Here is a 54640-nt window from a genome sequence, read left to right as displayed (position 1 = left end):
GCGCGCTGCTATGTGATCCAGAAAAACGAGGGGCGGATGATCACGGATTGTGATGTCGATCATGGGGCCTCCGGTGCGCCGGTCTTCGTCATGAAACATGGCAGGCCGCAGATCGTGGGGGTGGTCTCGGCCAAGGCGCGGCTTGAGGGGCAGCCGGTTGCGGTGGTGGCCGATGCCAGCCTGATGCGCCATATGCTGACCGATCTGCGCCAGCCGGGCGGGCAGCGGGCGAAGATGGTGGGGGGCGCGAAGTTCCTCTCGGTGCCGCCATCCGTTTCGCCTTAGGCTTCCGCACCAATGCGGGCTGTGGCCGAGTGGCAAAAATCTGAAATCCTTCGGGGCAGGAAGGCTTGAAACGGCGTTTGGCCCTTCCCAGATTGAGTGTGTCGGGATGCCGCAACAGGGTCCCGCACCCATTTCATCGCCCATGCCCGGACGGGGTGGGCAACCATCGCTCTGAGAGGATGATACCCATGCGTAGCTTTGATCTTTCGCCGCTTTACCGTGCCACTGTCGGTTTTGACCGGATGGCCGACCTGATGGATAGCGTGATGTCGAAAGACGTCTCCCAAACCAGCTATCCCCCCTACAATATCGAAAAAACCGCCGAGAATGCCTATCGCATTACCATCGCTGTCGCGGGGTTCGCCGCAGACGAGCTGACCGTCGAGATGCGCGACGGGGCGCTGATCGTCTCGGGCCGCAAATCCGAGGAAGCCGGACAGAAGACCTATCTGCATCGTGGTATCGCCACCCGCGCTTTCGAGCGTCGTTTCGGGCTGGCCGATCATGTCCGTGTGACCGGTGCCAGCAATGAGGATGGCATGCTGCATATCGATCTGGTGCATGAGGTTCCCGAGGCTCTCAAGCCCCGCCGGATCGAGATTACCAATACCGGTGCGGGCCGTGTCGCGCGCGATATGCGCGATGTGATCGACAATGCGCAATAAGCCATCCGTATGACGAAGCCGGAGGCGCGGGACATCCCGCGCCTTTTTCTATGCCGTTTCCTATGTCTTGGCCTGCTATACCTTAGCCTGTGTCGGCTGTTCTCAGGGCCGTTCAGGGGCGGGGCGCGCGGCGTTCGACGGCCACGGTTTTCAGGATCGCATGACATTCCGTGTCGGGCCGCAGATCCAGAGCCTGCCGCGAGCGCGCGGTGATCTTGGCCAGCAGCGTCTCGTCGCCACAGCGGATCTGGACCCAGAACCGGTCTTCGGCCTTTGATGTCGGGGTGATTTTCTGCACCTGTCCCGACAGGATATTCAACGCCGAAAGCCCCTCGGGGCGTTGGCGCGACAGGATGACATCACTGGCCTGAATGCGCAGCCGCAGCGTCTGGCCCACGGGATGCGGCTTGGTCAGAAAAAGCGTGCCCCCCGCGCCCTGCACGCGGGTCATGCCATCGGGGTCCTGTCCGGCAACCTGCACATGGATCACCGCGCCCGCCCCGTCCTGCCCGAATAGCGGGGCCAGATCCGGCTCGGCCAGCAGGGTCTGCAGCGGTCCCGAAGCGCGGGTTCTGCCGGCCTCGATCACCACCAGCGTATCGGCCAGCCGCGCGATCTCGGACACGGAATGGCTGACATAGACAATCGGCAGGCCGGTATCGCGCAGATTCTCCAGAAAGGGCAGGATCTCGGCACGGCGGGGGGCATCAAGCGCCGCCAGCGGTTCGTCCATCAGCAGGATCTGCGGTTTGGACAGCAGGGCGCGACCGATCGAGATGCGGGCTTTTTCGCCGCCCGAGAGCGCCGCGACCCTGCGCCCGAGCAAGGGCGCGATGCCCAGCATTCCGATCACCTGATCGAAATCCGGCCCCTGTGCGTCTTTGGGGGCGCGCCTGCGGCCATAGTCCAGATTGCCCCTGACACCCAGATGGGGAAACAGGCGCGGTTCTTGAAAGACATAACCGATGCGGCGTTTATGGAGGGGCAGATTGGTGCGGGTGGCGCTGTCAAACAGCACCGTTCCGCCCAATGTGATGCGTCCGGCAGCGGGGCGCAGAAGCCCCGAGATCGCGTTGACGATTGTGGATTTGCCCGCCCCTGAGGGTCCGAACAGCGCGGTGACGCCGGTGGGGGCGGTGAACTCGGCCGATAGGTCAAGCTGTCCGGCGCGGTGCTTCAGGCGGACCTTGAGCATTCTATGCCCCCCTGATCCGTTTGGCGATCATCCGCGAGACGGATTCCGACACCAGCATGGCCGTGACCGCAATCGCGATGGAAATCCCCGCAAGCTTGGCCACCGAGGCCTCGGCACCGGGCACCTGCAGCAGGGCATAGATCGCTGAAGGCAGTGTCTGGGTCCGCCCCGGAATGTTGGAGACAAAGGTGATGGTGGCCCCGAATTCGCCCATCGCCTTGGCAAAGGCGAGGATCATCCCCGCGATGATCCCCGGCGCGATCAGTGGCAGCGTGATGCTGAAGAACATGCCCAAAGGGCGCGCGCCAAGGGTGCGGGCGGCCTGTTCAAGGCCGGGATCGACGGCTTCGATGGCCAGCCATATCGCCCGCACCATCAGCGGAAAGCCCATGATGGCGGCAGCCAATGCGGCGCCTGTCCATTGGAAGGCAAAGACCAGCCCGATCGCGCGGTCAAGGAAGGCGCCCAAGGGGCCGTTGCGCCCGAAGAGCAGCAGCAGGATATAGCCGGTGACCACAGGCGGCAGGATCAGCGGCAGATGCACCAGCGCATTCAGCCCCCAGACAAGCGGCCCGCGCCCCCGCGCCAGCACCAGCGCGACCGCAATCGCCACCGGCAGCGCGCAAAGCACCGCCACCAGCGAGACTTTCAGCGACAGCGCGATGGCGGCCCATTCTTCGGGGCTGAGCATGGGCATCTGCTCAGGGCTTTACCGTGAAGCCCTGTGCTGCAAATATCTTTTTGGCAGCGGGCGTGGTCAGATAGGCCAGAAAGGCTTTGGCCCCCGCCGCATCGGCGCCGGTATTCAGCAGCGCCACCGGATAGGTGATCGCATCATGGCTGTCTTCGGGAAAGGTGGCGGCAATATGCACATGCGGTTCGGCATGGGCATCGGTGGCATAGACGATGCCATAGGGGCTTTCCCCCGTGGCCACCAAGGCCAGAGCCGCGCGCACGTTATCGGCCTGTGCGACATGTGCGGAAAGCTGGTCCCACAGCCCCAGATGGGTCAGCGCCTGCTTTCCATAGACCCCCGCCGGTACGCTATCGACAAGTGCCATAGCCAGAAAACCGTCTTGGCCCAAGGCTTTGGGCAAGTCGGCGGGGGCGGTCTGCACATCGTCATGGGCCACCAGAACCAGCGCGTTGCCCAGCAGATCGTGGCGGGTGCCTGCAATGGTCGCGCCGGATGTCTCGACCTCGTCCATCCAGTCGGTCGAGGCCGAGATGAACATATCGGCTGGCGCTCCGGCCTCGATCTGGCGGGCCAGCTTCGACGAGCCCGCATAGGAGATGGTCACCGGATCATGCGTTTCGCCCCAGTCCTGCGCGATCTCGTCCAGCGCGGTTTTCATCGAGGCGGCGGCAAAGATGACGGGGTCCGCTGCGGCGGCAAGCGGGCTCATCAGGACGGTGGTCAGGGCAAGAAGGGGCAGGGCGCGCATGCGGGGATCTCCGATATGTTTCGCTGAACATAACCCTTTTCTGCTTCCCGTCCATAGGCTTCAGTCGCGGGGGCCGGTCAGGGCCTCGAGCGCGGCAATGTCGTCGTTGCAGCTTTCGCGGAACCGTTCCAGCAGTTGGCGATACAGCCGCAGCACTTCGGTGCCGGTTTCGGTCAGATGCGCGCCGCCGCCCCTTGTTCCGCCGCGCGCCGAGGACACGACCGGTGCGCAAAAGCCTGCATTCATCTCTTCCACCAAGGCCCATGCGCGGCGATAGCTCATGCCCATGCGGCGTCCGGCGGCGGAAATGGAGCCTTCTTCGGCAATGGCCTGCAAAAGATCGGCCTTGCCGGGCCCCATCATGATCGGGTCCCAGTAAAGGCGCAGGGCGATACGGTTTAGCGGCATGCGAATGTCCTGACAGGGCATGGAAACAGCCCCGATCATCCTGCCCGCCCGCCCCGAAGGCAAGCCGCGCCGCGCCATTTTCTCGAAAGACAAGGCGGGCAAGGCAGGGTATGAAAGGGGTATGGATAAAGAGATTGATGTTATTGCCCCGAACCTCAAGCGTCGCCTGTCCGGCGTGACCGCGACGATTGTTCGGCTTGTGCCCCTGCAGGCGCGCAAGATCGGTATTGTGACCACCGGGCCGGGTTTGCCCGAAACCGTGCCGCATGTCGCCCTATGGCGCGTGCCGTTTCTGAAGCGTCGCCGCCGTGTCTGGCATGCGCGGCGCAATGTGGAAATGGCTCTGGGGCTGGCGCTGAAATATCTGTGTTTCATGGATCTGAAGCTGCTATTCACCTCGGCCAGCCAGCGGCAGCATACGGGCTATACGAAATGGCTGATCGGGCAGATGGACGCGGTGGTGGCGACCTCGGCGCGCACGGCGGAATACCTGAGCGTGCCCAATCATGTGATCCATCATGGCATCGATATCTCGGGATTCGACAGGGCGCAGGACCGTAGCGCCTTGCGCGCATCGATGAATCTGCCGCGCGGGGTGCTGATCGGCTGTTACGGGCGGGTCCGCCATCAGAAGGGCACCGATGCTTTTGTGGAGGCGATGATCGCGCTGCTGCCCTCGCGCCCCAATGTCTCGGCGCTGGTGATGGGCCGCGCAACCGAAGGGCATTCGGAATTTCTGGCGGGGCTGAAGCGTAAAGTGGGGCAGGCGGGGCTGGAGCATCGCATCCTGTTCATGCCCGAGGTCTCGGTCGATCGCATGGCCGACTGGTATCGGGTGCTTGATCTTTACGTTGCGCCGCAGCGTTGGGAGGGCTTCGGCCTGACGCCCATCGAGGCAATGGCCTGCCATGTGCCGGTGGTGGCGACCCGCGTGGGCGCCTTCGAGGAGATCGTGACGCCGGAAAGCGGCAAGCTGGTCGATCCGGGCGATATAGAGGGCATGAGCGCGGCGGTGGCGGGCTATCTGGATGATCCGCAAGCGATGGCCGCGGCAGGGCGTGCGGCGCGGCGCAATGTCGAGGCGCGCTTCCAGATTGATGCCGAAGCCGATGCGCTGATCGCTGTCTATCGCGATCTGCTGGCATGACGCGGGCGGGTTTCTATCTGGCGCGGCTTTTGCGGCAGGAGGCACCTCTGGCCGCGATGTCGGTGGATCAGGCGGATCTGCTGGCGGGGCTTGCGGGCAAATCGGTGGCGCTGGTGGGCAATGCGCGGTCGCTGGCGGAAACGCGGCACGGGGCCGAGATCGATGCGCAGGATGTGGTGGTGCGGATCAACCGTGCCCCGATGCCGTCGGTGGCAAGCCACGGCACCCGCACGGACTGGCTGGCCCTTGCGACGCGGCTCGGGGCGCAGGACCGTGCCCGCATCGGGGCGGGGCGGTATCTGTGGATGAGTCACAAACGCAAACGGCTGGATTGGCAAACGGCCACAAGCCACGGTTTCTATCTGCACCCTCTGGCCGATTATGCGGATCTGCAAAGCCGGCTTGGCGCGCAGCCCACCACGGGGGCGATGATGATCGACCTTCTCTTGCGCTCGGATCTGCGGCAGTTGACTCTATACGGCTTTGATTTCTTTGCCTCTTTGTCGCTTTCGGGCAGCCGCAGCGCCAAAGATGTGCCGCATGATTTCACCTCCGAGGCCGATTTCGTCGCAGGGCTGATGGCGCAAGATAACCGCCTTATTCGCCGCTAATTTCGCGAAAACCCTTTAAATATACGGCCATTCGGGCTATGTCGCACCTCGTCCGAAGTACAAGGAGGGCCTAAATTGGGCTATAAAGTCGTCGTTGCTGGCGCCACGGGTAATGTGGGCCGCGAAATGCTGAATATTCTCGCCGAGCGCGAGTTCCCTGCCGATGAGGTTGTTGCTCTGGCGTCGCGCCGGAGCCTTGGTACTGAGGTCAGCTATGGCGACAAGACACTCAAGTGCAAGGACATCGAAGGGTTCGACTTCTCTGGCTATGACATTGCGCTCTTCGCCATCGGCTCGGATGCGACCAAGCAATACGCGCCGATCGCGGCGAAAGCGGGTTGCGTTGTCATCGATAACTCCTCGCTCTACCGCTACGATCCGGAGATTCCGCTGGTCGTGCCGGAAGTGAACCCCGAGGCGGTTGATGGCTACACCAAGAAGAACATCATCGCGAACCCCAACTGCTCGACCGCGCAGATGGTTGTGGCGCTCAAGCCGCTGCATGACCGTGCCAAGATCAAGCGCGTTGTCGTGTCGACCTACCAGTCGGTGTCCGGCTCAGGCAAGGAAGGGATCGATGAGCTGTGGGACCAGACCAAGGGCCTTTACGTCCCCGGTCAGGAAAAAGAGCCGAAGAAATTCACCAAGCAGATCGCTTTCAACGTGATTCCCCATATCGACGTCTTCATGGAAGACGGCTCGACCAAGGAAGAATGGAAGATGGTGGCCGAGACCAAGAAAATCGTCGATCCGGCGATCAAGGTCACCGCGACCTGTGTGCGCGTGCCGGTCTTTGTGGGTCACTCGGAAGCGATCAACCTCGAGTTCGAAGAGTTCCTTGATGAGGACGAAGCCCGCGATATCCTGCGTGAAGCCCCCGGTATTCTGGTGGTCGATAAGCGCGAGGATGGCGGCTATGTCACCCCCGTGGAATGCGTGGGCGATTACGCGACCTTCATCTCGCGCATCCGTCAGGACAGCACCATCGAGAATGGTCTGAACCTGTGGTGCGTCTCGGATAACCTGCGCAAGGGCGCGGCGCTGAATGCCGTGCAGATTGCCGAAACGCTTGGGAAGCGCTGCCTGAAAAAAGGCTAAGCGCCAGACTGGACTGATGTCGAAACGCCCGGAGAGTTCTCCGGGCGTTTTGCATTGACGCAATCGTCATTGGCGGAGGCGGGGGATTATGCGGGCGGGGGCTTGTCAGCCTCTGTCCGACCGATCACCTTCGTGAATAGTCGGGGAGGAGAATGTGATGCGTTTGATAATGGCCGGACTGGTCGTGGCATTGCCGCAAACGGTATGGGCAGAGGATCTTTTGCAGGCGCAGATACGTCGTGTCACGCTGTATCCGCAAGGGGCCGAGGTGACGCGGCAGGTGCAGGTTCCGGATGGGGCGGGCACAGTGCGGGTTGCGGGACTGCCTGCCAGCCTTGATCTTGACCGGCTTCGGATCGCGGGTGAGGGCGTCAGCCTTTCGGGCGTGCGGCTTGTCTCGGGGCAGGGGGCGGGCGACAGCCCTGTCGTGCAGGAGGCGCGCGCCAAGCTTGCGCAAATGACCGAGGATCTGGCGCAGAAAGAGGATGCGGTCGCGCTTTTGCGGGCCAAAGCCGAGGCGGCGCTGGATCGGGTGGTCTATCTGCGTGGGATCGGGGCGGCGCAGGCCACGCCCGAGCAGGCGCTTGCGATTGGCGATGAGGTCGAAGCGCGTGCTCTGGCGGCGCGTCAGACCGCCTTGCATGCGCAAGCGGAGGCGCGCCGTGCCGAGGCGGCACTGGCCCCTGAACGACGCGCGTTGCAGCGCGCGCAGGATGATCTGGCGCAACTTTTGGCCAAAGCGGAGAATGGCCAGTGGCTGGAGGCCACGGCCAGCGGGCATGGGGTGCTGACGCTGACGAGCTTTGCCGATGATGCGGGCTGGTCGCCGGTGTATGACATGCGTCTGGATCGCGGCGCCAAGCGGATTGATCTTACACGGCTGGTGTCGGTGCATCAGTCGAGCGGCGAGGACTGGCACAATGTCGATCTGACCCTGTCAACCGCGCGCCCGAATGACCGCATGGATCCGTCCGAGCTATGGCCGCTTTTGCGCAGCGTCGGGCCGGACCGTCCGGTTCTGCGAACGATGGGGGCGGAATATGCCGCAGCCGAGGTCGAGGCGGCACCGATGCGGAAGGCGGATCTGCTAGCACCGCAAATGGAGGGGGTGTCGCTTGTCTATCATCTGCCGCAGAAGGTGGATATGCGCGACGGGGCCGAGGCGCTGCGTCTGAAAATGGATGATCTGTCCTTGAAGGCCGCAAGCTGGGCGGAGGCCGTGCCTTCGCGCGATGCAACCGCCTATCTGGTGGCCGAGGCGACCAATAGCGGGTCCGAGCCGATTCTGCCCGGTCCGGTGATGCTTTATGCCGATGGGCGTCTGGTCGGTCAGGGTGCCCTCCCGCTGACGATGCCGGGCCAGACGGTCACCCAGGGGTTCGGAGCGATTGACGGGCTTGTGCTGACCCGCAAGCAGACCCGCCAGTCTGGAGATCGCGGGGTGATCGCGCGCCGGAATGAACAGGTGGAGACCGTGCGGATGACCGTCGAGAACCATACCGACCAGTCATGGCCCCTGCGGGTGGTGGATCAGGTGCCTTATTCGGAACAGGATGATCTGAAGATCAGCTGGAATGCCTCGCCCGAGGTCAGCCAGACCGATCTTGACGACAAGACCGGTCTTCTGGGATGGCGGTTTGACCTGCCCGCGCAGGCCAGCCGCGAGATCACGCTTACGACGCGATTGGAGTGGCCCGCAGATCAGGTTCTGCACTGAACCTGACCGCCTGCGCCGCGCGGCGGGACCGGAACATCGCATTGCTGAAAGCGGCGTCCAGCTCGTCTTCGGTGGGGGCGGTCGAAACGGCGACCAGCTTCGGGCGGTCCGGTTCCGGGCGCGGTTTGCGGCGCAGCGAATGGAAGACGGGCTGGGGCTGCACGAGAGGCTCGATCTCTGCCGTTTCCGTGGCAGCTTGCGGTGCGGTTTGCAGCATCGGAGCCGGAACCGGTTCGGGCGCCGCTTCGGCGGCAGCTTCGGGGCGCAGGCCGGGGAAGGGAGAATGGTAGCGGCGGGTCAGTTCGCCCAGATTCTGGCCGATATCATGCAGGCTGCAGAGGAAATCCTGCGACGGGAAGTCATGCAGGCAGACCTGCTCTTCACCGTTATGGCGCAGCACGAACCCGAGACCGCGCAGCTGGGCCTGAAGATCCAGCCAGCCATCGGCCAGCTCGAAACATTCCGCCAGTGCCACATGCTTGCGCAGGCGTTCGGCGACGGTGCTGCCCCCCTGAGACAGGGAAGCCAGAAGAGCGCCGCGGATCAGGTCCGCGGGGGACTTTGCTTGCGCGCGTGCCGTGCGTTCGATCAGGTGGATCATGTCTGCCGGCAGGCGGAGGGTGACGAGGTGTGATGCAATCTGGGTCATGTCGCCAGATTGCATCCCTGTCCTTAATCGCGAGTTAAGCGAACTTGGTCTTTTTTATTAAAACCGCCTCAGACGGCTTCAAACCCATTCTTGTTGGGGTTGTACTGACGCAGATCACCGCTGCCGATGTCGTGCCACAGCCCGTGCAGCGTCATCTGACCCGATTCGACAGCTGCCGTGACAAAGGGGAAGGTCATCAGGTTTTCAAGGCTGACCATAACGGCCTCTTGTTCAAGCGCCGTGATTCGCTCTTCTTCCGGCAGATCCTTGACGCGTTCGAAGCCGGGACGCAGCAGGTTGAGCCAGGTGCCCACGAACGAGGTCTTGTCTTCCAGTTCGGGCGCATGGCCGGTGCACATCGCGTTGCACCCTGCCACGCCACCGCAATTCGAATGGCCGAGCACGATCAGATGCGACACTTTCAGCGCCTGTACGGCATATTCCAGTGCGGCGGAGGTGCCGTGATGTTCGCCATCGGGCTCATAGGGCGGCACGAGGTTCGCGATATTACGGTGAATGAAGAACTCGCCCGAGTCGGCACCGAAGATCGAGGTGACATGCACACGCGAATCGCAGCACGAGATCACCATCGCACGCGGGCGCTGGCCCTCATCGGCGAGCTTTTTGTACCATACGGAATTTTCCGAATAGGTGGTTGCTTTCCAGCCGTGGAAGCGTTGCACCAAAGTCGGCGGCAACAGTTTTACACGTTCCCTCATGATCATCCCCTATAATGATTTCCCCTTACTTAGACCCGATACAAGGGGAGTTCGAGAGATTTTCCGGGGGTTAGGCAGAGTTTTTCCTAATTATGAAAGCTTTTCTTGAGACCTTTCCTGCATGGTGAATGTCGACCGTGGGGGTCATGGGGGGCAGGCTATACCTGCCAAAATGGGGTCCTTGAAAGCCATACGTGTTCTGTATGGTCAGTATGATGTGACCCGACGCAATGCGGAGGGTGCCAGTTTGGCAAATGTTACGAAATTGCGCTGCAATGAAACGGTGCGGATTGAACAGGCCCGGATCGTCGCGCTTTATGCCCAGTTGGGGCAGCAGGCAGCCGAACGGCTGATGGCCAGCGCAATCGAGGATCTGGCGATGCATATGGTTGCCATTGATGCCGCCGTGCAGAAAAACCAGCTCGGGGCGTTTGACGACGCCGTGACCTCGCTTATTCCGTTGGCGCGTCAGGTGGGAATGACCAAGCTGGAGCAGGTGACGCGGGATCTGCGGGACTGTATGCGGGCGCAGGATCTGGTGGCCTCGCGCGCTGTTTTGGCACGGTTGATGCGGATCGGGGACCGCTCGCTGAGCGAGGTTTGGGATCTGGAGGATATGAGCATCTAGGCGGGGGGCACCGCAGATCATGGTGCAAAGCCGCGTGAGAACGCGGCTGACGCTCCGGCGTGCTCTTGCAGGTGGCGCAGAGCAGGTTAGGCTGAGGCAAATGTCCAACCGATCCGGAAGCTTCTGATGTCTTTGCCTGTCCTGCCCGACCGTCCTGCCATGCGTTTCGCGCAAAGCGACGCACCGTTGCCACTTTATATTACCGAAGGGGGGCTGCCGGCCGCGCTGACGGAGGCGCAGGTGGCATGGGCCAAGGCGCAAGGCTTTACCGGCGCTCTGGGGCAGATCTGTGTGCTTCCCGATGCCGAGGGGGGGCTGTCTGCGGCGCTTTTCGGCTGGGGCAGCGCGGCCAGCCGGGCGCGCGGGCGGTTCCATCTGGCGCGTGCGGCCACGGCCCTGCCCGAAGGCGTTTGGTCCTTGCAGGGCGATCTGTCGGGTGCCGCATCTGAAGAGGCGGCGCTTGGCTGGTTGCTGGCGGGCTATGCCTATGAGCGTTATGCCAAAGCTGCCGCGCCCAAGGCCCGCCTGCATTGTCCCGCAGGGCTGGATGCGGCGCGCCTTGAAGCGATAGCCGCAGGTGAAGCCCTGACCCGCGATCTGATCAATACGCCAGCCAATGATATGGGGCCGGAAGAGCTGGAGCGTGCGATCAAGGATCTGGCCGACCAGCACGGGGCCGAACTGAACTCGATCATCGGCGAGAAGCTGGTCGAGAAAGGATTTCCGCTGATTTACGCGGTGGGGCAGGCCAGCCCGCGGGCACCGCGACTGGTCGAGATGCGCTGGGGCAGCGAGGGGCCGGAACTGACGCTGGTGGGGAAGGGCGTGTGTTTCGATACGGGTGGTCTCAACCTCAAACCCGGCAGCTCGATGGGGCTGATGAAAAAGGATATGGGCGGGGCGGCCACGGTGCTGGGCCTTGCGCATATGATCATGGCCCTGAAACTGCCGCTGCGGCTGCGCGTTCTGGTGCCTGCGGTGGAAAATGCGGTGTCGGGCAATGCGTTCCGTCCGCAAGATGTCTATACCTCCCGCAAGGGGCTGACGGTCGAGATCAACAACACCGATGCCGAGGGCCGTCTGGTGCTGGCCGATGCGCTGGCCTATGCCGATGAGGAAAACCCCGATCTGGTGCTTTGCATGGCCACCCTGACCGGCGCCGCCCGCGTGGCCTTGGGGCCGGATGTGCCGCCATTCTATACCGATGACGAGGATCTTGCCGCCGCGCTGGCAGAGGGGGCCGCGCAGGTTGCCGACCCGCTATGGCGGATGCCGTTCTGGTGCCCCTATGAGGACAAGATCGAACCCGGCATCGCCGATCTGGACAATGCGCCGGCAGGGGGGATGGCAGGCTCGATTACAGCGGCATTGTTCCTGCGCCGCTTCGTCACCGAAACCGAGGGCTTTGTCCATTTCGACATCTATGGCTGGCAACCTTCGGCGGCTCCGGCGCGACCGAAAGGGGGTGTGGGGCAGGGTGCGCGGGCCATTCTTGCGGCCTTGCCCGCCATGCTGGGGCTGCCCGCATGACGCCTGCCGGATGTGATCCCCTGCACGGGCTGGACAGGCGGCTGACCCCCTATTCCGGCTCGGTGGCACTGGTTGCCCTCAAGGGGAAAGTGGCCGCGATCAGCTTTACCGAGGGCCGGCCTGCGCGGGTCGCTGTGCCAGTGGTGGATCTATGTGACGCCCCCGCCGGAGCACGTGACCGGCAGCTTGTTTTCGGGGCGGGCGTGACCGTGATCGACGAACGCGCGGGATGGGCCTTCGTTCAGGCCGCAGCCGACCACTATTGCGGCTGGGTGCCTCTGACCGCTTTGGGGCAGGGCGGGGATGTCACCCATGTGGTCTGTGCCCCTGCCACCCATATCTATCGCGAGGCCTCCATCAAGCGCGGCGAGGTCATGGCCCTGCCGATCGGCGCAGGGCTTTGCGCGATACGGGAAGAGGGCGGCTTTGTCGTGACAGCGGAAGGCTTCGTGCCGCGCCAGCATCTGCGCGCGGTGACCTCCCCCGAGGCCGATCCTGTGGCCGTGGCCGAACGTCTGCTGGGGGCTCCCTATCTCTGGGGGGGGAACGGCTATGACGGGATCGACTGTTCGGGGCTCGTGCAGCTGTCTTACGGGCTTTGCGGTATCGCCTGTCCGGCCGATAGTGACCAGCAGTGGCACGGTTTCGGGCAGGTGCTTCCGGAAGAGGTTCCGGTTATCCGCGGGGATCTGTTCTTCTGGAAGGGGCATGTGGCGATGGCGGTCGATGACACGTGCCTGATCCATGCCAATGGCCACCATATGGCGGTCCGTTACGAATCGATCCGCGACACGATGGAGCGCATCGCCGCCTCCGGCGAGGGGATCTATCTGGGCCGCAAGCGCAGGCTCTAATCGATCGGGCGGATCAGCTTGCGCTCCAGAACCTGTAGCACCTGTGCAAGGTCATGGCCGCGTTTGAGGATCCGCCCGTCCATGCCGATCACCGAATACATCCCCTGCCGGTTGCGCAGGGCGGGGCGCTTTTCGATGCGGTAGATCGGGTATTCTGCCGCCCGGCGGAAGACCGAGAAAATCGCCACATCCCTGAGAAAGCTCATGCCGTAATCACGCCATTCACCAGCTGCGACCATGCGGCCATAGACCGAGAGGATGACCGAAAGCTCGTGGCGGTCGAAGGCGATTTGCGGTGTGCCTCCGGAAAGAGGCGGCATATTTTGCACTGTCATGGGGCCAGCCTGCCACCGCTTTGTGTTTCGCGCAATCTTTTCCAAGGGGCCGCAGCACGGCGCAGGTGCCATTATGAGCGGAAAGTGAATGCGGTTAATCAATTCTTGGTTTAGCCAGATTCCGGTCTTGAAATGACCTTTTTGCCCCCTCGAAGGTGCCGCGATCCGCTGTCAGGAAAGAGAGAGCGAAAGCAAACGCTCTGTTCCGGTGCCGCAGTTAACAGCCCCCACCCAGTATGCGGCACCGGAACAGTCTTTCCCCCTCTTTGCGATCCGTGCCTTTCGGGCCGAACTGCACAGGCCAGTTGCGGCGGGGCCTGCCCGATTGCGGATGACCGGCTGTGCGGGCGCGTTCAAATGGGCGCGTTCAAATGGGCGCGGGCCTTTCGTGGGCGGTTTTCCTCGCGGGGGGGGCGGCCTGACGGAAAACCTGTTTTGTCTCACAGCGGAGGCTGGCATAGTGTCCAGGATGTGCAGAGCCATTACGCGCCTTCGCATAAGCTATTTCACAAGGAGCCACAGATGCAGCGTTTCATTACTTTTTCCGCAGCGGTCCTGTTGATGGGCAGCTCGGTCGCGGCGGTGTATGCCGATGTCGCAGATCCGACGGTCAAAGCCTGGCAGGACGGAATGAAAGAGCTGCGTCAGTCGTCCAATATTCTGGGCGATATGGCCAAGGGCAAAAGCAGCTTTGATGCCGAGATCGCGGCCTCTGCCGCTTCGGCGCTGAAGGAAGAGGCCAAGAAGGTGGCGCCTTTGTTCGAAGCCAAGGCCACGGACCCTGAATCGGAAGCCAAATCCAGCATCTGGGACAACTGGGAGGCCTTCACCTCTCATGCCACCGATCTCGAGGTCGCCTCGGCGCAGATGGACACCTCGTCTCTGGCGGGTGTGCGGGAAGGGATGCAGGCGGTTGGCGCGGCCTGCGGCGGCTGCCATAAGCAGTTCAAGGAATAACCGTGCCTCTTGCGAGCGGGGTTTTGGCCCTGTCCGCAAAGGCCCTGTCCGCAAAGCTGTCGGCCCCGCAATGGGCCGCAGGGGCCGTGCCGCCCGTGTCCAGCGTCACGGGCGGGTCGGATTGGCAGGCCGCAATCCCGCCAATCCCGCAGCTCGCGCCAAGATGCGCGGCGCATGCTCAACCGCAATCTACGTTATAGACATTGCCTGCCTCGTCGAGGCGGAAGACGATCCGATGCGGTTGGTAAAGCTGGTCTTCCACACCGCGCCATTCGACCACGCGGTATTTCGTGTCACCAAGCGGCAGGGTCGAGACGACGCTGCCCGGCTGGCCAAGCACATAGGAATAGGCTTTGGCCCCGCAAAGATCGGGCTCGCGCTCGTTCAGCCCGTCGGCAGAATTTTCCGGCTGGATCAGGGCTTGAGCTGATTCGGGGAGGATCGGGGTCGGGGCCAGTTCTTGTTGGGAAGGCTGGCAGGCGGCCAATAGGCCAATCGCTGCGAAGGCGTAAACTCGGGTCAACATGTCGCTCTCTTGCTTGTGTTTGCGCGCATTGTGCCTCAGGTTCGGATAAAATTCCATATGACGGAGAAGGCCAATGAGAACCCGTGCTGCTGTTGCACTAGAGGCAGGTAAGCCCTTGGAAATTATGGAAGTGGAGCTTGATCCGCCGAAGAAGGGGGAGGTGTTGGTCGAGATCAAGGCCACGGGCCTGTGCCATACGGATGCCTTCACGCTCTCGGGCGCGGACCCCGAGGGGCTGTTTCCGTCGATTCTCGGCCATGAGGGCGCGGGCGTCGTGATCGAGGTGGGCGAGGGCGTGACCACGCTGAAACCGGGCGATCACGTGATCCCGCTCTATACGCCCGAGTGCCGCGAGTGCCCCTCCTGCCGCTCGGGCAAGACCAACCTCTGCACCGCGATCCGCAATACCCAAGGTCAGGGGCTGATGCCCGATGGGACGACGCGCTTCCATATGCTGGATGGCACGCCGATCTATCACTACATGGGCTGTTCGACCTTCGCCCAGCATACCGTGATGCCGGAAATCGCGCTGGCGAAAGTGCGTGAGGACGCGCCTTTCGACAAGATCTGCTATATCGGCTGTGGCGTGACCACCGGCATCGGGGCGGTGATCAATACCGCGGGCGTCGAGATCGGCTCGACCGCAGCGGTCTTTGGTCTGGGCGGGATCGGTCTGAATGTTATTCAGGGTCTGCGTATGGCAGGTGCCGATATGATCATCGGCGTCGACCTGAATGATGACAAGGCCGAAATGGCCAAGAAGTTCGGCATGACGCATTTCGTGAATCCCTCGAAGATCGAGGGCAGCGTGGTGCAGGAGATCGTCAATCTGACCAAGAAGGGCGATGACCAGATCGGTGGCGTGGATTACTCCTTCGATGCGACGGGTAACGTCAAGGTCATGCGCGATGCGCTGGAATGTTCGCATCGTGGCTGGGGTGTGTCGGTGATTATCGGCGTGGCGCCGGCAGGGGCCGAGATTTCGACCCGCCCGTTCCAGCTGGTCACCGGCCGCGTCTGGAAGGGCACCGCCTTTGGGGGTGCCAAGGGCCGGACCGACGTGCCGAAATTCGTTGACTGGTATATGGATGGCAAGATCGAGATTGATCCGATGATCACCCATGTTCTGAAGCTGGAGGAGATCAACCACGGCTTCGACCTGATGCATGAGGGCAAGTCGATCCGCGCGGTCGTGCAATACTGAGGTCGGTCTCTGTCGACGGGAAGCAGGGGGCGCTCGCGCCCCCTCTTTGCGTTTCCCGCAAATTCACCCCCTGAGGATATTTCTAGCAGCTGGAAGCAGGCGTGCCGAGATAGCGGCGGAGCGCTTCGGGGGGGTGTGACAGGAGGCCCTTTGTGGGCTGTGGTGGCTCGGCGTGGCCGTCGGCCACAAGGATCGTTTGCGGGCAGAGTTTTTGCGCATCTTCGGGGTCATGGGTGACCATGAGGATGGTGAAATCATGGTGTCTGGCGAGGGTTTCGGTGAGGTGGAGCATCTCGGTCTTCAATGCGGGGCCGAGGGCTGCGAAGGCCTCGTCGAGGAGGAGGAGGGGGCGGTTGCGCAGGAGCGCGCGGGCAAGGGCTGCGCGGCTTTGCTGACCGCCCGAGAGTTCGGCGGGGCGGCGGGTGCCCAGATCCTGCAGGCCCGTGGCGGCAAGGACGTTTTCGATGCGCTGGTGATCTTCGGGCGAGAGGCGCAGGCGCGGCGAGATTCCGAGGCCGAGATTTTGCGCGATGCTGAGATGGGGGAACAGGTTCTGGTCCTGAAACAGGATCGAGAGCGGGCGTTTGCCCGGCGGGATCTGGACAAGATCCTGCCCCTGCCAGAGCACACGTCCCCGTTCCGGCGCGAAGAGGCCGGCAATGGCGGCAAGCAGGGTGGATTTGCCCGCGCCCGAAGGCCCGATCAGTGCGGTATGCTGGCCTTGTTCGATGCTCAGGTTGGCCTCGAGGTGCCAGTCGTTTTGCGTCAGGCGCAGGTTATCGAGGGTCAGCATGATGTCCGATCCGGTCGAAAAGGGCGAAGAGCCCGAAGGTGAGTGTCAGAAGCAATGTGGCGGCGGCGGCGGCCTGATCCAGCCGGTAGCTGCCCATCAGCTGGAAGATCGCCAGCGGCAGGGTGCGGGTCTGGCCATCGGAGAAGAGGGTGATGACACCCAGATCGCCCATCGAGAAGGCGCAGGCCAGCCCTGCGGAAAAGCCCAAGGGACGGGCGAGGCGGGGCAGGGTGAGCCGCCGCAATTTGGCCCATCCGCTTAGGTCCAAGGACGTGGCGAGCCGGTCGTAATCGGCTTGCAGGGATTGGATTTCGGGCAGCAGAAGGCGGGTGATGAAGGGCAGGGACAGCGTGGCGTTGACCACCAGTGTGACAGGCACGAGGAGGCTTGTCGGTGCGGCAAAGGGCTGGATCAGCAGGAAAAGTCCTGTGCCCAGCACCAGCCCCGAGGCGGCCAGTGGCAGCATGGCGGAGCCTTCCGCCCAGCGATGGCGCGGGGCCGCCAGTGCCAGAGGGAGGGCCAATGCCAGCGCCAGCACGGTGGAGCCGAGTGCGATGGTCAGCGAGGTGGCCGCGGCTTTCCAGACCATAAGGGGCAGGGCCGGAAAGGCGGGCAGGCCACGCCAGAGGATCAAACCGATGGGCAGCAGAAGAAACAGTGCGGCAAGGACGATGATGGCTGCATCGCCCGACCGTTGCCAGAGGCTTGACGGGCCATAGAGGGGTGGGCGGTCCAGCCCTGCGCCGAAGCCCGTGGGGGCCGAGATCTTGGCCCCGATCCCCACGGCCAGCACGCAGAGCGCGACCTGCACCAGCGCGAGGCTTGCGGCGCGGCCTGTATCGTAATCGAAGCGGAACGCTTGGTAGATGGCCAGCTCGACCGTGGTGGCAGAGGGGCCTCCGCCCAAGGTCAGCGCAACGGCGAAGCTGCCCAGACAGACGAGGAAGATGGCGATGAAGGCGCCGGGCAGGGTGGCGCGCAGCATCGGGGTTTCGATGTGGCGGCGTCGGGCGGGGCCGTCGAAATCCAGCATCATGGCAAGGCGCAGGCGTTCGGCGGGGATGGCCTGCCAGCCTTGCAGCACCATGCGGGTGGCCAGTGGCAGGTTGAAGAACACATGGGCCAGAATGACCCCATGCGCGCCATAGATGGTTATTGTCGGCAGACCGAGCGCGCCGAGCGCCTGATTGAGCAGCCCGCTACGGCCGAAGACCGCCAGCAGTCCCAGAATGGCGGCGATGACCGGCAGGATGAAGGGCGCACCAAGTGCGGTGATCAGCACGCTGCGCCCGATAAACCGCCGCCGCGCAAGCGCCCGCGCCAGAGGCACCGCCAGCACACAGGAGATCAGCGCCGACGCCGCCGCCTGCCAGAGTGTGAACCACAGCGCCTGCAGGTCCGACCCGCGCAACCCCGTAAGACCGCCCCCGTGCAGGGCGGTCATCAGGATCGGCCCCAGCACCAGAAGCGCGGGGACCAGAGCGACGCAAGCCGCAATCAGCGGAACGCGGCGAGCCATTCGTCCAGTGCGGGCTGGCGCAGGGCCTCGGCCTCGTCTTCGCTATAGAAGATGGTCTTGTTCGGGCGCGGCAGGCTGGCGAATTCGGGCGGCAGGAAGCCTTCTTTGATGATGGCCGGATAGGACCAGTTGGCGGTGGCGATCATCCCCTGGAAATCATCCGACAGCACGTAATCCATGAAATCCTGTGCCAGTTCGGGATGTTTGGAGGTTTTCAGCTGTCCCACCAGCTCGGCCATGAAATAATGGCCTTCCGGGAAGATCGCGGCGGCTTTGGTGTCATCATGCTCGGCGATGATGTGATAGGCCGGCGATGTGGTATAGGACAGCACCATATCCACCTCTCCATCCGTGAAGAGGCCGTAGCTTTCCGACCAGCCGGGGGTCACGGTCAGCACTTTGGGTTTGAGCTTGGCCCATGCTTCGGGCGCGCGATCGCCATAGACGGCCTTGACCCAAAGCAGCAGCGCCAGCCCCGAAACGGACGAGCGCGGGTCCTGGATGGCGATCTTCAGATCATCGGGGGCATCCAGCAGTTCCTCGAAGCTTTTCGGCGGGTTTTTCAGCTTGGTCTTGTCATAGACAAAGGCGGTTTCGCCCCAGTTGAACGGGATGAAGGTGTCATCGGTCCATTTGATCGGCAGGGTCAGGCGCGAATTGTCTTCATGCGAGGGCGCGAAGAGGCCGGTCTTGCGGGCACGGGCGGTCTGGTCGGTATTGAGGCCGATCACGATATCCGCTTTGGTCTTGTCGCCTTCGAGCATGAGGCGCGAAAGCACGTCACCGGCCACGAATTGCAGGTCGCAGCCGCATCTGGCCTCGAACCCTTTTTCGATCTGCGGGCCGGGACCCCATTCCGAGGTGAAATAATCGGGCGCATAGACCGTGAGAACGGGCAGGTCTTCGGCCTGAGCGCCGCCGGTCGTGGCTGCCAGAAGGGCTGTGCCCGCCACAAGGCGAAGGGCCGTAAGGGGTCGTTTCATCTATGCTCCTCCAATACGCAGGGGAAGGAGGGCGCGACAGTCCCGTGACCTTCCCTCCGCCGGTGCTAGCCGGTTCAGGTTCGACGGGTTCGCCTTTGGCATCTCAGCCGGACCAAACCGGCACCCCGAGGTGATAGGGCTGTTCTAGTGCAGGGGCCGCATTCGGGCAAGCGCCCCCTGCCGTGTCGTACTGGCCGTTCAAACCGGAGCGCGCCGCTTAATGCGGGCGGGCCAGATGGGCCAGTTTCTCTTCGGCGGCGGGGTCGATGCCCAGATCGTCATCCGCGGTGCCTGCAAGAGGGTTCTCGTAGGTGGCGATGTCAAGCTGGCCTTCGGTTTTGGCCACAATGGCGGTCACCACGGCATCCCCTGTGATATTGACGGCGGTGCGGATCATATCCATCAGCCGGTCAACGCCCAAGATCAGCGCGATGCCCTCGATCGGCAGGCCGACCTGTCCCAGCACCATCGTCAGCATGACAAGCCCCACGCCGGGCACGCCTGCGGTGCCGATCGAGGCCAGAACCGCCATAGCGATCACGGTCAGGTAGCCGGTCAGCCCCAGATCGATGCCGTAGACATTGGCCAGAAAGACCGTAGCCACACCCTGCATGATCGCGGTGCCGTCCATGTTGATCGTGGCCCCGAAAGGAATGCAGAACGACGCCACCGAATTGCGCGCGCCCATACGCTCGGTCACGCAGCGCAGGGTCACCGGAATGGTGGCATTCGAGGAGGCGGTCGAGAAGGCGAAGATCTGTGCCGGACGGATCTTGCGAATGAAGGTGATCGGGCTCAGCCCCGAGAACAGCTTCAAGATCACCATCAGCGTGACAAACAGGTGCAGCAGAAGCGCGCCGGTCAGGGTCAGCACATAGGCCAGCACCGGCAGGAACAGGTCGATCCCCTGTTCTGCGAAGGTCTTGGTGATCAGGCAGAACACGCCCAAAGGCGCGAAGGCCATGACGATGGAGACGATCTTCATCATCACCTCGTTCATATATTCACAGCCCTCGACGAATTTATCCGATTTCTCGCCCAGCATCAGCACTGCCACGCCCAGCACGATGGTATAGAAGATGATCTGCAACATCTCGCCGCTGGCAAAGGCCTGAACCGGATTGGTCGGCACGATCGAGGCGAAGACATCCCAGACCGAAGGGGCCGTTTTGGCACTAATGCCCGAGGTGTCGATGCCCTCCATTGTGAAGCCTTGGCCCGGCCCGACAATCTTGGCGATGAGAATGGCGATGGCGATGGCGATGGCGGTGGTCACGATATAAAGCCCGAAGCTTTTGCCGCCAACACGCCCCAGCACGCGGATATCGCCGATCCCTGTCACGCCGCAGATCAGCGAGAAGAAGACCAGCGGCACCACCAGCATTTTCAGCGCGTTGACAAACATCTTCCCGATCATCGCGAGAAGGCCGCCGGTGATATAGGTCGAAATGAAACCGGATTGGATCTGGTTGAAAATGACCCCCAGAACGATGCCCGCGCCCATCGCAACCATGATCTGCGTCGTCAGTGATACGCGTTTATGAACCATGCAACACTCTCCCCCTTTGTGATGCTTTCAGTCTGCCTATAGGTGATCGGCCCGGGCGAGGCCATTAAAACCCAAGCATGCCCATCATGATATCTTCAGCCCTGATTGCCTAGAGGGGATGCAGTTGCTACATCGGTGTCGGGCTTTTATGCAGGCTGGAATCGACCGCCGCAGGAGCTTTTGCCGGATCTGGCGCGCATAACAGGGAGATGCCTCATGTCGTATAATACCTTCGGACATCTGTTCCGCGTGACCACTTGGGGCGAAAGCCACGGGCCTGCGCTTGGCGCGACGGTGGATGGCTGCCCTCCGGGGATCGAGATCTCGGAAGAGTTCATCCAGGTCTTCCTTGACCGCCGCCGTCCGGGCCAGTCGAAAGAAACCACCCAGCGCAAGGAACCCGATGCGGTGCGTATCCTGTCGGGCGTGTTCGAGGGAAAAACCACCGGCACCCCGATCCAGCTGATGATCGAGAATACCGACCAGCGGTCGAAGGATTACGGCGAGATCGCCCGCCAGTTCCGCCCCGGTCATGCCGATCTGGCCTATTTCCAGAAATACGGCATCCGCGATTACCGTGGCGGCGGACGGTCCTCGGCGCGGGAAACGGCGGCGCGGGTGGCGGCAGGGGGTGTCGCGCAGGCCGTGCTGCGCCAGCTGGTGCCCGATCTGAAAATCACCGGCTATATGGTCCAGATGGGCGTGAAACATATCAACCGCGCGCGGTTCGACGAAGCCCAGATCCTGCAGAACCCCTTCTTCATCCCCGATGCGGATGTGGTCGATGAATGGGCCGATTACCTGCAGGCGATCCGCAAGCAGCATTCCTCGGTCGGCGCCAAGATCGAGGTGGTGGCCACCGGCGTTCCCGCAGGGCTTGGCGCGCCGATCTATGCCAAGATGGATACCGATCTGGCGGCGGCGATGATGTCGATCAATGCCGTGAAAGGCGTCGAGATCGGTGAGGGCATGGATGCCGCCAATCTGACCGGCATCGAGAATGCCGACGAGATCGTCATGGGCGAGAACGGGCCGGAATATCTGACAAACCATGCCGGCGGCATCTTGGGCGGGATCACCACGGGCCAGCCGGTTGTGGTGCGCTTCTCGGTCAAGCCGACCTCGTCGATTCTCACCCCGCGCCGTTCGATCAACCTTGATGGCGAGGCGGTCGAGGTGGTGACCAAGGGCCGCCATGATCCTTGCGTGGGTATTCGGGCCGTGCCTGTTGCCGAAGCGATGACAGCTTGTGTCATTCTGGACCATCTGTTGATGGACCGTGGACAAACGGGCGGTATTCGGGGTGAAGTCGGTAAATAAAACTTTACCGCATCCATAAATATTATAATCCTCGCATTATTACGGGCCTTTGCCTGATTGTGGGGATTATTATGTCTTATATTCTGGGGAGCTCTGCGGCTGACGAGATCACCGCCGGTTTTGTTGATGCGAATGGGGTGACGCTCGATTACACGGGCAGCGCCACTTGGGAAACCTTTCTCAATATCTGGGCAGGTCGCGGCAATGACCGCGTGACCGGTGTGGAGGGGCGCACCATCGTTCATGGTCAGGCCGGAGACGATTATCTCTCGGGCAGCAATCTGGTTGCGACGCCCAGCCTCGACCATTTCTACCCCCAGCTTTTTGGCGATGAGGGCAATGACACGATCGAAGGGTCGGGGAATGTGCTGTTCAACGGCAATGCGGGCAACGATACGATTACCTGGTCCGGTCAGGGCTATGCGTCCTTGTCGGGCGAGTATGGCGATGATGTGATCACCGCCAATATGACGTCAGTGGGGGCCGAGTCTGCGCGGATCTTTACCGGACAGGGTGCGGATACCGTCAATATCACGCTGGGCGATAATGATACGGCCTCGGTGTTTCTGGCTGAAACCGAGGCCGCAGCGGATGTTGTCAATGTTACCTCCGATATCGATGCCGAGACGGGTGGCCTTGTCGATTTGGGCAGCGATTTCGATCCCTCGATGGACACGCTTGTTGTGAATGGTGTGACATATAGCGGCGACGATCTGTCGGCATTGGTGGCCGATCCCGAGAATGCGGAAGGGGTCGATATCAGCAGCGCGACCGAATATTCGGGGAACTTCACCTATCTTGCGTTCTCGGGGAACGATGAAGGGGGGCCGGTGACCATCCGTTTGTCTTCCGACATTTTCGCCGATGAGGAATCGAGCGAGGAGGCCGCGACCGATCCGGGCGCGGGCACCGGTGAAGAGGCGACCCTCTCGGACAATCGTGTCGATGGCACCGAAGAGGCGGATTTCATGCAGGATCTCTATGTCGATGCCGATGGCGATTCGACAGCCGATACGGTGCGGATCAACGGCTTTGGGGGCGATGATTACATCCGTGTCAAAAGTGGTCTGTCGCATATCATCGGGGGCGGCGAGGGCAATGACAGCCTGTATGCGGTCAGCGGCGAGCATCATCTGGCCGGTGAGGCAGGCGATGACCTGATCGTTGGCGGCAATGACACCTGTCTGCTGGAAGGCGGCAAGGGGGATGACACGCTTGTGGGGTATCTCGATCACGGGGCTGATCACGTGATGCATCTGGGCAAGGGCAATGACGTGGTGGATTTGCGCGGCGCTTCCGATACGGCGACATCCAATGTGACGGTCACGGATTTCCGCTTCGGGGAAGATGTGCTGATGTTTGATGGCGAGGCGGTCGATTTCTCGGCTCTGCCCGATGACGTCTCCGGCGCGGATGACGAGGATGGCAATCTTGTCCTGTCGTTCCATGATGATGATACCGTGACCCTGCAAGGCCAGTCGGTTGCCTCCATGCAAAGCTATGGTGCAAAGTTGCAGGCCGCCAAGGACGCGCAACTGGCGGATGGCTGGTCCGATGACAACGCGGCCGAAGATGACAGCGCCGCCTGGGCCGAGCTGGAAGACGAGAGCACCGAAGCGCAGGCCGATGCCTCTGACAGCGAGGAGAGCACCGAGGCACTCGATGAGACCACGAGCGAGACCCAGACCGCCGTGGCCGATCTTGCCGATATCCCGACTGTGCCGGTTGCCGAAGATGGCGATACCGAGGACGAAGACGAGGACGAGGCACTTGCGGATGCCTAAACGGCCCGCGTTTTACTGATCGGGAAGGCCGCCCCTCGGGGTGGCCTTTTGAGATGGGTCGCCATGAGATTCGCAGCCTCGCCCGTTGGTGTCCTTCTTTCGGACATGCGGCGGATGCCGTGCCTTGCGGATATCGCCCCTGCGCAGGATGTGGGTCGGGCGGTGGCCTATCGCGCCGGCATGATAGGCTTTGGAGACACGGCGGCGGATGGCTTTTCTTGTCCGTCGAAGGGACCCGCTTCCCCTTCTGAACCGTTCTGTCTATCATGATGGAAAGAAGGGGACCTTGATGACGCATTCTCCGAAACAGCCTGCCATGGAAACATGTATCCGCCGAGGGCGGAAATTCGATCAGGTGCTCGAAGGGGCGCGCAAGGTGTTCTTGCGGGACGGGTTCGAGGGAGCCTCGGTGGATGACATCGCCCGCGAGGCAGGGGTCTCCAAGGCGACCCTTTACAGCTATGTTCCTGACAAGCGCTTGTTATTTATGGTTTTTGCCCAGCAGGAATGTGCCATGCAGGCGCAATCCAGCATGTCTCCGATGGAGGCGATGGACGCGCCGATCGAGGTGGTCCTGACAGGGGCGGCAGAAAAGCTGACAACCTATATTTTCTCTGATTTCGGGCGGGATATCTTCCGGATCTGCGTGGCCGAAGCGGAGCGTTTTCCCGAGGTCGGACGGCAGTTCTACGCCACCGGCCATGTCGTTGTCTGCGACAAGCTAGTGGGCCTGATGCGCCGCGGCGCGGAGCGCGGCGAGTTGAAGATCGAGGATTTCGACTTTGCCGCCGAGCAGTTTCTGGAACTGTGCAAGGCCAATCTGCATGCCAAGATCGTCTTCGGCCTGCCGGAGATGCTGACCGAAGACTGCCGCCAGCGCACCGTCAAGGAGGCCGTGGCGATGTTCATGGCGCGCTATGGCACCAAATGTCATTGCCAGACAGAGGGCGGCGCCTCCTAAGCGCGGTCGCGCACCTGAATGTGGTTCCCTTCGCCCTTGCGCACCTCGAAGCGGCCCGTCTGGCGGATCAGATCCGACAGCTTGGCTGCGCCATAGGTGCGGGTGTCGAAATCGGGATTGGCCTGTGTGATGAACTGACCGATCTGGCCAAGGGAATACCACTCCTCTTCCAGCCCGATCCGTTTGATCGCAGCGGCAATCAACGGAATGGCCTCCTTAGCGCCCAGTTTTTCGACGGGGGCGGGACGGGGGGTGATATCGGTGGGCTCGGGGGATGCGGTCTCGCCCAGATTCTCGACATAGATGAAGCGTTTGCAGGCATTGCGGAAGGCCTCGGGGGTCTTTTTCTCGCCGATGCCGAACACATCCAGCCCCTGTTCGCGGATCCGCTGGGCAAGGCGGGTGAAATCGCTATCCGAGGACACCAGCACGAACCCGTCGAACCGCCCCGAATGCAGGAAATCCATCGCGGCAATCACCAGCGCGATATCCGAGGCATTCTTGCCCTTGGTATTGGCAAATTGCTGGTCCGCGACCAGCCCCAGCACATTGGCCTTCTTGGCCCAGCCGCCCAGTCGTTGGGCTGACCAGTCGCCATAGATCCGGCGCACGCTGGCCTCGCCCAGGCCCGAAATCTCTTCAAAAATCGCTTCGGCATGGGCGTGGGGCATATTATCGGCATCGATCAGGACGCAAAGGCGGGCGGTGCGGTGAAGCTCGTGGCGTTGGGTGTCGGGCATGTGATCCTCTTTTGCCCCAAGCTAGCGCATTCTATCGCAAAGGAAAACGCGCCCCGAAGGGCGCGTTTCAAGAAGAGGCCGGTTCTAGTCCGGAATATTCTCTTTGTAGTCATCATGACGGAACCGGTCTTTGAACGGTGCCCAGAGCCGCTTGTTCGTCAGGTAGAGCAGCACGGTCAGCAGTGACAGCAGCAGCACCGCCACAAAGCCCCACTCCTTGCGATCCACCAGCTTGGGTTCGGCGGCCCACATCAGGAAGGCCGCGACATCCTTGGCCATCTGCTGGGTCGTGGCGGGCGTGCCGTCCTCGTATTCGATCAGATCGTCCGAAAGCGGCGGCGGCATTTGCAGATAACCCGTCGAGAAGACGTGGTTTTCATAAAGCACATTGCCGGCGGTTTCGGTTTCTTCTCCGGTATAGCTGGTCAGCAGCGAATAGATATATTCCGGTCCGCCCATACCTTGCACGAATTGTGCGATACCGGTGCCGTAGGGCCCGTGGAACCCCGCCCGCGATTTCGCGATCAGCGACAGATCCGGTGCGCCGGCATCCACCACGGTCGGGAAATGGTCGGTTTCCTTGCGCGGGCGTTCATCGTCGAGTTCGGGGTCGTAGATCGACATTTCGGCGGCATAAGCGCGCACCCAATCGGGGTTCATTCCCAGCCCGTCCTTGTCGGAGAGCGTGCGCAGCGCCACATATTTCAGCCCGTGACAGGCCGAGCAGACCTCGCGATAGACCTGAAACCCGCGACGCAGCTGTTGCTGGTCATATTTGCCGAACGGTCCTTCGAAGCTGAAGGCGATATCGGTGACATGGCCGCCCTCATTGGCATTGGCCGCGCCAAAGCTAAGCCCCAAGGCAGCGATGGCAGAGATCAGAAGGGTTTTCATCTTACAGGCCCCTTTCCGCGGCATCAGGGCCGTAATGGGCGTTGAAGTCATCCTCGATGGTGGCGGGGGGAAGCGTCGTTTTCTCGATACGGCCCAGCACCGGAAGGATCACGAGGAAATAGGCGAACCAGTAGGTGGCCCCGATGAGCGAGATATAGGGGTAGATCCCGTCGGTCGGCATTGCCCCCACCCAAGTCAGCACCACGAAGTCGATGGCCAGCAGCCAGAACCAGAATTTGAAGGCGGGCCGGAACATGCCCGAGCGCATCTTCGAGGTATCGAGCCACGGCGCCAGCACCATCACGATGATCGAGCCGAACATGGCGATCACCCCGAAGAACTTGGCGTCGATGAAGCCCATGGTCAGCCAGTTCACCAGCATCACCACCCAGACATCGGCGGTGAAGGCGCGCAGGATGGCGTAGAAGGGCAGGAAATACCATTCGGGTACGATATGGGCGGGCGTCGCCAGCGCATTGGCCTCGATATAGTTATCGGGGTGGCCCAGATAGTTCGGCATGAACGCGACAACCGCGAAGAAAATCAGCAGAACCAGTGCCAGCGCGAAGAGATCCTTGATCACGAAATAGGGCCAGAAGGGCAGGGTGTCTTTCTTGGCGTCTTCTTTCGAGGTTCGGCGCACTTCGACCCCGGTGGGATTGTTGTTGCCGGTGGTATGGAAGGCCCAGATATGCAGCGCGACAAGGGCGGCAATCACGAAGGGCAGCAGATAGTGCAGCGAGAAGAAGCGGTTGAGCGTCGCATTATCGACCGCCGGTCCGCCAAGCAGCCATTCCTGGATGGACGGGCCGATCCCGGGGATCGCGCCGAAGAGGCCGGTGATCACCGTGGCCCCCCAGAAGGACATCTGCCCCCAGGGCAGCACATAGCCCATGAAGGCCGTGCCCATCATGCACAGATAGATGATCATGCCGATGATCCACGTCACCTCGCGGGGCGCTTTGTAGGACCCGTAATAGAGGCCGCGGAAGATATGCAGATAGACCGCGAAGAAGAAGAGCGAGGCACCGTTGGCATGCAGATAGCGGATGAAATAGCCGCCATTCACATCGCGCATGATATGTTCCACGCTGGCGAAAGCGAGGCTGATATGCGGCGTGTAATGCATCGCCAGAATAATGCCGGTCACAATCTGCAGCACCAGACAGAAGGCCAGAACAATCCCCCAGATCCACCACCAGTTCAGGTTCTTGGGGGTGGGAATCATGATGGTGTCATAGACCAGTCCAACGATGGGCAGGCGAGAATGTAACCATTTCTCGAACCCCGATTTGGGTTCGTAATGATCATGGGGAATGCCGGACATAGGTTCCTCCCTCAGCCCAGTTGAATGGTTGTGTCATCGGTGAACTTGGCCACCGGAATATCGAGATTGCGCGGGGCGGGGCCTTTGCGGATACGGCCTGCGGTATCGTAATGCGAGCCGTGGCAGGGGCAGTACCAACCGCCGAAATCGCCCGAGGCATTGCCGATCGGAACGCAGCCCAGATGGGTGCACACGCCCATCATCACCAGCCATTCTCCGGCCTCATCCAGCGTGCGGTTCTCATCTGCCGCATCGGCGCCGGGTTTATTGGCGTTTTCGGCAGAATGGTCGATCAGGTCGTTCAACGGCACAGCGCGACCCGCCGAGATCTCGTCTGCCGTGCGGCGGCGGATGAAAACCGGTTTGCCCCGCCATTTCACCGTGATCTGGGTGCCCTGTTCGACCCCCGAGATATCGACGAAAATCGAGGACATGGCCTGCACATCCGCCGAGGGGTTCATCTGGTTGATCAATGGCCAAGCCGCCGCACCGGCGGCCACTGCCCCCGTGCTGGCGGTTGCAAAATAAAGGAAGTCCCTCCGGGTACCTTTTTGTTCGTCTGAGTGGGACACGCGTTCCTCTCCCTTGCCTAGACTGTGCTGTGCCTGCTTTCTGCCTGTCCGCCGACCCGACCGGAAGAAGAAAGGCGCAAGCGCCCGATCCTTTCCTGTCATGCGGACACGGGAAAACAGACCGATGCCCTTAGACTGGAACATAAAGTTCCGCCTTATAGCATCCGATACACAGGCAAGGGAGCGGGCCGCATTGATATAGGTCAAGCAAATGTGAAGACCGTGTCGGCACGGTTTTGCGGTCACAGCCGGACGGGCCGCGTCTAGTCGGGCGTCAGCATATAGCCCAGGCCGCGCACGGTTTGCAGATAGCGTGGCTCTTTCGGGTCGCGTTCCAGCTTGCGGCGCAGGCGGGTGATCTGCACGTCAATGGCACGGTCGCCCGAGGTCTCGTCCGAGGCGGGCCGGTCGCGCGACAGCTCGTCAATCAGATCCGCGCGCGAGACAACATCGCCCGGATGGGCGGCAAAGATTTTCATCAGGGCCATCTCGGTGGCTGTCAGGCGGACGATTTCCTCGCCATCCCAAAGCTCGCCGCGGTCCTGATCATAGCGCAGCCCGCCCAGATGCAGGAATTTCGGCCCCGCCGAGGTCTCTGCCGGCACCCGCCGCAAGATCGCATTGATCCGTAACAGCAATTCGCGCGGCTCGAACGGTTTGGCCAGATAGTCATCGGCCCCCGCCTCCAGCCCCTCGATGCGGTCGCGCGTCTCGCTGCGCGCTGTCAGCAGCAGAACCGGAGTGCGGATCTTTTTGTGCAGGTCAATCGTCAGGCTGATCCCGTCTTCGCCGGGCATCATGACATCCAGCACGATCAGGTTGAACTCCAGCCCGTCCAGCAGCCTGCGCGCATGCGCGGCATCGCGTGCCGTAGTCACGATAAACCCGTTCCGCATCAGGAACTTGCGCAGCAGAGAGCGGATGCGTTCGTCATCATCGACGATCAGGAGATGCGGGGCTGCGGGATCATAGGCCATCAGCTATTGTCTTTCATGGTCTGGAACTGCTTTTGCAAGTCGTGATCCATCATCGCCTCCAGCACCTGCCGGAACCCCTGCACAGCCTGAGGCCCTGCCTGCCGGTAGGCGGCGCGCATTCGGGTGCGCTGCGCATCCGAAATCTCGCGTTCCAGCGCCGAGCCCGTGTCGGTCAGGTACAGATGCCGCTCGCGCTTGTCCTTGCGGCCCACGCGGTTATCGACAAGCCCGTCCTCGATCAGGGTGCGCAGCACACGGTTGAGCGATTGTTTGGTCACCCCCAGAACCGACAGCAGCGCGGTCACCGTCAGGCCCGGCTGGCGGTTGATGAAATGCAGCGCACGGTGATGGGCGCGGCCATAGCCATGTTTGTCCAGAATCCGGTCGGGATCTGCCGTGAAGGCACGATAGGCGAAAAACATCGCCTCGATCCCTTTGCGCAATTGCTCGTCGGTCAGAAACAGCAGGGTCTCGCCGCCCTGAGATCCGATTTCCGCCATGTCTCACCTCATTTTTGACGAGTTTACGTCAACGATGTTGACTTTCCAAGAATCGATTGCTAGCGAATTCTCATCATTTCTGTAATTTTATGGCCGATTTGGGCCTAATTTTGCAACATTCAAAAAGGAGGCTGGTATGGCTGCTGCATATGATGATCGCGATGGCAAGATTTGGGTAGACGGCCAGCTGGTCGAGTGGCGCGAGGCGAAGGTGCATATCCTGAGCCACGCCATGCATTATGCCTCTTCGGTTTTCGAAGGGGAGCGCTGTTATAACGGCAAGATCTTCAAATGCCGCGAACATTCGGAACGGCTGATCCAGTCGGGCCGCCTGATCGATATGGAGATCCCCTATACGCCCGAAGAAATCGACGCGGCCAAATATGCCGTGCTTGCGGCCAATGGCTGGAGCGATGCTTACGTGCGGGCGGTGGCCTTTCGGGGCGCGGGTCTGGATATGGGCGTGTCGGCGGCCCGTAATCCGGTGCAACTGGCGGTGATCGCGTGGGAATGGGGCAGCTATTACGGCGAGGCCAAATGGGACGGCGCCAGGCTCGATATCGCGAAATGGGCGCGTCCCGACCCGCGGACCATTCCGGTGCAGGCCAAAGCCTCGGGGCTTTATATGATCTGCACCATGTCCAAACATGCCGCCGAGGCGAAGGGCTGTTCGGATGCGCTGTTTCTCGACTGGCGCGGCAATGTGGCCGAAGCCACGGGGGCCAATATCTTTTTCGTCAGGAATGGCGAGATCCACACGCCGCTGGCCGATTGCTTCCTCAACGGGCTGACCCGTCAGACCATTATCGGGATGGCGCGCGAGAAGGGGATTGTGGTGCATGAGCGCCGGATCAATCCGCTGGAGCTTGCCTCGTTCGAGGAATGTTTCCTGACGGGCACGGCGGCAGAGGTCACGCCGGTGGCGCAGATCGGCGATATTACCTTTACCGTCGGCCCGATGGCGCGGGCGCTGTCGGAGGGCTACGAGGCTTTGGTGCGCCGCTAGGGTCTGCGGGGCATAACAGAAAAGGCGCACTCTGGCAGTGCGCCTTTTGGCTTTGTTCGGCAGCAGCGGCTTAGACAGACCCGAGGCCTTCATGTTCGATCCGCAGGAAGTGGCTCAGCCTTGGCTGGTCGCTGGATTTGCGTGGGCGTTGCAGCAGGGCGCGGGTATTGCGTGCCATCTGGCCATCATGGTCGATTTTCAGAAACCGGCGGTAACGGCTGTCATCGCTCCGGTTCGGAGCGCGGTCGAGAATATGCTTTGTCATGTGAGGGTCCTCCTTCCCCGACAAGAGCATAGCATGGAATAGGTCCGCACCGGAATTATTTTTAATCTTGCTTGATCAGAGGGAAACCATCTTTGGCCTTATCCCTGCGGGGTCTGGGCCTTGCGCTGGCGGTCGCGTTGTAGCCCCAGCTGCCGTTCGCGCCAGATGATGAGGATACCGGCAAAGATGATCACGGCGGCTCCGGCCAGTGTCAGGGTGGTCGGAATTTCGGCAAAGAACACAAAGCCGATGATCAGCGCGAAGAGCATCGAGGCATAATCGAAAGGTGCCACAATAGAGGCGGGCGCAAAACGGTAGGCCGAGGTCAGCAGGATCTGCCCCACACCGCCCAGAAGCCCCGCCACGATCAGCAGCGCGGTATTGGTGGGGCTGGGTATGACCCAGCCAAAGGGCAGGGTGATCAGGGAAAGCAGCGTCGAGGTGATGGTGAACCAGAAGACGATGGCCGAGGTGCGCTCGGTGTGCACGATCTTGCGGATGAACACTTGCGCGAGGGCGGCGCAGAGTGCCCCCGTCAGCGCCATCATCGCCCCGAGCGCCTGCCTGTCGGAGGTGTCTCCCACATGGCCCAGATTGGGATAGAGCACGATCAGCACCCCCACCAGCCCCAGCCCGACCGTGCTCAGGCGGAACAGCCGGACCTCTTCCCCCAGAAACATCGCGGCCAGAATGACCACCAGAAGCGGGGTTGCATAGGTGATGGCGGTCAGTTCGGGAAGGGGCAGAAGGCCAAGCCCCGCAAAGTTCAGCGCCATGGCGGCGGTGCCCGCGATCCCGCGCCAGAAATGGCCCATCGGGCTGGCGACCTGAAAGCCCACGCGCAACTGCCCGCGTAGCGCCAGCCAGCCGACGATCACCGGAATCGCGAAGAACGACCGGAAGAAGACCGTTTCACCGGCGGGCACCTCATCGGCGGCGGCCTTGATCAGCGAGGACATCACGATGAAGGCCAGCACCGATCCGAGCTTCAGCAAGATCCCTGTCAGGGCGGAGGGCGGCGCGTCAGGTGTGTCGGGCATGGGGGTCTGTCCTTCGGATGCTAAGCTTGGCTAGCATGGCTTGGTAAGCCGCTCCAATGCCCAACTGGCCGCATCCGCCACAGTTTCATCGGGGTCCTGCGTCAGGGCGCTGGCTTGCCTAATAAATGTGCTCTGGCCAGAGTTTCCCATTGCGTAAAGCACATTGCGCACCATCCGGTTGCGCCCGATCCGTTTGATGGGTGACCCCGAAAAGCGTTCGCGGAAGGCTGCATCATCAAGGGCCGCCAGTTCTGCCAGATCAGGGGCGCGATGGGAGCCATGATAGCGCATCTCGCGCGCGTCTGCCGCGAATTTGTTCCACGGGCAGGCGGCAAGGCAGTCGTCGCAGCCATAGATCCGGTTGCCCATCATGGCACGCAGGTCTTCCGGCACGGGGCCTTTATGCTCGATCGTCAGATAGGACACGCAGCGCCGCGCATCCAGTTGGTAGGGCGCGGGAAAGGCCTTTGTCGGGCAGGCATCCAGACAGGCGCGGCAAGACCCGCAATGGCTGCTGTCAGGCGCATCGGGCGCAAGGGGGATCGTGGTGAAGATCGCGCCCAGAAAGAACCACGACCCCAGATCGCGCCCCAGAAGATTGGTATGTTTGCCCTGCCAGCCCAGACCCGCCGCCTGCGCCAAGGGTTTCTCCATCACAGGAGCCGTATCGACAAAGACCTTGATCTGCGGATCGATGCCCTGCTTTGCCGCCTCATCCATCAGCCAGCGACCCACGCGTTTGAGCCGCTTTTTCACCAGATCATGGTAATCCTTGCCCTGCGCATAGACGGAAATCCCGCCCTGTTCGGGGTGGTTCAAGACCTCCAGCGGGTCGTGATCGGGGGTATAGGTCTCGGCCAGCATGATGACCGACCGCGCCTCTGGCCAAAGCGCATCGGGGGCACCGCGCCACTGCATGCGCTCTTCCATCCAGCCCATATCGCCGTGATAGCCCGCCTCGACAAAGGCGCGCAGACGGCTCATGGCCTCGGGGATCGCATCGGGGCGGGTGACGCCCATCTTGGAAAACCCCTCGGCCAGCGCCTGTGCGTTCAGGCGCGCCTTGAGGGCAACGAGAGGATCAGAAGTCAAGCTCGGCATATTGCGGGCTGGGCCGCATCCCCGGAAGCTGATCGGCCAGAAGCGAGCGGAAGGCAGGGCGCGATTTGATCTTCGCGTACCAGTCCTTCACATTGCGCGAGCGGTTCCAATCCACATCCGAGATATAGTCCAGACAGCTCAGATGGGCGGCGGCGGTGAAATCGGCCAGAGACATCATGTCGCCAGCCAGCCAGCGGCGCTCGTTAAGAAGCCAGTCCATGTAATCGATATGATATTTGATCGCGGCCAAGCCCCCCTTGACCGTGCGGCTGTCGGGATAGCCTTCCTTGCGGACCTTCTTCCAGACGCGCTCGTTCATGATCGGCCCGCTGACCTCTTCGTTGAACTTGTCGTCGAACCAACTGCACAACCGGCGCACTTCATAGCGCCCCATCGGGTCTTGCGGCAGCAGGCGCGGCTCGGGGGCGATTTCGTCAAGGAACTCGCAGATGGCCTGACTCTCGGTCATCAGCATGCCCTCATAGCGCAAGATCGGCACTTTGCCAGCAGGGTTGCGGCGCATGAATTCGGGGGATTTCTCCCAATAGCGCTCTTCGACCAGCTCGACCTCCATGCGCTTTTCCGCAAGCGTCAGGCGCACCTTGCGGCAATAGGGCGATAGCGTCATGTGATAGAGCCGGTTCATCTTCACCTCTTGTGGCGGTTGGGGGCAGCTCCGGTGATACGCGGGAATGCGGGGCGGTTCAATCCTTGCCTGATTCGCGGCGCGTCTTCTTGGGTTTCGCCTTGGGTTTGGCGGCGGGTTTGGGGGCGGGGATCACCTCATGGGCCGTGCGGATCAGCCCCATCAGCCAGTCGCCATCCTCCCATAGGTCGGGGTCGATCCGGTAATAGCTTTTCGCGCCCTTCACCGGACCATCCATGACAAGATCATGCCCCGTGCCCTCGATATAGGCGCGGATCTCGGGCAGGGGGCGCAGGAACAGCGCGTCATTGAGCAAAAACGCCACGCATTTCACATCCGTATAGACGCCATAGCCGCCAAACATCCGCTTCGTATGGACGCGGCCCTCAAGCTGTTCGCGCAGGAACAGCTCGATATCGGGCGAGACCGGCATCTAGAACTTCCGCCGTGCGCGCAGGGCCGCGCCGATGGTGCCATCGTCAAGGTAGTCAAGCTCGCCGCCAATCGGCACCCCTTGGGCCAGAGTACTGACGTTGATCTCCTGCGCCTCAAGCGCCTCGGCGATGTAATGGGCGGTGGTCTGCCCCTCGATTGTGGCATTGAGCGCCAAGATCACCTCGGTCACACCCTCGGCGCCGGTGCGGTCGATCAGCTTGGGGATGCCCAATTCCTCGGGGCCGATACTATCCAGCGCCGAAAGCGTGCCGCCCAGCACATGATAGCGGCCCTTGAAGGCCTGACCGCGTTCCATCGCCCAAAGATCGGCCACGCTTTCCACGACGCAGATCTCGCCTGTGGCGCGGCGGGGGTCGGCGCAGATCTCGCAGATCTCGGCCGTTCCGATATTGCCGCAGACAGAGCATTCGCGGGCATGGGCCGCCACCTCGCCCATCGCGCGTGCCAGAGGGGCCATCAGCCCCTCGCGCCGCGTGAGCATATGCAGCACCGCACGCCGCGCAGACCGCGGCCCCAACCCCGGCAGGCGGGACATCAGCGCAATCAGTGCCTCGATTTCGTCGCGGGGTCCGGCCATCAGGTCAGATCGGCAGGTTCATATCGGCCGGTAGACCCATATCCTGCAGCATCTTCTTCTGCTCTTCCTGAGCGCGGGCCTTGGCACGCGATTGCGCATCCTTGATGGCCGCAAGGATCAGATCCTCGACGACCTCTTTCTCCGAGGCGACAAGGATCGAGGGGTCGATATCCAGCCCCAGCAGATCGCCCGAGACCGCCGCACGCGCCTTCACCAGACCCATGCCGGATTCGCCGGTGACCTCGATCTTCTGCATCTCTTCTTGCAGGCCCTGAACGCGTTCCTGCATTTCCTTCGCCTGTTTCATCATCTTGGCCATATCGCCAAGACCGCCCAAACCTTTGAACATAGGGTAATCTCCTGAAGTGATCTCGGGGATCAATGATCCTCGAAAGGGTCCCATTCGTCTTCGACCTCGTGCAGGACGGTGTCTTCCATCTCCTGCGCGATTTCTTCCGACGAGATGATTTTCTCGAATTTCACGCCCTCGAATGTGGCAAAGATCGCCTGCACAAGGGGGTTATCCATTGCGGCCTTCTCGGCGATGCGCCGGTCGGCGTCGCGCATCTCGGCGATGGTCTCGGCACCGCCCTCATTGACGACCGAAACGCCCCAGCGCTGGCCCGTCCAGTTCTGCAGCCGCTGCGCCAGATGGGCGGCCAGCGATTTCGGCGCGCGCTCGGCGGGCTGGAATTCGATCAGGCCGGGACGGTAGCGCACAAGGCGCAGCCCGGTTTCGACATCCAGCAAAAGCGTCATGTCGCGCATCCGGCGGATGAGGTCCACGACCTTCTCGAAGCTGTCGAACCGCGCCAGCGCCTCTTCTGCCGAGGGCTGCTGAGCCACGGCCAGATTGCCCGCCGCGACGATGGGCTGGCCAAAGCGCGCGCGCATCGTGGTGGCATAGGGGTGGATCGCCATGACCTGACCCTCGCCCGACATGGTGGGGCCATGCACGGGGCCTCCCGAGGGGGCAGGGCCACCCATGCCGCCGATGCTACCAGAGGGGCCACCCGCAGGCGCACCACCGCCACCGCTGGGGGGCGTCACTCCCGGCCCGTCCTGAATGCGGCGCAACAGTGCCTCGGGGTCGGGGAGGTCGGCCACATGGGTCACACGGATCACCGCCATCTCGGCGGCCATCATGGCATTGGGCGCGGAGGACACTTCTTCGATGGCCTTGAGGAGCATCTGCCACAGCCGCGTCAGCACCCGCATCGGGATCTTCTCGGCCATACCCATGCCGCGGTCACGTTCATCGGGCGGAATGGTCGGGTCTTCGGCGGCATCGGGTGTGATCTTGATGACCGAGACCCAATGGGTGATCTCGGCCAGATCGCGCAGAATGGCCATCGGGTCCGCGCCATCGGCATATTGGCCCGCGATCTCGGTCAGCGCGCCTGCGGCATCGCCCTTCAGGATCATGTCGAACAGATCCAGCACGCGGCCACGGTCGGCCAGACCCAGCATCGCGCGGACCTGATCGGCGGTGGTCTCGCCCGCACCATGCGAAATGGCCTGATCCATCAGCGACATCGCATCCCGCGCCGAGCCCTCTGCCGCCCGCGCAATCAGCGCCAGCGCGTCGGCATTGATCTGGGCGTTCTCCTTGGCGGCCACCTTGGAGAGATAGTCGATCATCACCTCTGGCTCGATCCGGCGCAGGTCAAACCGCTGGCAGCGCGACAGAACCGTCACCGGAACCTTACGGATTTCGGTGGTGGCAAAGATGAATTTCACATGGGCAGGCGGCTCTTCCAGCGTCTTCAACAGCGCGTTGAAGGCATTGGTGGACAGCATGTGCACTTCGTCGATGATATAGACTTTGTAGCGGGCCGAGGCCGCGCGGTAATGGACGCTTTCGATGATCTCGCGGATATCATCGACGCCGGTGCGGGACGCTGCGTCCATCTCCATGACATCGACATGGCGGCCTTCCGCGATGGCGCGGCAATGCTCGCAGACCCCGCAAGGCTCGGTCGTGGGGCCGCCCTTGCCATCCGGCCCGATACAGTTAAGCCCCTTGGCGATGATCCGCGCGGTGGTGGTTTTGCCCACACCCCGGATGCCCGTCATGACGAAAGCATGCGCGATCCGGTCCGCCGCAAAGGCATTCTTGAGGGTGCGCACCATCGCCTCCTGACCGATCAGATCGGCAAAGGTGGCGGGGCGGTATTTGCGGGCCAGAACCTGATAGCCGCCTTTCTCGGGGGCGTCGGTTCCCATCGCGTCTGTCATGGCCTCTCCTTTGGTTGGCGCCAATCTAGGGATTGGGCCGCCCGCGGGCAAGGTGTGATCACTCACTCTCGGGCAAGCGCCACCACCGGATCCAGCCGCGAGGCCGAGCGGGCAGGCAGGTAGCCGAAGATGATCCCGATCAGCGTGGCCGAAGTGAAGGCCGCAGCAATGGTCATGCCCGAATAGACCAGCCGCGTGCTGGGTGAGAGAATGCCGATAACTTCGCCAATGGCAAAGGCCAGCCCGACCCCCAGCGCCCCGCCTAATATGCAGACCATCACCGCTTCGATCAGGAATTGCGCGGTAATATCGGACCGTCGCGCGCCCACCGCTTTACGGATGCCGATCTCCTTGGTGCGCTCGGTGACCGAGACCAGCATGATGTTCATCACTCCGATCCCGCCCACGATCAGCGAGATCACCGCGATGGCCGAGATCAGATAGGTCAGCGTTTTCGAGGTGGACTGGATCGTTTCGCGGATCGTATCCGAATTGCGCAGGAAGAAATCGACCGTGCCGTGGCGCTGTTCCAGAAGGTTGCTGATCTCGGTTTCGGCCTGATCCATATCGTAGCCGTCATTGACCTGAACGGTGATCGAATCCACCGTGTCGGCGCCGGTCACCCGCACCATCATTGTGGTGTAGGGGGTGAAAATCTTGATCGATTGCGGTCCGAAACTTGCGCCCGAACTTTCCACCACACCGATCACCTGCAGCGGGATGCGCCCGATCAGCACGCGCTGGCCGATGGGGTTGTCGGTGCCAAAGAAGGTCTCGGCGGCGTCCGTGTCCAGCACCGCGACCTGCGTGCGGTTGGTGACATCGCTTTCGTCAAACACCGCCCCCTTGGTCACCTTATAGGCGCCCAAGTCGAAATAGCCCGCCGTTACCCCGTTGACCGAGGCGGAGGCCGTCACATTGCCATGCAGGACATTGGCCGTTTCCGAAACTTCCGGCGATACGCTTTGCGCCAGCGACAGGCTTTCCAGCGCCGTGGCATCGCCGCCCACCAGTGTTTCCACCCGATTGGCACGCCTGTCGCCAAAGCCCGTGCCCGGACGGATCGAGATGGTCGAGGTGCCGATAGAGGCGATGTTTTCCAGCACCTTCTGTTGCGAGCCATTGCCCAAAGCCACCACCGAAACCACCGAGGTGATGCCGATGATGATGCCCAGCATGGTCAGGAAGGACCGCAGCTTATGGGCGGCGATGGATTTCATCGCCATGCGGGCGGCCTCGCGCAGCCGGTCGAGCCAGACGCCGATGCCGCCTGCGCCCTCATGCGGCGGTGTCATCCTTGTGCTTTGGCGCAGCGGGGCCTTGCGGGTGTCGTCGATGATGCACCCGTCACGGATTTCGATCACCCGCTCGGTCTGGGCCGCGATTTCGGGATCGTGGGTCACGATGATGACGGTATGGCCCTCGGCATGCAGTTCCTGCAAGAGCGCCATCAGGTCCTTGCCGGACTGGCTGTCCAGGGCGCCGGTCGGTTCGTCAGCAAGGATCACCTCGCCGCCATTCATCAGGGCGCGGGCCACCGAGACCCGTTGTTGCTGCCCGCCCGACAGTGCGCCGGGGCGGTTGCTAAGCCTGTCGCCAAGCCCCAGCCGTGTCAGCAGATCCTGTGCCCGCTGGCGCCGTGCGCCACGTGACATGCCACGGTAAACAGCGGGGATCTCGGCATTTTCCACGGCATCCAGTTCGGGCATCAACTGGTAGCGCTGGAAGATGAAGCCGAAATGCGCGCGGCGAAGTTCGGCCAGTTCCTCATCCGACATCTGGCCGACTTCGGCACCGTCAAACCGGTAGCTGCCGCCATTCGGACGGTCGAGGCAGCCCAGAATGTTCATTAGGGTCGATTTCCCCGAGCCGGACTGCCCGATGATCGCCACCATTTCGCCCGCCTCGATGCTGAGGTCGATATCATGCAGAACGGTCACTTCCTGATCGCCTGCCGCGAAGGCGCGGCGGATATTGGAAATTTCGATCAATGCCATGGTCTGTGCCTCACATGCCCATCATCGGCGGGCCACCGCCCGGACCGCCGCGCCGCTGCGAATTGTCCGAAGGGGGCGGGCCGGTGGGCGCGGTCATCTGCACGACCTTGTCCCCTTCGGAGAGGCCGTCGGTGATGGCCGCCGTGGTCGAGTTCTCCAGCCCGACCGTGATCGCGCGCATCTCGTGCTTGTCATTCGCGCCAATGACCTGCACGCGGTATTTGCCATCCGGCCCTTTTGGCGGCAGGGCGGAAACCGGCAGGGTCAGCGCGTCATCGGCTTCGTCAATGATGATCGTGACATTGGCCGACATGCCGATCCGCAGCAGACCGTCGGGATTGTCGACGGTGAAAAGGGCATCGTAATAGATCGCGCTATCGGTATCGATATCGTCGTCATCCTCGATCGACGAGGGGGCCGGTTCGACCTTGTCGAGCGTGGCCGAATAGGTTTTGTCCGGATCGCCCAGCAGCGAGAACTCGACCTTCTGGCCCGCTTTGACATTGATCACATCGGCTTCGGAGATCTCGGCCTTGATCTGCATCTTGTCGAGCTTGGCCAGCTTGACGATTGTCGGCGCATCCTGACTGGCATTCACCGTGGTGCCCTCGCCATTGACGATGGCGACCACCGTTCCGTCAATCGGCGCGGTGATCTTGGTGCGGTCCAGATCCAGTTCGGCAGAGGAGACCTCGATCACCGCACGGGCGCGTTGTGCCTGCAACGAGACCAGCCCCGCCTTGGCCATATCCAGCGTGGCCTGCGCGGTTTCCAGATCGGAGGTGGCCGAGAGCTTTTGCGAATTCAGCCCCGTCTGGCGCGTGACATCCAGTTGCGCCACCTTGATCTCGGCTTCCTTCGAGGTGATCTCTGCATCGATCTCGTCCAGATCGGCCTTGGCCTGCGCCACCGTGTTCTGCTGTTCGAGACTGTCGATCTGGGCGATCAGATCACCGGACTTGACCGTATCGCCGATCTCCACCGCCAGCGTCTCGATCTGCCCCGAGGTCCGCGCCCCGACCGAAACCAGATCATCCGCCTCGATAAGCCCCGTCGCCAGAACCGTCTTCTGCACATTGGCGCGCGCGACGGTCACGGTCTGCACCTCGCTCTCCTGAGCGGCATTGCTATGGCTGTGGAACCACGCAAAAACGCCTGCCGCGATCAGGAGGATACCTGCAAGAGATATCAGCTTCGCGCGAGTGATTTTCAGTCTTTGCGTCATACGGCCCGGTCCACTAACTTATTCGTCTTGTTATGCTTCAACGGCGGACGGGCTATATTCTGTCTGATAAATTTGCGCCTTCACGCAAATATCAGCTGATCCTTGCGCCGCCGACATCTGGCGGCACCTTCGGTGATGGACCTGAAGAGAAACTGAAGCTGTGGGGGAAGAGGTGAGAGGCTGGACAGCGACCCAAGCGGGGCTCGTTGCGGCTGCTTCCTTCCGGACCTGACCGGGTTGGCGAGGCGCTCGCCCGCGCCAACCTCTCAAGGGGGCATATAGAAAATCTTCGCCTCTTTCGCAAGCCTTGTTTTCGAGGTCATTGCCACGCGCCCTCGCTACGCATTCTTGCGGGCGGCCTCGCGGGCGCGTGATCGGCTCTCTTGGAACAGCGGGCGGGGGCGGGGGCGTTGGCCTGTCGACAGCATTCAATCAGGAGAATTGCACATGGATCTGCACATCAGGGGACGGCGCGCGCTGATTACCGGAGCATCGGGGGGCATGGGGCACGAGACCGCCAAGCTTCTGGCCGAGGAAAAGGTCGATCTTGTCCTGACCGATCTGGATCAGAAAAAGCTTGATGCCGTGGCCGAGCCGCTGGGGGCGAAGGCCGTGGCTGCCGATCTTTCGACACCCGAAGGGGTGGACGCGCTGATCGACACAATCGGCACCGATTTCGACATCTGGGTTCATGCGACCGGTGTGACGGGGGCCAAGGGCGATCCGTTACAGATGACGGAAGAGGATTGGGCCGAAGCGCTGAATATCGACTTCCTGTCTGCCGTGCGTCTGGCCCGCCATATCGGGCCCGCGATGATCAGGGGCGGTTGGGGACGGATGGTCTTTGTGACCTCGGAGAATGTCGCCCAGCCCTATGCGGATGAAACCGTTTATAACTGTGCGAAATCGGCGCTGCTGAGCTTCTCGAAATCCATTGCGCTGGCGCATTCCTCCAAGGGGGTGATGGCGAATTGTGTGGCCCCTGCTTTCATCGAAACCCCGATGACCGACGGGATGATGGAGAAACGTTCGAAAGAGCTTGGCGTGTCGAAGGACGAGGCGATCCAGAGCTTCCTGAAGGAAGAACGTCCCTTCCTGAAGCTGGGGCGTCGCGGTAAGCCCGAAGAGGTCGCTCCCGTGATCGCGCTTCTGTGCTCGGAAAGGGCGAGCTTTGTCACCGGAGCGAACTGGCGGGTCGATGGTGGCTCGGTGGGCTCGATCGAGGTGTAACCGCCGCTTGAATCCGGTGTTCTGTTGTGGATTGTAACATACAATCCGCAGCGGAGATTCATATGATTATCGATGACATTCTTCCCGAGTTCCATTTTCAGGAAACCCATTCGGTTTCCATTCCGGCCCCTGCCGGGCGGATACTGGCAGAGGCGCTGGCCTATGATCCCCGACAGGACGGTTTTATCCGTGGAGCCATCACCCTCAGGGAGTTGCCCGCACGGCTGATCGGGCGCCTGCGGGGCAAGCCCGTGGCGCAAAAGCCGTTCGATCTGACGCATTTCACGCCCTTGGCTCAGGGCCCCGACGAGGCGGTTTTCGGGATGGTCGGACGGTTCTGGCAGGCGCGCTACGGTCAGGACCCGCTGCCCGATCTGGCCGCCCTTCACGCCTATGACCGGGCCGGTTCCGTCAAGCTGGTGATGCATTTCCATGTTGAGGGCGACAATCGCCCCCGCCTGACCACCCGCACGCGTATCTACTGTCTGGATGGTGCGGCCAAGGTGCGGTTGACGCCCTATTGGTATCTGATCCGGCCGGTCAGCGGTCTGATCCGCAAAAGGATGCTGGCTGCGATCAAACGGAGTTGTTTAGGAACATAATAGCGATAGTGTTTCCTTTTATAGATCATTTTATTGGCAAATGATCGACGTCATAGTGTCTTCATCGAAAGGGCCAGCACGGGAGGCCCGCAATACTTCCGGCGGATCTGCCGGATGATGGAGAGAAGACAATGGTACATATCGCACTCGATAACGCAGCCGCTCCGGCCAAGCCTGACACCACCAGCCGCCTTGCCCCGCTGGGCATTCTGGGGCTTCGCCTGACGACGGGGGCTTTGTTCGTGACCCACGGGCTGATCAAATATTTCATCTTCACCCCCGCAGGCACCGCCGGCTACTTCCAGAGCCTCGGCCTGCCGGGCTGGGTAGGTCTGCTGACCATGACGGCGGAGTTCTTTGGTGGTCTGGCCCTGATTTTCGGCCTGTTGCCGCGTCTCGTTTCGGCGCTCTTCGTGCCGCTGCTTCTGGGGGCTGCGATGGCCGCCCATATCGCCAATGGCTTCACCTTCTCCAATGCCGGTGGCGGCTGGGAATATCCGGTAATGTGGGCCGCCGTCATGGGCATGATGGCCCTGCTGGGGGATGGCGCGGCTGCCTTGTTCCCGACGCATCGCCTGTTCCGTCGCTGATAGCTTGGACTGCGGGGCGGGGAGGAGGCTTCCCGCATCCTGTAACGCCACGCGGGTGGCAGGAGGTTTGAAATGGCAACGAGTGATGCACCGATCGAGGTCGGCCATGTCACCCTCACGGTCCACGACCTGAAATCCGTGGGCGCATTCTATGAAAACGTGCTGGGTCTGGCGCGTCTGTCATCGGATGGCACGGTGGCCCACTATGGCGCGGATGGGCGCGTGCTGGTCGAGTTGCGGGCGGATCGTGCGGCCCGCAAGGCCAGCCACCGCGAGGCGGGGCTGTTCCACACGGCCTTCCTGATGCCCTCGCGCCGTGCGCTTGCCGATTGGCTGGATAATGCGGTGGCGCGTCGGGCACCTTTGCAGGGCGCATCCGACCATTCGGTGTCCGAGGCGATCTATCTGGCCGATCCCGAGGGCAATGGCGTCGAGGTCTATGTCGACCGCCCGCGCGACCAGTGGATCCGTATGGGCGATCAGATCCATATGGTGACCGAGCCGCTGGATCTGCAGGATCTGCACAACCAGCGTTCGGGCAAATGGTTTGGCGCCCCAAAGGGGATGACTATTGGCCATGTGCATCTGCAGGTGGGTGGGCTTGCGCCTGCGATGGAGTTCTATGGTGACCGTCTGGGCCTTTCGGTGATGAACGACTATCCGGGAGCGAAGTTCTTCGGTTGGGGCGGCTATCACCACCATATCGCCACCAACATCTGGAATTCGCGGGGCGCAGGGGCCGTTTCGCGCCCCGCCACCGGCCTGTCGGGGCTGACCCTGCGCGGTGAGGCCAAAGCCCTGGCGGCGCTGGGCGGTGCTGCCACACTGGTGGACCCTTGGGGGCTGCCGGTGACACTGAAAGCCAAGGAGATGGCCAATGCTCGTTGATGGCACATGGACCGAAGACTGGCAGCCGGTGCAGAAATCCGATGATAAGGGACGCTTCGTGCGACAGGTCTCGGGGTTTCGCAACTGGATCACGCCGGACGGGTCGGCCGGTCCCACGGGGCAGGGCGGCTATAAGGCCGAAGCCGGGCGCTACCGTCTGTATGTGGCCTATATCTGCCCCTGGGCCTCGCGCACATTGATGGCCCGTAAGCTGAAGAAGCTGGAGGCGTTCATCGAGGTGACTGTCGTCAATCCACGCTTGGGCGATCAGGGCTGGGAATTTGGCGGCTTCCAGCGGGCGGAGGCCGATCCGCTGCATGGCGCGACCTATCTGCACGAGCTCTACACCCGCGCCGATCCGCATTACACAGGCCGCGCGACGGTTCCGGTGCTGTGGGACATGAAGACCGATAGCCTCGTGAATAACGAGAGCGCCGATATCGTCCGTATGTTCGACGCAGCCTTCGAAGGGCTTGCCCCCGAGACCCCGTGCCTGCGCCCCGAGGATATTGAGACAGAGATCTCCAAGGCGTCTGCCCGCATTTATGACGCCTATAATAACGGGGTCTATAAGGCGGGGTTTGCCAGCTCTCAGGCGGCCTATGACGAGGCGGTGGCGGGTGTTTTCTCCGAGATGGACCGGATGGAAGCCGTGTTGTCGGATGGCCGCCCGTGGTTTCACGGCGACCGCCTGACCGAGACCGATATCCGGATCTTCGTCACCTCGATCCGCTTTGACGTGGCCTATCACGGGCTCTTCAAGACCAACCTGAAGATGCTGCGCGATTATCCGGCGCTCTATGCCCATATGGTGCGGATGCTGAACCAGCCGGGCGTGGCCGGGACGGTCGATCTGGATCACATCAAGGCGGGCTATTACGCGATCAAACGGCTTAACCCGCCGCGTATCGTGCCGAAGGGGCCGGAAGACAGCTATCGCCTGCTGGCCGAGGCGCGCGGGCGCTAAGGGACCGTTTCACATGAAACCTTGCCCTACATGAAACTTTGCGGGTCGATGTCGATCGCAAGGCGCACATTATTGGGCAGGCGCACCTGTGCCACCCAACGCGCAAGGGCCGCTTGCAAAGGTGCCCGCTTGTCGGCCTTCACCAGCAGCCGCACGCGGTGCCGTCCGCGCACCCGCGCCACAGGGGCAGGGGCCGGGCCATAGACGGTGGCCTCGATCTCGCGCAGCGGTCTCGACTGGCGCGAAAGCGCCTCGCCTATGTCAAACAGCGGCTTCAGATCCGGCCCCGAGAGGATGATCCCCGCCATACGCCCATAGGGCGGCACGTGCTGCGCCTGACGCTGGGCGGCCTCGGCGCGCCAGAAGGCTTCCTCATCGCCGCCCAGAATCGCACGGATCACCGGATGCTCGGGCTGATAGGTCTGCAAAAGCGCCAGCCCCTCGGTCTCGGCGCGGCCCGCACGGCCCGCCACCTGCCGCATAAGCTGGAAAGTACGCTCGGCGGCGCGCAGGTCGGACCCCTGCAGCCCCAGATCGGCATCAATCACCCCCACCAGCGACAGCTTCGGGAAGTTATGCCCCTTGGCCACGATCTGCGTGCCGATGATGATATCCGCACCGCCATTGGCAATATCGGCAATCGCCTCCTTCAGCGCCCGCGCGGTGGTGAACAGATCAGACGACAGCACTGCCATCCGGCTGTCGGGAAAACGTTCGCGCACCTCCTCGGCCAGACGTTCGACACCGGGGCCGACGGGCGCCAGCTTGCCCTCGACCTTGCAATTAGGACATTGCGTGGGGATCGGTTTCGTCTCGCCGCATTGATGGCAGACCAGTTGCTTCATGAAGCGGTGCTCCACCATCCGCGCATCGCAATGGTCACAGCCGATCTGATGCCCGCAGGCCCGACAGATCGTCACCGGCGCATAGCCGCGACGGTTGAGAAACAGCATCGCCTGCTCGCCACGGCGCACACGGTCGATTACCGCGCCCACCAACGTCGGGCCGATCCAGTGCTGGCTCTCGATGCTCTCGTTGCGCATATCGATGGGCCGCATCTCGGGCAGCTTGGAGGCGCCAAACCGCGCGCCAAGATCCACCCGCGCATATTTGCCGCTCTCGGCATTGGCCCAGGTCTCGAGCGATGGCGTGGCCGAGGCTAGAACCACCTGCGCCCCACACAGGGATGCCCGCAATACCGCCATATCGCGGGCGTTATACAACACACCCTCCTCCTGCTTGTAGGAGGTGTCATGCTCCTCATCCACCACGATCAGCCCCAAGTCGCGGAAGGGCAGAAACAGCGCCGAACGCGCCCCCGCCACCATCTGCACCTCGCCCGAGGCCGTGGCTTTCCACAACCGCCGCCGCTCGGTCTGGGTCACGCCGGAATGCCATTCGCCGGGCTTTGCCCCAAACCGCGCCTCCACCCGGGCCAGAAACTCCGATGACAAGGCAATCTCGGGCAAAAGCACCAAAGCCTGCCGCCCCTGCCGCAGACAATCGGCCACCGCTTCCAGATAAACTTCCGTCTTGCCCGAGCCCGTCACACCCTTCAGCAAAACCGGCGCAAACCCACCAGACCCATCCTCCAGCCGTGCCACAGCGGCCCTTTGCGCCTCGGATAGCACCTTGCCCGGCAAGGACGGATCAAGCCGTTCAAAGGGCGCATCGCGCGGCACATCCGCCTCCACCACCGCGCCAGAGGCCAGCATGCCCTTCACCACGGATGTCGTCACCCCCGCCAAAGCGGCCAGTTCTCCCAACTGAAAGCCCGCCCCGCCATGGTCGCGCAAAACCTCCAACACCCGCGCCCGCGCATCGGTCATCCGCGACGGCTCGCCCGACCCAAGACGGTAGATCTTGCGCAGCCCCGGCGCGTCAAACAGCCCCGGCGCACGGGTGGCCAGCCGCAAAACCTGCGGCAGGGGCGTCATCGTATAGGCGGCCATCCTCATCAGGAACTGCCGCATCTCTGCCTTCATCGGCGGCACATCCATCACCTGTAAAACGCGCCGCAACTTGGCCGCGGCAAAATCCCCATCGCCCGCCCCCCAGACAACGCCCAAGACCTTGCGCGGCCCCAAAGGCACCATGACAAAGGCGCCCGCCCAGCAGCCCCCTTCAGGCGCCAGATAATCCAGTGGCCGCCCGACCGGCTCCGCCGTCAGAACCGAGACCCGCGCCCCGTCCGTAAACCAGTCCTGCCCGCTCATGCGGCCCCCCTTTCCAGCTGCCCCAAATATCCCGGGGGGAATTGGCCGCAGGCCAAGGGGGGCAGAGCCCCCCGAATGCGCGACAACCACCCTTTCGCGGCCAGAGGTTTTGCGCTATCAGTGCCGCACCAGCCCATCTGGAGGAAACTCATGAAATTCTTCGTCGATACGGCCGATGTGGCCGCCATCAAGGAACTCAACGACCTCGGCATGGTCGATGGCGTGACCACCAACCCCTCGCTGATCATGAAATCGGGGCGCGATATCCTCGAAGTGACCAAAGAGATCTGCGACATGGTCACCGGTCCGGTCTCGGCAGAGGTGGTTGCCACCGAAGCCAAGGACATGATCGAAGAAGGTCTGAAACTTGCCAAGATTGCCCCCAATATCGCGATCAAGGTTCCGCTGACCTGGGACGGTCTGACCGCGTGTAAGGCTTTCGCATCCGAAGGCCATATGGTCAATGTCACGCTGTGCTTTACTGCCGCACAGGCGATCCTTGCCGCCAAAGCGGGCGCGACCTTCATCTCGCCCTTCATCGGGCGTCTGGACGACATCAACCTTGATGGTCTGGAGCTGATCGAAGACATCCGCACCGTCTATGACAATTACGAGTTCAAGACCGAGATCCTCGCGGCCTCGATCCGTTCGGTCAACCATATCACCGATTGTGCGAAAATCGGGGCCGATGTGATCACCGCGCCGCCGGCCGTGATCAAGGGGATGGTCAAGCATCCTCTGACCGATAAAGGGCTCGAGCAGTTCATGGCGGACTGGGCGAAAACCGGCCAGAAAATCATCTGATCCTCCAAGAGGAAGATCGGTGGGAAGGGGGCCGGAAGGCCCCTTTTTCCTGCGCCGGTATGTGCGAAAGACCGGAACAGGGACGGGCGGTTTTAGGCCAGATCCTGCGGCAAGGCGGGGTCGCCCAGCAATGTCATCAGCGCGTGACGGCGGTTCGGATGTGTCTGGGCCAGACGCAGCAGCGTTTCCGCCTCGTCATCGATATGCACACCGAACAGTATATAAGGCAGGTTCAGCCCGTTGGTATGGCAGATTTCGGTCAGGCTGCTGATGGTCGGATCGTTTCCATCCTTGAGCACGGAATGGAGATACCCCGGGGATTTTCCAGCCCTGATAGAGGCCTGCCGCATGGAAACCCCGATCCGCCGAAGCTGCTCCTGCAAGCGGAGCCGGATATCTGCAATAGAATAACTAAGCATGATTGTTTTATGTAACTCGTTATTTGGAAGAGAGTAACCCCAAAATATCATTTGCCGTTCTGGATTCGGGTTAAATAACCAATTTTGGTGATATATGATAATATTCCTGAAACAGTCTTGCACGGCCCCCTTGGGAAAATAGCAAGAACTTGATATATTCGCCTAAGGTCTTGAAATCTGGGGATGCTTGCGATGACACAGGCCGGTTTGGCGCAAATTCTACGCGAGAAAATTCTGTCCGAGCCAGACCTTGTTCTGGATGATCCTGCCGTGATGCAGGTGCTTGTCGGGGCGGGCGGAGCCGCGCGGGATGATAGGGTTGTCGACCTGCGATCGGTTGCGCTGCGGCGGCTCGAGATGCGGCTCGACCGGCTCGAGGATACCCATCGCTCGGTCATCGCTGCCGCCTATGACAACCTTGCCGGCACCACTCAGGTGCATCGTGCGGTGCTGGCGCTTCTGGGGCCGTTCGATCGGGTCCCCTCCCATCCGGAGCCCTCCGGTTTTCGCGGGTTTCTGGAGGCGCTGCAGGGCGAGGTGACAGAGATTCTGGAGGTCGACACCCTCCGGCTGGTGCTGGAAACCCATCACTCCGAGGCTGATCCGGCGTTACGGCATCTGGGGAATGTCCTGTGTCTGGCCGAACCGGGCTTTGCCGGCGAATATATGCGCGCCGCAGGAATGGCTGTGCCCGAGCGTGTCGTGCTGCGCAGGGTCGTTCCGGCGGGAAGCCCTGTTCATGCCTGTGGATCGGGCAGGGTCGGGGAAATCCTTTCGGAGGCGGTGATCGCGCTGGATCTGGGCAGGGGGCGGTTGCCGGCCATGCTGGTGCTGGGATCTGTCGATCCCCAGCGGTTCAGGCTGTCACAGGGGACGGAGCTTCTTGGGTTTTTCGGTGCCGTTTTCGAACGTATGATGCAACGGTTTCTGGGGTAGGAAATGCTTGGAATGTCGGACGCCCTGCGGGATGCGATGCAGCGCTGGCTTGCGCATTTGCGCGGGCTTGAGGGCGCATCAGAGCAGACGATTCTCGCGTATGGCAGTGATCTGCGGGGGTTTTTGACCTTTCTGCATGTCCATCAGGGCGAGTCGCTCGGGGTGGCACGTCTTGCACGGCTGAGCACGGCCGATATGCGCGCATGGATGGCGCATGAGCGGGGGCGGGGGCTGTCGGCGCGCTCGCTGGCGCGGGCGCTGTCTTCGGTCAAAAGCTTTGTCCGCTGGCTGTCCGATCGCGAGGGGTTCGATGCGACGGCACCGCTTTCGGTGCGTCCGCCACGGTTCCAGCGCAAATTGCCGCGCCCCTTGGCCGAGGATGCGGCGGTCGCGATGATCGCGCAGGTGGATCTTCAGGCGCAGGACCCGTGGGTGGCCGCGCGCGATGTTGCCGTGCTGACCCTGCTCTATGGCTGTGGTCTGCGGATCTCCGAGGCGCTGTCGCTGACCGGGGCCGATCTGCCTTTGGGTGATAGTCTGCGGATCATGGGGAAGGGGCGCAAGGAACGGATGGTGCCGCTTTTGCCTGCTGCCCGCGCGGCGGTGGAAAGCTATCTGTGGCTCTGTCCCTATCCGGTCGCGGCCGATCTGCCCCTTTTCCGCGGGAAGCGGGGCGGGGCGCTGAACGGACGGCTGATCGCCAAGGCGATGGAGCAGGCGCGGATGGCCTTGGGCTTGCCTGCAACGGCGACGCCACATGCCATGCGGCACAGTTTCGCCACCCATCTGCTGAGTGCGGGGGGCGATCTGCGGGCCATTCAGGAGCTGCTGGGTCATGCCAGCCTTGCCACCACGCAGGTCTATACCGCCGTTGATCAGGCGCGCCTGATGGAGGTCTACCGCGCCGCCCATCCGAGGCGCTGATAGGAACGCGCTGTTTGGGCGGCCTTCCGTTATCGTTAGGTCAAGTTTTAATTGTAAACCGGCTTCCGATCAGGAAAGTCGATGGGTTAACCATGTTCTGGAAAGGTTTCATTCATTTTGCGGGCGCAGACCTAGGATACGTTTCATGTTCAGAAAGGAACGCATTATGGACGTATCAACCCTTGCCGGTAGTGTAGGCGTTGCGTCGAGTTTGCAGGTTTTACAGGCCGGCACGACGACAACGGAAGACGACGATAGCACAACCGTAGAGGAAACGCAGGCTTCTGCGGCTCCTCCTCCGGCGCCTCCCGCCTCGTCTGGCAGTGGCGCTGATACCGAATCCCTCTTTGTTTCCCTGTTTGGCGATACGAGCGAGACCTCGTCCTCTTCCTCCACGACAAGCTCCACCACGCTGACCAGCGACGAAGAGGTCTTCGATCTTGATGGCGATGGCGAGCTGTCGACCATGGAGCAGGCGGCCTATGATGCCTCGATCAGTGGCGAGACCGTTTCGGGAACCGAAGAGAGCACAAGCAGCGTTGCCAGCATGATGGGCCCACCACCGGGCCCGCCACCTTCCGATGATGAAGACGGCGTTTCGACTGCGCAATCTTTGGTCGAATCTCTGGCAGAGTCAGCCAATGAGGATGCCGAGACGGCGGATGTGCAGGATGACATGCGTCGTGTTCAGCAGTTCGAGCAACTTCTGGCAGAAACGCTGGGAGACGTGTCGCAGGGCTGAGGTCTGGCCCGATAGACATGGCTTGAACGGGAGGGGCGGCTCTGCCGCCCTTCTTTATCCGCTGGCGTGACGGTCGGCGCGATTGCGCCACAGTTTCAGGAAGAGACTTGGGGTTCTATGTCTTTGCTTGATCGAACGGGGCGTTTGCGGCATGACCCGAATTATGATGTTACGCACCAAAGCTCTCTCCGTTCACTTTCTCACTGCAACCGGAGCGGTCTTTTCGCTTCTGGCTCTTGATGCAGCCGTCGAGCGAAACTGGAGCGTCATGTTCTTGTGGCTGGTTGTGGCGCTTGTTGTGGATGGCATCGACGGCCCCCTTGCGCGGCGTTATGATGTCAAACGGAACGCGCCGGTCTATGACGGGGTCCTGATGGATCTGATCATCGACTATCTGACCTATGTCTTCATTCCCGCCTATGCGCTGTTCAAATCCGACCTGCTTCCGGGGTGGCCGGGCTGGCTTGTGGTGGTGGCTATCACCTATTTCAGCGTTGTGTACTTTTCGGATACACGCATGAAAACCAAAGATAATTCCTTTTCCGGCTTTCCGGGCTGCTGGAATATGGTGGCGCTGGTCGTGTTTGCTGTGGCGCCGACCCCGCCGGTTATTCTGGTGCTGGTGCTGATCTGTACGGTGGCGATGTTCCTGCCGTTGAAATTCATCCATCCGGTCAGGACAGAGCGTTGGCGCGCGCTGTCATTGCCGATCGCGCTGGCCTGGGTGGTCTTCGCGGCCATTGCGGCATGGACCAATTTCCATTCGCCTGCATGGGTGCATTTCGGGCTGATCCTCAGTTCGCTCTATCTGCTCTTCGTCGGGATCGTGCAGCAAGTGGTGCCCCTGCGAAGCCGCTGACACGCCGCTTTTCCGATAGAATCCGCATATTTCTGTCCTCCGCCGGGAACCCGGCGGATTTTTGCTTGTTTCAGTGGTGGAGTTTTTGGACGCAATGTCTCATAAGCGACACTTCGCGTCGCTTTTGGCACTTACGGGTCGCGTCGGGCTGTCATCTTGGCCTTTACACGCAAAGCCGCACACGCACGGCATTGCGCTCTTGCCGTATCTGGGGGCCCGCGCACCCGATCCGGCCTCGGGGTCTTGGGGGCAGGTCCGCAACTGACCGCGCCGGAGCGACAAAGGAAACAGGACAGGAGACGCTGCATGGCAGAGACAATCGATCAGGACGAGGATTTGGGTGTGCCCGCCCCCGAGGGCGACGCCGCCCCGATCGACACCGACTATTCCGTCGGACAGGATAATATCGAAGGCAGTGTCGGCAGACTGGATTTCGATATCCACAATCCGGTCTTCGCCATCTCTGCTGTGGCTGTCGTGTTATTCGTGCTGTTTACGCTGGTCTTCCCCCAGACGGCCCAGTCCCTGTTCAGCTGGCTCTTTTCGTCGGTCACGGGCGGGTTCGACTGGTTCTTCCTTTCGGCGGGCGACATTTTCGTGCTGTTCAGTCTGTTCCTGATTGTCTCGCCTTGGGGCAAGGTGCGGTTGGGCGGGTCGGAGGCCACGCCGGATTTCGGCTATCCGGCATGGTTTGCGATGCTGTTTGCCGCCGGTATGGGCATCGGTCTGATGTTCTATGGCGTGGGGGAGCCGCTGACCCATTTCTCGACCTCGTTCGCAGGGGCGGCTGGCGCACCGCTGGGCGGGGCGCAAGGCGATACCGAGGCCGCCTTCAAGCTGGGCATGGCCGCGACCATCTACCATTGGGCCTTGCATCCTTGGGCCATCTACGCGGTGCTGGCGCTCGCTCTGGCGCTGTTCTCCTATAACAAGGGGCTGCCGCTGACGATCCGTTCGGCCTTCTATCCGATCCTGGGCGAGCGGATCTGGGGCTGGCCGGGCCATATCATTGATATTCTGGCGGTCTTTGCCACGCTCTTCGGTCTGGCAACCTCGCTGGGGCTGGGGGCCACGCAGGCCAATGCCGGTCTGCATGCCGTGCTGGGCATTCCGATCTCGACGACGGTGCAGGTGATCCTGATCATCTGTATTACCGCTGTGGCGCTTGTCTCGGTGCTGCGCGGGCTGGAAGGGGGCGTGCAGAAACTGTCGGAAATCAACATGATCCTCGCGCTGGTTCTGCTGCTTTTCGTGCTGTTCACCGGCCCGACGCTGACCCTTCTGGGCGATATCGGCACCGGCCTTGGTGCCTACCTGACCGAGCTTCCGGCGCTGTCGAACCCGTTCGGGCGTGAAGATACCCGCTTCGTGCAGGGCTGGACCTCGTATTACTGGGCATGGTGGATCAGCTGGTCGCCGTTTGTGGGCATGTTCATTGCGCGTGTCTCGCGCGGGCGGACGGTGCGCGAATTCGTGGTCTGTGTGCTGCTGATCCCGTCGCTGGCCTGTGTGGTCTGGATGTCGATCTTCGGGGGCGTCGCGTTGCAGCAGGTCATTCAGGACGGCTATCAGGCCGCCGTGGATGCCGATATCTCGGTGAAACTGTTCCGCGTGCTGGAGGCGCTGCCGCTGTCGCAGATCACCTCGGTTGTGGGGGTGATCCTTGTGATCGTGTTCTTCGTGACCTCCTCGGATTCGGGCTCGCTGGTGATCGACACCATCACCGCAGGTGGCAAGGTCAATGCCCCCGTTCCGCAGCGGGTGTTCTGGGCGACCTTCGAGGGCGTGGTCGCGATTGTGCTGCTGCTGGGGGGCGGGCTTTCGGCCCTGCAATCCATGGTGATCTCGACAGGGCTGCCCTTTACCGTTGTTCTGCTGGTGATGTGCTATTCCATCGTCAAAGGTCTACAGGCCGAAAAGAACGCCTGAGCCGGTTTCGGGCCGGAGCGTCCAACGGGCACCCGTCGCGGTGCCCGTTATTTTTTGCGCCTTGTATTGGGGCTGTCGTCGCTTCGGCCTATCTATAGGCTCCACCCGTAGCCAAAGGAGGCCAACATGGCACCATCACGCGCGCAGGATGTTCTGGAATTCTGGTTCGCACCGGAAAATCGCGAAAAATGGTTTGTCAAAGACGAGCGGTTCGACGGCGAGATCCGCGACCGTTTCTCCGCCTTGCAGGCCGATGCGGCGCAGGGCGCGCTGGCGGATTGGCAGCAGGCCGCGCAGTCGGCGCTGGCACTGGTGATCTTGCTCGACCAGTTTCCGCGCAACATGTTCCGCGGGACCGGCCATGCCTTTGCTAGCGATGCCAAGGCGCGGGCGGTGGCGGATGCGGCGCTGGCGCAAGGCTTCGATGCGGCTGTCGCGAAAGAGGTGGATCCGGCAGCGGCTGCCTTTTTCTACCTGCCCTTCATGCATTCCGAGGAACTGGCCGATCAGGACCGCGCGCTCGCGCTTTATACGGCGGCGCAGAATGCGGAAGGGCAGCGCTTTGCCGAAGCCCATCGCGACATCATTGCGCGTTTTGGCCGGTTTCCGCATCGCAATGCCGCGCTCAAGCGCGAAAGCACCAAGCCCGAACTGGCCTTTCTGGAAACCCATGCCGGTTTCTAGCCATAGGGGCCGCGTCGGGCGACAGGGGCGAATGACGCCTTTTGCTCGCCCGCGCGACGCCCTATGATCGCGATCAAGAGACGAGGACCACCATGACCGAAGCCTGTAGCCTGACGCCCGAAGAGATCACCGCCCTGTTTACCCGCACGGATGGGCATTACCATTTCGCGCGCTGGGGCAGGCCGATCGTGCCGATCGTCTTCGGCGTGCAGGAAGAGACGCTGCAGATCATGAAAGGCGCTTTGGAGGCGGTCGTGGCGCTGTCGGGCCATAAGCTGGCCGAGACCGATCCGGAGCTCGGGGCCAATCTGATGATCTTCTTCTTCCGTGACTGGCAGGAACTCCTGGAGGTTCCGAACCTCGATCATATGCTGCCGGGTCTGCAGGATCTGGTTGTGCGTCTGGAT

Annotated in this window: 58 protein-coding genes, 1 other RNA gene and 1 riboswitch (2 of these 60 running past the window's edge); of the genes, 28 read left to right on the top strand and 31 right to left on the bottom strand. The window is 62.0% G+C overall.

The features are described 5' to 3' along the window. Together AC2ISB_RS11160 and AC2ISB_RS11155 are read left to right on the top strand one after the other, a co-directional pair. Nucleotides 1-285, top strand: partial view of a trypsin-like serine peptidase gene (locus tag AC2ISB_RS11160; RefSeq protein WP_486575045.1) — the 3' end only. 522 nt of this gene lie to the left of the window's left edge; only the last 285 of its 807 coding nucleotides appear in the window; its start codon lies beyond the left edge, outside the window; the stop codon is at nucleotides 283-285. Between the two features lie 188 nt (nucleotides 286-473). Next, on the top strand, nucleotides 474-950 hold the full coding sequence (locus AC2ISB_RS11155) for an Hsp20 family protein (protein WP_339108277.1): 477 nt from the start codon (nucleotides 474-476) through the stop codon (nucleotides 948-950). 112 nt (nucleotides 951-1062) lie between these two features. Here AC2ISB_RS11155 and modC read toward each other — a convergent pair whose 3' ends face one another. Genes modC through AC2ISB_RS11135 form a run of 4 tightly spaced genes read right to left on the bottom strand, consistent with a single transcriptional unit; the run spans nucleotide 1063 to nucleotide 3998 of the window. Then, nucleotides 1063-2145 (bottom strand): molybdenum ABC transporter ATP-binding protein, encoded by a 1083-nt coding sequence (gene modC / locus AC2ISB_RS11150; RefSeq protein WP_486575043.1) that lies wholly within the window; start codon nucleotides 2143-2145, stop codon nucleotides 1063-1065. 1 nt (nucleotide 2146) lies between these two features. Further along, on the bottom strand, nucleotides 2147-2842 hold the full coding sequence (gene modB, locus AC2ISB_RS11145) for a molybdate ABC transporter permease subunit (protein ID WP_406736014.1): 696 nt from the start codon (nucleotides 2840-2842) through the stop codon (nucleotides 2147-2149). Between the two features lie 4 nt (nucleotides 2843-2846). Next, entirely contained in the window at nucleotides 2847-3590 is a 744-nt protein-coding gene (gene modA / locus AC2ISB_RS11140; protein ID WP_486575041.1) for a molybdate ABC transporter substrate-binding protein, read from the bottom strand. Nucleotides 3591-3650: 60 nt separating this feature from the next. Next, nucleotides 3651-3998 (bottom strand): winged helix-turn-helix domain-containing protein, encoded by a 348-nt coding sequence (locus AC2ISB_RS11135; RefSeq protein WP_406721314.1) that lies wholly within the window; start codon nucleotides 3996-3998, stop codon nucleotides 3651-3653. Between the two features lie 121 nt (nucleotides 3999-4119). Between AC2ISB_RS11135 and AC2ISB_RS11130 the strand changes: the two genes are divergently transcribed. The 4 genes from AC2ISB_RS11130 (at nucleotide 4120) to AC2ISB_RS11115 (ending at nucleotide 8571) form a co-directional block, all read left to right on the top strand. Beyond that, nucleotides 4120-5145, top strand: a complete 1026-nt coding sequence (locus AC2ISB_RS11130) for a glycosyltransferase family 4 protein (RefSeq protein ID WP_486576794.1) — start codon at nucleotides 4120-4122, stop codon at nucleotides 5143-5145. After that, the gene (locus AC2ISB_RS11125) at nucleotides 5142-5756 is read left to right on the top strand and encodes a glycosyltransferase family 29 protein (protein WP_339108272.1); all 615 of its coding nucleotides are present in this window, start codon (nucleotides 5142-5144) and stop codon (nucleotides 5754-5756) included. Before AC2ISB_RS11130 ends, AC2ISB_RS11125 begins: the two co-directional genes overlap by 4 nt. A gap of 75 nt (nucleotides 5757-5831) precedes the next feature. Next, a complete protein-coding gene (locus AC2ISB_RS11120) occupies nucleotides 5832-6854 on the top strand; it encodes an aspartate-semialdehyde dehydrogenase (protein ID WP_339108271.1) in 1023 nt (340 codons plus the stop codon). 157 nt (nucleotides 6855-7011) lie between these two features. Next, the gene (locus tag AC2ISB_RS11115; RefSeq protein ID WP_486575038.1) at nucleotides 7012-8571 is read left to right on the top strand and encodes a DUF4139 domain-containing protein; all 1560 of its coding nucleotides are present in this window, start codon (nucleotides 7012-7014) and stop codon (nucleotides 8569-8571) included. Here the strand turns inward: AC2ISB_RS11115 and AC2ISB_RS11110 are convergent. Then, nucleotides 8528-9220 carry a hypothetical protein gene (locus tag AC2ISB_RS11110; RefSeq protein WP_486575036.1) on the bottom strand — a complete coding sequence of 231 codons (693 nt, stop codon included), beginning with the start codon at nucleotides 9218-9220 and terminating at the stop codon, nucleotides 8528-8530. The genes AC2ISB_RS11115 and AC2ISB_RS11110 overlap by 44 nt on opposite strands. Before the next feature lie 68 nt (nucleotides 9221-9288). Beyond that, the gene (locus AC2ISB_RS11105; protein ID WP_339108268.1) at nucleotides 9289-9939 is read right to left on the bottom strand and encodes a carbonic anhydrase; all 651 of its coding nucleotides are present in this window, start codon (nucleotides 9937-9939) and stop codon (nucleotides 9289-9291) included. A gap of 247 nt (nucleotides 9940-10186) precedes the next feature. Between AC2ISB_RS11105 and AC2ISB_RS11100 the strand changes: the two genes are divergently transcribed. The 3 genes from AC2ISB_RS11100 to AC2ISB_RS11090 all read left to right on the top strand — a co-directional run bounded on the left by AC2ISB_RS11100 (nucleotide 10187) and on the right by AC2ISB_RS11090 (nucleotide 12951). Then, nucleotides 10187-10567, top strand: a complete 381-nt coding sequence (locus AC2ISB_RS11100) for a hypothetical protein (protein WP_339108267.1) — start codon at nucleotides 10187-10189, stop codon at nucleotides 10565-10567. A 126-nt stretch (nucleotides 10568-10693) separates the two neighbouring features. Next, nucleotides 10694-12097 (top strand): leucyl aminopeptidase family protein, encoded by a 1404-nt coding sequence (locus AC2ISB_RS11095; protein WP_486575034.1) that lies wholly within the window; start codon nucleotides 10694-10696, stop codon nucleotides 12095-12097. Next, nucleotides 12094-12951, top strand: coding sequence for a C40 family peptidase (locus AC2ISB_RS11090; RefSeq protein WP_486575032.1), 858 nt, complete (start codon nucleotides 12094-12096; stop codon nucleotides 12949-12951). The genes AC2ISB_RS11095 and AC2ISB_RS11090 overlap by 4 nt, the downstream gene beginning before the upstream one ends. On the opposite strand, the gene AC2ISB_RS11085 is transcribed toward AC2ISB_RS11090, so the two are convergent. Beyond that, on the bottom strand, nucleotides 12948-13286 hold the full coding sequence (locus tag AC2ISB_RS11085; protein WP_339108264.1) for a DUF2794 domain-containing protein: 339 nt from the start codon (nucleotides 13284-13286) through the stop codon (nucleotides 12948-12950). The two genes, AC2ISB_RS11090 and AC2ISB_RS11085, sit on opposite strands and share 4 nt — an antisense overlap. A 522-nt stretch (nucleotides 13287-13808) precedes the next feature. Between AC2ISB_RS11085 and AC2ISB_RS11080 the strand changes: the two genes are divergently transcribed. Next, nucleotides 13809-14243, top strand: coding sequence for a c-type cytochrome (locus tag AC2ISB_RS11080; RefSeq protein WP_339108263.1), 435 nt, complete (start codon nucleotides 13809-13811; stop codon nucleotides 14241-14243). A 178-nt stretch (nucleotides 14244-14421) separates the two neighbouring features. Here the strand turns inward: AC2ISB_RS11080 and AC2ISB_RS11075 are convergent, their stop codons facing one another. Next, the gene (locus AC2ISB_RS11075) at nucleotides 14422-14769 is read right to left on the bottom strand and encodes a hypothetical protein (protein WP_339108262.1); all 348 of its coding nucleotides are present in this window, start codon (nucleotides 14767-14769) and stop codon (nucleotides 14422-14424) included. 73 nt (nucleotides 14770-14842) lie between these two features. Here AC2ISB_RS11075 and AC2ISB_RS11070 point away from each other — a divergent pair, with 73 nt between their 5' ends. Further along, nucleotides 14843-15973, top strand: coding sequence for an S-(hydroxymethyl)glutathione dehydrogenase/class III alcohol dehydrogenase (locus AC2ISB_RS11070; protein ID WP_339108261.1), 1131 nt, complete (start codon nucleotides 14843-14845; stop codon nucleotides 15971-15973). Between the two features lie 82 nt (nucleotides 15974-16055). On the opposite strand, the gene AC2ISB_RS11065 is transcribed toward AC2ISB_RS11070, so the two are convergent. The 4 genes from AC2ISB_RS11065 to AC2ISB_RS11050 form a co-directional block, all read right to left on the bottom strand. Beyond that, nucleotides 16056-16766 (bottom strand): thiamine ABC transporter ATP-binding protein, encoded by a 711-nt coding sequence (locus tag AC2ISB_RS11065; RefSeq protein WP_406721309.1) that lies wholly within the window; start codon nucleotides 16764-16766, stop codon nucleotides 16056-16058. Beyond that, nucleotides 16750-18285, bottom strand: coding sequence for a thiamine/thiamine pyrophosphate ABC transporter permease ThiP (locus tag AC2ISB_RS11060; protein WP_486575029.1), 1536 nt, complete (start codon nucleotides 18283-18285; stop codon nucleotides 16750-16752). The genes AC2ISB_RS11065 and AC2ISB_RS11060 overlap by 17 nt, the downstream gene beginning before the upstream one ends. Beyond that, a complete protein-coding gene (gene thiB, locus AC2ISB_RS11055; RefSeq protein ID WP_406721308.1) occupies nucleotides 18264-19268 on the bottom strand; it encodes a thiamine ABC transporter substrate binding subunit in 1005 nt (334 codons plus the stop codon). Before thiB ends, AC2ISB_RS11060 begins: the two co-directional genes overlap by 22 nt. Before the next feature lie 34 nt (nucleotides 19269-19302). Then, nucleotides 19303-19406: riboswitch (TPP riboswitch) on the bottom strand. A 79-nt stretch (nucleotides 19407-19485) separates the two neighbouring features. After that, nucleotides 19486-20817, bottom strand: a complete 1332-nt coding sequence (locus AC2ISB_RS11050; RefSeq protein WP_339108257.1) for a dicarboxylate/amino acid:cation symporter — start codon at nucleotides 20815-20817, stop codon at nucleotides 19486-19488. Between the two features lie 216 nt (nucleotides 20818-21033). Here AC2ISB_RS11050 and aroC point away from each other — a divergent pair, with 216 nt between their 5' ends. The 3 genes from aroC (at nucleotide 21034) to AC2ISB_RS11035 (ending at nucleotide 24882) form a co-directional block, all read left to right on the top strand. Then, nucleotides 21034-22137: a chorismate synthase gene (gene aroC / locus AC2ISB_RS11045; protein ID WP_406736026.1), complete on the top strand. Its 1104-nt coding sequence runs from the start codon at nucleotides 21034-21036 to the stop codon at nucleotides 22135-22137. Nucleotides 22138-22208: 71 nt separating this feature from the next. Further along, the gene (locus tag AC2ISB_RS11040) at nucleotides 22209-23921 is read left to right on the top strand and encodes a calcium-binding protein (protein ID WP_486575026.1); all 1713 of its coding nucleotides are present in this window, start codon (nucleotides 22209-22211) and stop codon (nucleotides 23919-23921) included. A 289-nt stretch (nucleotides 23922-24210) separates the two neighbouring features. Continuing rightward, nucleotides 24211-24882, top strand: coding sequence for a TetR/AcrR family transcriptional regulator (locus tag AC2ISB_RS11035; protein WP_339108254.1), 672 nt, complete (start codon nucleotides 24211-24213; stop codon nucleotides 24880-24882). Here the strand turns inward: AC2ISB_RS11035 and AC2ISB_RS11030 are convergent. The 6 genes from AC2ISB_RS11030 to AC2ISB_RS11005 all read right to left on the bottom strand — a co-directional run bounded on the left by AC2ISB_RS11030 (nucleotide 24879) and on the right by AC2ISB_RS11005 (nucleotide 29892). Next, nucleotides 24879-25622 (bottom strand): NYN domain-containing protein, encoded by a 744-nt coding sequence (locus AC2ISB_RS11030; RefSeq protein ID WP_406736029.1) that lies wholly within the window; start codon nucleotides 25620-25622, stop codon nucleotides 24879-24881. The genes AC2ISB_RS11035 and AC2ISB_RS11030 overlap by 4 nt on opposite strands. A gap of 84 nt (nucleotides 25623-25706) precedes the next feature. After that, nucleotides 25707-26516: a cytochrome c1 gene (locus tag AC2ISB_RS11025; RefSeq protein WP_339108252.1), complete on the bottom strand. Its 810-nt coding sequence runs from the start codon at nucleotides 26514-26516 to the stop codon at nucleotides 25707-25709. A 1-nt stretch (nucleotide 26517) separates the two neighbouring features. Next, nucleotides 26518-27843, bottom strand: coding sequence for a cytochrome b (gene petB, locus AC2ISB_RS11020; RefSeq protein ID WP_339108251.1), 1326 nt, complete (start codon nucleotides 27841-27843; stop codon nucleotides 26518-26520). Between the two features lie 11 nt (nucleotides 27844-27854). Next, complete coding sequence (petA, locus tag AC2ISB_RS11015; protein WP_339108250.1) at nucleotides 27855-28415, bottom strand: ubiquinol-cytochrome c reductase iron-sulfur subunit; 561 nt, start codon at nucleotides 28413-28415, stop codon at nucleotides 27855-27857. Between the two features lie 263 nt (nucleotides 28416-28678). Beyond that, nucleotides 28679-29392 (bottom strand): response regulator, encoded by a 714-nt coding sequence (locus AC2ISB_RS11010; protein WP_339108249.1) that lies wholly within the window; start codon nucleotides 29390-29392, stop codon nucleotides 28679-28681. Further along, the gene (locus tag AC2ISB_RS11005) at nucleotides 29392-29892 is read right to left on the bottom strand and encodes a MarR family winged helix-turn-helix transcriptional regulator (protein ID WP_339108248.1); all 501 of its coding nucleotides are present in this window, start codon (nucleotides 29890-29892) and stop codon (nucleotides 29392-29394) included. The genes AC2ISB_RS11010 and AC2ISB_RS11005 overlap by 1 nt, the downstream gene beginning before the upstream one ends. A gap of 136 nt (nucleotides 29893-30028) precedes the next feature. On the opposite strand from AC2ISB_RS11005, the gene AC2ISB_RS11000 reads away from it, so the two are divergent. Further along, nucleotides 30029-30898: a branched-chain amino acid aminotransferase gene (locus tag AC2ISB_RS11000; protein WP_406721302.1), complete on the top strand. Its 870-nt coding sequence runs from the start codon at nucleotides 30029-30031 to the stop codon at nucleotides 30896-30898. Nucleotides 30899-30968: 70 nt separating this feature from the next. Here AC2ISB_RS11000 and AC2ISB_RS10995 read toward each other — a convergent pair whose 3' ends face one another. The 11 genes from AC2ISB_RS10995 to ffs form a co-directional block, all read right to left on the bottom strand. After that, nucleotides 30969-31163 (bottom strand): hypothetical protein, encoded by a 195-nt coding sequence (locus AC2ISB_RS10995; RefSeq protein ID WP_339108246.1) that lies wholly within the window; start codon nucleotides 31161-31163, stop codon nucleotides 30969-30971. Between the two features lie 98 nt (nucleotides 31164-31261). Then, on the bottom strand, nucleotides 31262-32203 hold the full coding sequence (locus AC2ISB_RS10990) for a DMT family transporter (protein ID WP_339108245.1): 942 nt from the start codon (nucleotides 32201-32203) through the stop codon (nucleotides 31262-31264). Nucleotides 32204-32233: 30 nt separating this feature from the next. Then, nucleotides 32234-33304 (bottom strand): tRNA epoxyqueuosine(34) reductase QueG, encoded by a 1071-nt coding sequence (gene queG, locus AC2ISB_RS10985; protein ID WP_486575021.1) that lies wholly within the window; start codon nucleotides 33302-33304, stop codon nucleotides 32234-32236. Then, nucleotides 33285-33950: an FtsZ-binding protein FzlA gene (gene fzlA, locus AC2ISB_RS10980; protein WP_339108243.1), complete on the bottom strand. Its 666-nt coding sequence runs from the start codon at nucleotides 33948-33950 to the stop codon at nucleotides 33285-33287. Before fzlA ends, queG begins: the two co-directional genes overlap by 20 nt. A 58-nt stretch (nucleotides 33951-34008) precedes the next feature. Beyond that, nucleotides 34009-34383 (bottom strand): TfoX/Sxy family protein, encoded by a 375-nt coding sequence (locus AC2ISB_RS10975; RefSeq protein ID WP_486575019.1) that lies wholly within the window; start codon nucleotides 34381-34383, stop codon nucleotides 34009-34011. Then, the gene (gene recR / locus AC2ISB_RS10970) at nucleotides 34384-34983 is read right to left on the bottom strand and encodes a recombination mediator RecR (RefSeq protein WP_339108241.1); all 600 of its coding nucleotides are present in this window, start codon (nucleotides 34981-34983) and stop codon (nucleotides 34384-34386) included. It abuts the gene before it with no gap. A gap of 4 nt (nucleotides 34984-34987) precedes the next feature. Continuing rightward, nucleotides 34988-35332, bottom strand: coding sequence for a YbaB/EbfC family nucleoid-associated protein (locus AC2ISB_RS10965; RefSeq protein ID WP_339108240.1), 345 nt, complete (start codon nucleotides 35330-35332; stop codon nucleotides 34988-34990). A gap of 29 nt (nucleotides 35333-35361) precedes the next feature. Beyond that, nucleotides 35362-37221 carry a DNA polymerase III subunit gamma/tau gene (locus tag AC2ISB_RS10960; RefSeq protein WP_486575016.1) on the bottom strand — a complete coding sequence of 620 codons (1860 nt, stop codon included), beginning with the start codon at nucleotides 37219-37221 and terminating at the stop codon, nucleotides 35362-35364. Nucleotides 37222-37283: 62 nt separating this feature from the next. Next, nucleotides 37284-39218, bottom strand: coding sequence for a MacB family efflux pump subunit (locus AC2ISB_RS10955; protein ID WP_486575015.1), 1935 nt, complete (start codon nucleotides 39216-39218; stop codon nucleotides 37284-37286). 10 nt (nucleotides 39219-39228) lie between these two features. Continuing rightward, nucleotides 39229-40443 (bottom strand): efflux RND transporter periplasmic adaptor subunit, encoded by a 1215-nt coding sequence (locus tag AC2ISB_RS10950; protein WP_339108237.1) that lies wholly within the window; start codon nucleotides 40441-40443, stop codon nucleotides 39229-39231. Nucleotides 40444-40614: 171 nt separating this feature from the next. Then, nucleotides 40615-40711: signal recognition particle sRNA small type (ffs, locus tag AC2ISB_RS10945), an RNA gene on the bottom strand. A gap of 179 nt (nucleotides 40712-40890) precedes the next feature. Here ffs and AC2ISB_RS10940 point away from each other — a divergent pair. The 5 genes from AC2ISB_RS10940 (at nucleotide 40891) to AC2ISB_RS10920 (ending at nucleotide 44720) form a co-directional block, all read left to right on the top strand. Beyond that, nucleotides 40891-41673, top strand: coding sequence for an SDR family NAD(P)-dependent oxidoreductase (locus AC2ISB_RS10940; protein WP_406721297.1), 783 nt, complete (start codon nucleotides 40891-40893; stop codon nucleotides 41671-41673). A gap of 62 nt (nucleotides 41674-41735) precedes the next feature. After that, entirely contained in the window at nucleotides 41736-42275 is a 540-nt protein-coding gene (locus AC2ISB_RS10935) for a hypothetical protein (protein WP_486575012.1), read from the top strand. A 131-nt stretch (nucleotides 42276-42406) separates the two neighbouring features. After that, a complete protein-coding gene (locus AC2ISB_RS10930; RefSeq protein ID WP_486575010.1) occupies nucleotides 42407-42865 on the top strand; it encodes a DoxX family protein in 459 nt (152 codons plus the stop codon). A 72-nt stretch (nucleotides 42866-42937) separates the two neighbouring features. Then, complete coding sequence (locus AC2ISB_RS10925) at nucleotides 42938-43753, top strand: VOC family protein (RefSeq protein ID WP_486575008.1); 816 nt, start codon at nucleotides 42938-42940, stop codon at nucleotides 43751-43753. Then, nucleotides 43743-44720: a glutathione S-transferase family protein gene (locus AC2ISB_RS10920; RefSeq protein WP_486575006.1), complete on the top strand. Its 978-nt coding sequence runs from the start codon at nucleotides 43743-43745 to the stop codon at nucleotides 44718-44720. Before AC2ISB_RS10925 ends, AC2ISB_RS10920 begins: the two co-directional genes overlap by 11 nt. 26 nt (nucleotides 44721-44746) lie before the next feature. Here AC2ISB_RS10920 and AC2ISB_RS10915 read toward each other — a convergent pair whose 3' ends face one another. Beyond that, the gene (locus tag AC2ISB_RS10915) at nucleotides 44747-46936 is read right to left on the bottom strand and encodes a primosomal protein N' (RefSeq protein ID WP_486575004.1); all 2190 of its coding nucleotides are present in this window, start codon (nucleotides 46934-46936) and stop codon (nucleotides 44747-44749) included. Nucleotides 46937-47086: 150 nt separating this feature from the next. Between AC2ISB_RS10915 and fsa the strand changes: the two genes are divergently transcribed. Further along, on the top strand, nucleotides 47087-47740 hold the full coding sequence (gene fsa / locus AC2ISB_RS10910) for a fructose-6-phosphate aldolase (RefSeq protein ID WP_339108230.1): 654 nt from the start codon (nucleotides 47087-47089) through the stop codon (nucleotides 47738-47740). 92 nt (nucleotides 47741-47832) lie between these two features. Here fsa and AC2ISB_RS10905 read toward each other — a convergent pair whose 3' ends face one another. Continuing rightward, nucleotides 47833-48159, bottom strand: coding sequence for a hypothetical protein (locus tag AC2ISB_RS10905; RefSeq protein WP_406736039.1), 327 nt, complete (start codon nucleotides 48157-48159; stop codon nucleotides 47833-47835). A gap of 192 nt (nucleotides 48160-48351) precedes the next feature. Here AC2ISB_RS10905 and AC2ISB_RS10900 point away from each other — a divergent pair, with 192 nt between their 5' ends. From AC2ISB_RS10900 to AC2ISB_RS10870, 7 genes are all read left to right on the top strand, one after another. Further along, nucleotides 48352-49095 (top strand): DUF484 family protein, encoded by a 744-nt coding sequence (locus tag AC2ISB_RS10900; protein ID WP_339108228.1) that lies wholly within the window; start codon nucleotides 48352-48354, stop codon nucleotides 49093-49095. Nucleotides 49096-49107: 12 nt separating this feature from the next. Next, nucleotides 49108-50019, top strand: coding sequence for a tyrosine recombinase XerC (locus AC2ISB_RS10895; RefSeq protein ID WP_486575001.1), 912 nt, complete (start codon nucleotides 49108-49110; stop codon nucleotides 50017-50019). Nucleotides 50020-50164: 145 nt separating this feature from the next. Next, a complete protein-coding gene (locus AC2ISB_RS10890; RefSeq protein WP_406721291.1) occupies nucleotides 50165-50761 on the top strand; it encodes a hypothetical protein in 597 nt (198 codons plus the stop codon). A gap of 163 nt (nucleotides 50762-50924) precedes the next feature. Beyond that, a complete protein-coding gene (locus AC2ISB_RS10885; RefSeq protein ID WP_339109543.1) occupies nucleotides 50925-51620 on the top strand; it encodes a CDP-alcohol phosphatidyltransferase family protein in 696 nt (231 codons plus the stop codon). A 306-nt stretch (nucleotides 51621-51926) separates the two neighbouring features. Beyond that, entirely contained in the window at nucleotides 51927-53549 is a 1623-nt protein-coding gene (locus AC2ISB_RS10880) for a BCCT family transporter (RefSeq protein WP_339108225.1), read from the top strand. A 126-nt stretch (nucleotides 53550-53675) separates the two neighbouring features. Further along, complete coding sequence (locus tag AC2ISB_RS10875; RefSeq protein WP_486574999.1) at nucleotides 53676-54233, top strand: DUF924 family protein; 558 nt, start codon at nucleotides 53676-53678, stop codon at nucleotides 54231-54233. A gap of 92 nt (nucleotides 54234-54325) precedes the next feature. Beyond that, a protein-coding gene (locus AC2ISB_RS10870; protein ID WP_406736045.1) for a hypothetical protein crosses the window boundary here: on the top strand, nucleotides 54326-54640 show its beginning. It continues 396 nt past the right edge of the window; only the first 315 of its 711 coding nucleotides appear in the window; its start codon is at nucleotides 54326-54328; its stop codon lies off the right edge, out of view.

The organism is Thioclava sp. NS-SX20 (assembly GCF_057380695.1).
This window is presented reverse-complemented; position numbering and strand designations above follow the sequence as displayed.

Coding starts and splice junctions, on each gene's coding strand:
- AC2ISB_RS11155 (WP_339108277.1), top strand. CDS start 474: ATGCGTAGCTTTGATCTTTCGCCGCTTTACCGTGCCACTGTCGGTTTT.
- modC (WP_486575043.1), bottom strand. CDS start 2,145: ATGCTCAAGGTCCGCCTGAAGCACCGCGCCGGACAGCTTGACCTATCG.
- modB (WP_406736014.1), bottom strand. CDS start 2,842: ATGCCCATGCTCAGCCCCGAAGAATGGGCCGCCATCGCGCTGTCGCTG.
- modA (WP_486575041.1), bottom strand. CDS start 3,590: ATGCGCGCCCTGCCCCTTCTTGCCCTGACCACCGTCCTGATGAGCCCG.
- AC2ISB_RS11135 (WP_406721314.1), bottom strand. CDS start 3,998: ATGCCGCTAAACCGTATCGCCCTGCGCCTTTACTGGGACCCGATCATG.
- AC2ISB_RS11130 (WP_486576794.1), top strand. CDS start 4,120: ATGGATAAAGAGATTGATGTTATTGCCCCGAACCTCAAGCGTCGCCTG.
- AC2ISB_RS11125 (WP_339108272.1), top strand. CDS start 5,142: ATGACGCGGGCGGGTTTCTATCTGGCGCGGCTTTTGCGGCAGGAGGCA.
- AC2ISB_RS11115 (WP_486575038.1), top strand. CDS start 7,012: ATGCGTTTGATAATGGCCGGACTGGTCGTGGCATTGCCGCAAACGGTA.
- AC2ISB_RS11110 (WP_486575036.1), bottom strand. CDS start 9,220: ATGACCCAGATTGCATCACACCTCGTCACCCTCCGCCTGCCGGCAGAC.
- AC2ISB_RS11105 (WP_339108268.1), bottom strand. CDS start 9,939: ATGAGGGAACGTGTAAAACTGTTGCCGCCGACTTTGGTGCAACGCTTC.
- AC2ISB_RS11095 (WP_486575034.1), top strand. CDS start 10,694: ATGTCTTTGCCTGTCCTGCCCGACCGTCCTGCCATGCGTTTCGCGCAA.
- AC2ISB_RS11090 (WP_486575032.1), top strand. CDS start 12,094: ATGACGCCTGCCGGATGTGATCCCCTGCACGGGCTGGACAGGCGGCTG.
- AC2ISB_RS11085 (WP_339108264.1), bottom strand. CDS start 13,286: ATGACAGTGCAAAATATGCCGCCTCTTTCCGGAGGCACACCGCAAATC.
- AC2ISB_RS11080 (WP_339108263.1), top strand. CDS start 13,809: ATGCAGCGTTTCATTACTTTTTCCGCAGCGGTCCTGTTGATGGGCAGC.
- AC2ISB_RS11075 (WP_339108262.1), bottom strand. CDS start 14,769: ATGTTGACCCGAGTTTACGCCTTCGCAGCGATTGGCCTATTGGCCGCC.
- AC2ISB_RS11070 (WP_339108261.1), top strand. CDS start 14,843: ATGAGAACCCGTGCTGCTGTTGCACTAGAGGCAGGTAAGCCCTTGGAA.
- AC2ISB_RS11065 (WP_406721309.1), bottom strand. CDS start 16,766: ATGCTGACCCTCGATAACCTGCGCCTGACGCAAAACGACTGGCACCTC.
- AC2ISB_RS11060 (WP_486575029.1), bottom strand. CDS start 18,285: ATGGCTCGCCGCGTTCCGCTGATTGCGGCTTGCGTCGCTCTGGTCCCC.
- thiB (WP_406721308.1), bottom strand. CDS start 19,268: ATGAAACGACCCCTTACGGCCCTTCGCCTTGTGGCGGGCACAGCCCTT.
- AC2ISB_RS11050 (WP_339108257.1), bottom strand. CDS start 20,817: ATGGTTCATAAACGCGTATCACTGACGACGCAGATCATGGTTGCGATG.
- aroC (WP_406736026.1), top strand. CDS start 21,034: ATGTCGTATAATACCTTCGGACATCTGTTCCGCGTGACCACTTGGGGC.
- AC2ISB_RS11040 (WP_486575026.1), top strand. CDS start 22,209: ATGTCTTATATTCTGGGGAGCTCTGCGGCTGACGAGATCACCGCCGGT.
- AC2ISB_RS11035 (WP_339108254.1), top strand. CDS start 24,211: ATGACGCATTCTCCGAAACAGCCTGCCATGGAAACATGTATCCGCCGA.
- AC2ISB_RS11030 (WP_406736029.1), bottom strand. CDS start 25,622: ATGCCCGACACCCAACGCCACGAGCTTCACCGCACCGCCCGCCTTTGC.
- AC2ISB_RS11025 (WP_339108252.1), bottom strand. CDS start 26,516: ATGAAAACCCTTCTGATCTCTGCCATCGCTGCCTTGGGGCTTAGCTTT.
- petB (WP_339108251.1), bottom strand. CDS start 27,843: ATGTCCGGCATTCCCCATGATCATTACGAACCCAAATCGGGGTTCGAG.
- AC2ISB_RS11010 (WP_339108249.1), bottom strand. CDS start 29,392: ATGGCCTATGATCCCGCAGCCCCGCATCTCCTGATCGTCGATGATGAC.
- AC2ISB_RS11005 (WP_339108248.1), bottom strand. CDS start 29,892: ATGGCGGAAATCGGATCTCAGGGCGGCGAGACCCTGCTGTTTCTGACC.
- AC2ISB_RS11000 (WP_406721302.1), top strand. CDS start 30,029: ATGGCTGCTGCATATGATGATCGCGATGGCAAGATTTGGGTAGACGGC.
- AC2ISB_RS10995 (WP_339108246.1), bottom strand. CDS start 31,163: ATGACAAAGCATATTCTCGACCGCGCTCCGAACCGGAGCGATGACAGC.
- AC2ISB_RS10990 (WP_339108245.1), bottom strand. CDS start 32,203: ATGCCCGACACACCTGACGCGCCGCCCTCCGCCCTGACAGGGATCTTG.
- queG (WP_486575021.1), bottom strand. CDS start 33,304: ATGCCGAGCTTGACTTCTGATCCTCTCGTTGCCCTCAAGGCGCGCCTG.
- fzlA (WP_339108243.1), bottom strand. CDS start 33,950: ATGAACCGGCTCTATCACATGACGCTATCGCCCTATTGCCGCAAGGTG.
- AC2ISB_RS10975 (WP_486575019.1), bottom strand. CDS start 34,383: ATGCCGGTCTCGCCCGATATCGAGCTGTTCCTGCGCGAACAGCTTGAG.
- recR (WP_339108241.1), bottom strand. CDS start 34,983: ATGGCCGGACCCCGCGACGAAATCGAGGCACTGATTGCGCTGATGTCC.
- AC2ISB_RS10965 (WP_339108240.1), bottom strand. CDS start 35,332: ATGTTCAAAGGTTTGGGCGGTCTTGGCGATATGGCCAAGATGATGAAA.
- AC2ISB_RS10960 (WP_486575016.1), bottom strand. CDS start 37,221: ATGACAGACGCGATGGGAACCGACGCCCCCGAGAAAGGCGGCTATCAG.
- AC2ISB_RS10955 (WP_486575015.1), bottom strand. CDS start 39,218: ATGGCATTGATCGAAATTTCCAATATCCGCCGCGCCTTCGCGGCAGGC.
- AC2ISB_RS10950 (WP_339108237.1), bottom strand. CDS start 40,443: ATGACGCAAAGACTGAAAATCACTCGCGCGAAGCTGATATCTCTTGCA.
- AC2ISB_RS10940 (WP_406721297.1), top strand. CDS start 40,891: ATGGATCTGCACATCAGGGGACGGCGCGCGCTGATTACCGGAGCATCG.
- AC2ISB_RS10935 (WP_486575012.1), top strand. CDS start 41,736: ATGATTATCGATGACATTCTTCCCGAGTTCCATTTTCAGGAAACCCAT.
- AC2ISB_RS10930 (WP_486575010.1), top strand. CDS start 42,407: ATGGTACATATCGCACTCGATAACGCAGCCGCTCCGGCCAAGCCTGAC.
- AC2ISB_RS10925 (WP_486575008.1), top strand. CDS start 42,938: ATGGCAACGAGTGATGCACCGATCGAGGTCGGCCATGTCACCCTCACG.
- AC2ISB_RS10920 (WP_486575006.1), top strand. CDS start 43,743: ATGCTCGTTGATGGCACATGGACCGAAGACTGGCAGCCGGTGCAGAAA.
- AC2ISB_RS10915 (WP_486575004.1), bottom strand. CDS start 46,936: ATGAGCGGGCAGGACTGGTTTACGGACGGGGCGCGGGTCTCGGTTCTG.
- fsa (WP_339108230.1), top strand. CDS start 47,087: ATGAAATTCTTCGTCGATACGGCCGATGTGGCCGCCATCAAGGAACTC.
- AC2ISB_RS10905 (WP_406736039.1), bottom strand. CDS start 48,159: ATGCTTAGTTATTCTATTGCAGATATCCGGCTCCGCTTGCAGGAGCAG.
- AC2ISB_RS10900 (WP_339108228.1), top strand. CDS start 48,352: ATGACACAGGCCGGTTTGGCGCAAATTCTACGCGAGAAAATTCTGTCC.
- AC2ISB_RS10895 (WP_486575001.1), top strand. CDS start 49,108: ATGTCGGACGCCCTGCGGGATGCGATGCAGCGCTGGCTTGCGCATTTG.
- AC2ISB_RS10890 (WP_406721291.1), top strand. CDS start 50,165: ATGTTCAGAAAGGAACGCATTATGGACGTATCAACCCTTGCCGGTAGT.
- AC2ISB_RS10885 (WP_339109543.1), top strand. CDS start 50,925: ATGATGTTACGCACCAAAGCTCTCTCCGTTCACTTTCTCACTGCAACC.
- AC2ISB_RS10880 (WP_339108225.1), top strand. CDS start 51,927: ATGGCAGAGACAATCGATCAGGACGAGGATTTGGGTGTGCCCGCCCCC.
- AC2ISB_RS10875 (WP_486574999.1), top strand. CDS start 53,676: ATGGCACCATCACGCGCGCAGGATGTTCTGGAATTCTGGTTCGCACCG.